Annotated in this window: 42 protein-coding genes (1 of these 42 running past the window's edge); 22 read left to right on the forward strand and 20 right to left on the reverse strand. The window is 65.0% G+C overall.

Going from position 1 to position 57,671, the window contains the following annotated elements:
• Window positions 1–175: 175 nt before the first annotated feature.
• Entirely contained in the window at window positions 176–547 is a 372-nt protein-coding gene (locus CBW66_RS25005) for a ribonucleotide reductase subunit alpha (protein WP_086140066.1), read from the reverse strand.
• 243 nt (window positions 548–790) lie between these two features.
• On the opposite strand from CBW66_RS25005, the gene CBW66_RS25010 reads away from it, so the two are divergent.
• The 9 genes from CBW66_RS25010 (at window position 791) to CBW66_RS25050 (ending at window position 13,459) form a co-directional block, all read left to right on the forward strand.
• Complete coding sequence (locus tag CBW66_RS25010) at window positions 791–4,489, forward strand: nitrate reductase subunit alpha (RefSeq protein WP_086140067.1); 3,699 nt, start codon at window positions 791–793, stop codon at window positions 4,487–4,489.
• A gap of 1 nt (window position 4,490) precedes the next feature.
• Window positions 4,491–6,041, forward strand: a complete 1,551-nt coding sequence (gene narH / locus CBW66_RS25015; protein WP_086140068.1) for a nitrate reductase subunit beta — start codon at window positions 4,491–4,493, stop codon at window positions 6,039–6,041.
• Window positions 6,042–6,062: 21 nt separating this feature from the next.
• Entirely contained in the window at window positions 6,063–6,719 is a 657-nt protein-coding gene (gene narJ, locus CBW66_RS25020) for a nitrate reductase molybdenum cofactor assembly chaperone (RefSeq protein WP_086140069.1), read from the forward strand.
• Between the two features lie 27 nt (window positions 6,720–6,746).
• The gene (gene narI, locus CBW66_RS25025) at window positions 6,747–7,433 is read left to right on the forward strand and encodes a respiratory nitrate reductase subunit gamma (protein ID WP_086140070.1); all 687 of its coding nucleotides are present in this window, start codon (window positions 6,747–6,749) and stop codon (window positions 7,431–7,433) included.
• Between the two features lie 140 nt (window positions 7,434–7,573).
• Window positions 7,574–8,320, forward strand: a complete 747-nt coding sequence (locus CBW66_RS25030) for a peptidylprolyl isomerase (RefSeq protein WP_086140071.1) — start codon at window positions 7,574–7,576, stop codon at window positions 8,318–8,320.
• Between the two features lie 102 nt (window positions 8,321–8,422).
• Window positions 8,423–9,409 (forward strand): GTP 3',8-cyclase MoaA, encoded by a 987-nt coding sequence (moaA, locus tag CBW66_RS25035; RefSeq protein ID WP_086140072.1) that lies wholly within the window; start codon window positions 8,423–8,425, stop codon window positions 9,407–9,409.
• Between the two features lie 122 nt (window positions 9,410–9,531).
• Window positions 9,532–11,433, forward strand: a complete 1,902-nt coding sequence (locus CBW66_RS25040) for a type IV pili methyl-accepting chemotaxis transducer N-terminal domain-containing protein (protein WP_086140073.1) — start codon at window positions 9,532–9,534, stop codon at window positions 11,431–11,433.
• 23 nt (window positions 11,434–11,456) lie between these two features.
• Entirely contained in the window at window positions 11,457–12,119 is a 663-nt protein-coding gene (locus tag CBW66_RS25045; RefSeq protein ID WP_086140074.1) for a response regulator, read from the forward strand.
• A 128-nt stretch (window positions 12,120–12,247) separates the two neighbouring features.
• Window positions 12,248–13,459, forward strand: a complete 1,212-nt coding sequence (locus CBW66_RS25050) for an NnrS family protein (protein ID WP_086140075.1) — start codon at window positions 12,248–12,250, stop codon at window positions 13,457–13,459.
• Between the two features lie 7 nt (window positions 13,460–13,466).
• Here CBW66_RS25050 and CBW66_RS29735 read toward each other — a convergent pair whose 3' ends face one another.
• The 9 genes from CBW66_RS29735 to CBW66_RS29740 all read right to left on the reverse strand — a co-directional run bounded on the left by CBW66_RS29735 (window position 13,467) and on the right by CBW66_RS29740 (window position 25,537).
• Complete coding sequence (locus CBW66_RS29735) at window positions 13,467–13,592, reverse strand: hypothetical protein (protein ID WP_257218121.1); 126 nt, start codon at window positions 13,590–13,592, stop codon at window positions 13,467–13,469.
• 33 nt (window positions 13,593–13,625) lie between these two features.
• Entirely contained in the window at window positions 13,626–17,060 is a 3,435-nt protein-coding gene (locus tag CBW66_RS25055; RefSeq protein WP_086140076.1) for a response regulator, read from the reverse strand.
• Window positions 17,061–17,108: 48 nt separating this feature from the next.
• Window positions 17,109–18,779: an ATP-binding protein gene (locus tag CBW66_RS25060; RefSeq protein ID WP_086140077.1), complete on the reverse strand. Its 1,671-nt coding sequence runs from the start codon at window positions 18,777–18,779 to the stop codon at window positions 17,109–17,111.
• 182 nt (window positions 18,780–18,961) lie between these two features.
• Window positions 18,962–21,187 (reverse strand): hybrid sensor histidine kinase/response regulator, encoded by a 2,226-nt coding sequence (locus tag CBW66_RS25065; protein ID WP_086140078.1) that lies wholly within the window; start codon window positions 21,185–21,187, stop codon window positions 18,962–18,964.
• Complete coding sequence (locus tag CBW66_RS25070; protein ID WP_170933024.1) at window positions 21,184–21,546, reverse strand: Hpt domain-containing protein; 363 nt, start codon at window positions 21,544–21,546, stop codon at window positions 21,184–21,186. The genes CBW66_RS25065 and CBW66_RS25070 overlap by 4 nt, the downstream gene beginning before the upstream one ends.
• Window positions 21,547–21,580: 34 nt before the next feature.
• The gene (locus CBW66_RS25075; protein ID WP_070288176.1) at window positions 21,581–22,207 is read right to left on the reverse strand and encodes a response regulator; all 627 of its coding nucleotides are present in this window, start codon (window positions 22,205–22,207) and stop codon (window positions 21,581–21,583) included.
• Between the two features lie 74 nt (window positions 22,208–22,281).
• Window positions 22,282–23,184, reverse strand: a complete 903-nt coding sequence (locus tag CBW66_RS25080; RefSeq protein ID WP_086153681.1) for an HDOD domain-containing protein — start codon at window positions 23,182–23,184, stop codon at window positions 22,282–22,284.
• Window positions 23,181–23,804 carry an Hpt domain-containing protein gene (locus CBW66_RS25085; protein WP_086142975.1) on the reverse strand — a complete coding sequence of 208 codons (624 nt, stop codon included), beginning with the start codon at window positions 23,802–23,804 and terminating at the stop codon, window positions 23,181–23,183. Before CBW66_RS25085 ends, CBW66_RS25080 begins: the two co-directional genes overlap by 4 nt.
• Before the next feature lie 53 nt (window positions 23,805–23,857).
• Complete coding sequence (locus tag CBW66_RS29740) at window positions 23,858–25,537, reverse strand: methyl-accepting chemotaxis protein (protein ID WP_086140082.1); 1,680 nt, start codon at window positions 25,535–25,537, stop codon at window positions 23,858–23,860.
• 312 nt (window positions 25,538–25,849) lie between these two features.
• Here CBW66_RS29740 and CBW66_RS25095 point away from each other — a divergent pair, with 312 nt between their 5' ends.
• Complete coding sequence (locus tag CBW66_RS25095; protein WP_086140083.1) at window positions 25,850–28,300, forward strand: membrane-bound PQQ-dependent dehydrogenase, glucose/quinate/shikimate family; 2,451 nt, start codon at window positions 25,850–25,852, stop codon at window positions 28,298–28,300.
• Between the two features lie 88 nt (window positions 28,301–28,388).
• On the opposite strand, the gene CBW66_RS25100 is transcribed toward CBW66_RS25095, so the two are convergent.
• Window positions 28,389–29,480, reverse strand: a complete 1,092-nt coding sequence (locus CBW66_RS25100) for a hypothetical protein (RefSeq protein WP_086140084.1) — start codon at window positions 29,478–29,480, stop codon at window positions 28,389–28,391.
• Between the two features lie 21 nt (window positions 29,481–29,501).
• Window positions 29,502–32,984 (reverse strand): DUF748 domain-containing protein, encoded by a 3,483-nt coding sequence (locus CBW66_RS25105; RefSeq protein ID WP_230492354.1) that lies wholly within the window; start codon window positions 32,982–32,984, stop codon window positions 29,502–29,504.
• Between the two features lie 244 nt (window positions 32,985–33,228).
• Here CBW66_RS25105 and CBW66_RS25110 point away from each other — a divergent pair, with 244 nt between their 5' ends.
• From CBW66_RS25110 to CBW66_RS28760, 4 genes are all read left to right on the forward strand, one after another.
• On the forward strand, window positions 33,229–35,373 hold the full coding sequence (locus CBW66_RS25110) for a TonB-dependent siderophore receptor (RefSeq protein ID WP_086140086.1): 2,145 nt from the start codon (window positions 33,229–33,231) through the stop codon (window positions 35,371–35,373).
• 55 nt (window positions 35,374–35,428) lie between these two features.
• Complete coding sequence (locus CBW66_RS25115; RefSeq protein WP_086140087.1) at window positions 35,429–35,827, forward strand: DUF2946 domain-containing protein; 399 nt, start codon at window positions 35,429–35,431, stop codon at window positions 35,825–35,827.
• A 94-nt stretch (window positions 35,828–35,921) separates the two neighbouring features.
• Window positions 35,922–38,000: a TonB-dependent receptor gene (locus CBW66_RS25120; protein WP_086140088.1), complete on the forward strand. Its 2,079-nt coding sequence runs from the start codon at window positions 35,922–35,924 to the stop codon at window positions 37,998–38,000.
• Window positions 38,001–38,228: 228 nt separating this feature from the next.
• A complete protein-coding gene (locus CBW66_RS28760; RefSeq protein WP_139841751.1) occupies window positions 38,229–38,450 on the forward strand; it encodes a hypothetical protein in 222 nt (73 codons plus the stop codon).
• A 40-nt stretch (window positions 38,451–38,490) separates the two neighbouring features.
• Here the strand turns inward: CBW66_RS28760 and CBW66_RS25125 are convergent, their stop codons facing one another.
• Window positions 38,491–38,718 carry a hypothetical protein gene (locus tag CBW66_RS25125; protein WP_086140089.1) on the reverse strand — a complete coding sequence of 76 codons (228 nt, stop codon included), beginning with the start codon at window positions 38,716–38,718 and terminating at the stop codon, window positions 38,491–38,493.
• Between the two features lie 252 nt (window positions 38,719–38,970).
• On the opposite strand from CBW66_RS25125, the gene CBW66_RS25130 reads away from it, so the two are divergent.
• From CBW66_RS25130 to CBW66_RS25140, 3 genes are read left to right on the forward strand one after another with little or no spacing between them, the layout of a single operon-like run.
• Window positions 38,971–40,302: a D-serine ammonia-lyase gene (locus CBW66_RS25130; protein ID WP_086140090.1), complete on the forward strand. Its 1,332-nt coding sequence runs from the start codon at window positions 38,971–38,973 to the stop codon at window positions 40,300–40,302.
• Window positions 40,302–41,237, forward strand: coding sequence for a DNA-binding transcriptional regulator DsdC (dsdC, locus tag CBW66_RS25135; RefSeq protein ID WP_086140091.1), 936 nt, complete (start codon window positions 40,302–40,304; stop codon window positions 41,235–41,237). Before CBW66_RS25130 ends, dsdC begins: the two co-directional genes overlap by 1 nt.
• A gap of 43 nt (window positions 41,238–41,280) precedes the next feature.
• Window positions 41,281–42,093 (forward strand): ferritin-like domain-containing protein, encoded by an 813-nt coding sequence (locus CBW66_RS25140; RefSeq protein ID WP_086140101.1) that lies wholly within the window; start codon window positions 41,281–41,283, stop codon window positions 42,091–42,093.
• A gap of 6 nt (window positions 42,094–42,099) precedes the next feature.
• Here the strand turns inward: CBW66_RS25140 and CBW66_RS29565 are convergent, their stop codons facing one another.
• The gene (locus tag CBW66_RS29565; RefSeq protein WP_230492355.1) at window positions 42,100–45,471 is read right to left on the reverse strand and encodes a hypothetical protein; all 3,372 of its coding nucleotides are present in this window, start codon (window positions 45,469–45,471) and stop codon (window positions 42,100–42,102) included.
• Window positions 45,472–45,734: 263 nt separating this feature from the next.
• Between CBW66_RS29565 and CBW66_RS25150 the strand changes: the two genes are divergently transcribed.
• The gene (locus CBW66_RS25150) at window positions 45,735–45,965 is read left to right on the forward strand and encodes a hypothetical protein (RefSeq protein ID WP_139841752.1); all 231 of its coding nucleotides are present in this window, start codon (window positions 45,735–45,737) and stop codon (window positions 45,963–45,965) included.
• On the opposite strand, the gene CBW66_RS25155 is transcribed toward CBW66_RS25150, so the two are convergent.
• Window positions 45,919–47,034, reverse strand: a complete 1,116-nt coding sequence (locus CBW66_RS25155; protein ID WP_086140093.1) for a DNA topoisomerase IB — start codon at window positions 47,032–47,034, stop codon at window positions 45,919–45,921. The two genes, CBW66_RS25150 and CBW66_RS25155, sit on opposite strands and share 47 nt — an antisense overlap.
• Before the next feature lie 92 nt (window positions 47,035–47,126).
• On the opposite strand from CBW66_RS25155, the gene CBW66_RS25160 reads away from it, so the two are divergent.
• Window positions 47,127–47,510 (forward strand): YkvA family protein, encoded by a 384-nt coding sequence (locus CBW66_RS25160; protein WP_046685558.1) that lies wholly within the window; start codon window positions 47,127–47,129, stop codon window positions 47,508–47,510.
• Here the strand turns inward: CBW66_RS25160 and CBW66_RS29125 are convergent.
• The 4 genes from CBW66_RS29125 to CBW66_RS25180 form a co-directional block, all read right to left on the reverse strand.
• Window positions 47,507–47,677: a hypothetical protein gene (locus CBW66_RS29125; protein ID WP_170933026.1), complete on the reverse strand. Its 171-nt coding sequence runs from the start codon at window positions 47,675–47,677 to the stop codon at window positions 47,507–47,509. The genes CBW66_RS25160 and CBW66_RS29125 overlap by 4 nt on opposite strands.
• Window positions 47,678–47,768: 91 nt before the next feature.
• Window positions 47,769–48,950 (reverse strand): serine hydrolase, encoded by a 1,182-nt coding sequence (locus CBW66_RS25170; RefSeq protein ID WP_086140094.1) that lies wholly within the window; start codon window positions 48,948–48,950, stop codon window positions 47,769–47,771.
• A gap of 122 nt (window positions 48,951–49,072) precedes the next feature.
• Window positions 49,073–50,368, reverse strand: coding sequence for a cation:proton antiporter (locus tag CBW66_RS25175; RefSeq protein ID WP_086140095.1), 1,296 nt, complete (start codon window positions 50,366–50,368; stop codon window positions 49,073–49,075).
• 49 nt (window positions 50,369–50,417) lie between these two features.
• Window positions 50,418–51,542: a mechanosensitive ion channel family protein gene (locus CBW66_RS25180; protein WP_170933027.1), complete on the reverse strand. Its 1,125-nt coding sequence runs from the start codon at window positions 51,540–51,542 to the stop codon at window positions 50,418–50,420.
• Window positions 51,543–51,781: 239 nt separating this feature from the next.
• On the opposite strand from CBW66_RS25180, the gene CBW66_RS25185 reads away from it, so the two are divergent.
• The 3 genes from CBW66_RS25185 to CBW66_RS25195 are packed head-to-tail and all read left to right on the forward strand — an operon-like array spanning window position 51,782 to window position 56,676.
• Window positions 51,782–54,067, forward strand: a complete 2,286-nt coding sequence (locus CBW66_RS25185) for a trehalose-6-phosphate synthase (protein ID WP_172402220.1) — start codon at window positions 51,782–51,784, stop codon at window positions 54,065–54,067.
• Window positions 54,067–54,831 (forward strand): trehalose-phosphatase, encoded by a 765-nt coding sequence (gene otsB, locus CBW66_RS25190; protein ID WP_086140098.1) that lies wholly within the window; start codon window positions 54,067–54,069, stop codon window positions 54,829–54,831. The genes CBW66_RS25185 and otsB overlap by 1 nt, the downstream gene beginning before the upstream one ends.
• A gap of 3 nt (window positions 54,832–54,834) precedes the next feature.
• Window positions 54,835–56,676 carry a glycoside hydrolase family 15 protein gene (locus CBW66_RS25195; protein ID WP_086140099.1) on the forward strand — a complete coding sequence of 614 codons (1,842 nt, stop codon included), beginning with the start codon at window positions 54,835–54,837 and terminating at the stop codon, window positions 56,674–56,676.
• Window positions 56,677–56,870: 194 nt separating this feature from the next.
• On the opposite strand, the gene CBW66_RS25200 is transcribed toward CBW66_RS25195, so the two are convergent.
• Window positions 56,871–57,671: the 3' portion of a LysR family transcriptional regulator gene (locus tag CBW66_RS25200; RefSeq protein ID WP_086140100.1), read on the reverse strand. 114 nt of this gene lie beyond the right edge of the window; only the last 801 of its 915 coding nucleotides appear in the window; the start codon falls outside the window, past its right edge; its stop codon occupies window positions 56,871–56,873.

Raw genomic sequence — 57,671 nt, forward strand, 5'->3', positions numbered from 1 at the left:
CGAGATCTACGGAGCTGGCTCGGGGCCTAAGGGCGGATACGGCATCCAGTTACCCGGTCTTGATATGCCTATCAAGATTTTGACAGCGGTCGATACCGTTCGCAATACCACGAACGGCATGAGGGGAATAATACAAGGTCGGATTAGCCCGCAGGGCGTAATCCGACAAGTTGCCTCAGCTAAACCGCAATAAATCCCCGCTGCGGTCGAACGCCAGCAGGTTGTCGATGCGGCCTTGCTCGATGGCCGTCACCATGGCGCGCAGGGGCGCTTCGCATTCCTGTTGCGGCGGCGCGACGCCGTCGCGGCCCGCCAGTCCCGCCACGAAGACCACATCCCAGTGCGTCTGCATCTGTTTCGACTCCTCCTTCAATGTCTCGAAGCTGTCCAGTTCATCGGGCAGCTTGTCGGCGCACATCACGGGCGTGAGGGACTTGCCCTGGCCGCCGGGCTGGGCCTGCGCCTGGGTAAAGGTGAACAGCAGGCGTTGCGGCTGCTCCTGGTTGCGGGCGCTGCGCAGCAGGCTGGCGTAATCGGTAATTGGCATGATGCTCTTTCTCTGTGTTGAACGATGACGACAGGTATACCGCAGCGCCGCCTTGTCGCCCATAGGCAATAGTGACTATCCGGGTGACTACGCGTCTATGCATTCCTGGTGCCGGAAACCGACTTCTTGCCAATACCGCCGGGCACGGCGCGTCGATAGACTGTTTGTATCGACGCGTGGGCCATCCGGCTTGCAGCGTTTTTATGACCTGGCGCCGCTCCTGCGGCGCAATGTGGAGGTAGCATGAGTCACTTTCTGGACCGTCTTAAATTTTTTAGCAAGCCTGCCGAGCCGTTTTCCAACGGCCATGGCACCGTGGTCGATGAAGACCGCACCTGGGAAAACGCCTACCGCCAGCGCTGGCAGCACGACAAGATCGTGCGTTCCACGCATGGCGTGAACTGTACCGGCTCGTGCAGCTGGAAGGTGTACGTCAAGAATGGTCTGATCACCTGGGAAACCCAGCAAACCGATTACCCGCGCACGCGGCCCGACCTGCCCAACCACGAGCCGCGCGGCTGCCCGCGCGGCGCCAGCTATTCCTGGTACGTGTATTCGGCCCAGCGCGTGAAATACCCGATGGTGCGCGGCCGCCTGATGGAAATGTGGCGCGAAGCGCGCAAGACCATGGACCCCGTCACGGCCTGGGACTGGATCAGCCAGGACCCCGTGCGCTCGCAGCAATACAAGTCCATCCGCGGCCTGGGCGGCTTCGTGCGCGCCACGTGGGAGGAATCGAATGAAATCATCGCCGCCGCGAATGCGTTGACGATCAAGAAATACGGCCCGGACCGCATCGTCGGCTTCTCGCCGATTCCCGCCATGTCCATGGTCAGCTATGCCTCCGGCACGCGCTACCTGTCGCTGATCGGCGGCGTGGCCCTGAGTTTCTACGACTGGTACTGCGACTTGCCGCCGGCCAGCCCGCAAGTGTGGGGCGAGCAGACGGACGTGCCGGAATCGGCCGACTGGTATAACTCGACCTATCTGATGGTGTGGGGCTCGAACGTGCCGATGACGCGCACGCCGGACGCCCACTTCTACACGGAAGTACGCTACAAGGGCACGAAAACCGTAGCCATCTCGCCCGACTACGGCGAAATGGTGAAGTTCGGCGACATCTGGCTGGCGCCGAAGCAGGGCACCGATGCCGCGCTGGCGCTGGCCATGGGCCACGTCATCCTCAAGGAATTCCACTCGGAAGGGCAGAGCGCCTACTTCCGCGATTATGCGCGCCAGTACACGGACTTCCCCATGCTGGTGCTGCTCAAGGAGCATAACGGCACCCTGGTGCCTGATTACTTCCTGCGCGCTTCGCACCTGGACAACAACCTCGACGAGACCAACAACCCGGAATGGAAAACCCTGGTCATTGACGAAACCACGGGCGCCATCACCGCGCCGGCCGGCTCCATCGGCTTCCGCTGGGGCGAGTCGGGCAAGTGGAACCTGGAACAGAAGGCCGGCGGCAGCGGCGCGCCCATCGTGCCGATGCTCTCCATGATCAACGACAGCGACGCCGTCACGGAAGTGGGTTTCGCCTACTTCGGCGGCAAGGACGCGTCCGACATGCTGCTGCGCAAGGTGCCGGTGAAAACCATCCGCCTGGCCGACGGCACGACGGGCCTCGTCACCACCGTGTTCGACCTGACCCTGGCCAACTACGGCATCGACCGTGGCCTCGGTGGCGAAAACGTGGCCGAGAGCTATGACGACGACGTGCCGTACACGCCAGCGTGGCAAGAGAAACACACGGGCGTGAAGCGCGCCGACGTCATCACCGTGGCGCGCCAGTTCGCGGAAAACGCGGACCAGACGCGCGGCAAGAGCATGGTCATCGTGGGCGCCGGCCTGAATCACTGGTACCACATGGACATGACCTACCGCGGCATCATCAACATGCTGATGATGTGCGGCTGTATCGGCCAGTCGGGCGGCGGCTGGGCCCATTACGTGGGCCAGGAAAAACTGCGTCCGCAAACGGGCTGGACGCCTTTGGCCTTCGCCCAGGACTGGGTGCGCCCGATGCGCCAGATGAACGGCACCTCGTTCTTCTATGCCCACACGAGCCAGTGGCGCCACGAAAAGCTGGAGACGGGCGATATCGCCTCGCCATCGGCGGCCGGCGGCACGGGCGACCTGACCCTGCTCGACTACAACGCCAAGGCCGAGCGCATGGGCTGGCTGCCATCGGCGCCGCAGCTGCAGACCAATCCGCTGGAAGTGGCCAAGGCCGCTGCCGCCGCAGGCCAGAAGCCGGCCGCGTATGCGCTCGACCAGATCAAGGCGGGCCAGCTGCAGTTCTCGTGCGACGACCCGGACAATCCGGCCAACTTCCCGCGCAATATGTTCGTGTGGCGCTCGAATATCCTGGGCAGCTCGGGCAAGGGCCACGAGTACTTCCTGAAGTACCTGCTGGGCACGCAGAACGGCTTGCTCAGCGACGAAGACGACTGCCTCACGCCGAAACAGGTGAAGGTGCGTCCTGCAGCCGAAGGCAAGCTCGATCTGCTGGTGGTGCTGGACTTCCGCATGTCGACCACGTGTCTGTACGGCGACGTGGTGCTGCCGACGGCCACCTGGTACGAAAAAGACGATCTGAATACGTCGGACATGCACCCGTTCATCCACCCGCTGTCCGAAGCCGTGCAGCCGCTGTGGCAATCGAAGTCGGACTGGGAAATCTACAAAGGCCTGGCCGAGAAATTCTCGGAAATCGGCGGCGAACTTCTGGGCACCCAGCAAGACATCATCCTCACGCCGCTGATGCACGACACGCCGGGCGAATTGGGCCAGCCTTTTGATCCCAAGGACTGGCGCGCCGGCGAATGCGAAGCGATTCCCGGCAAGACCATGCCGAACATGACGGTGGTCGAGCGCAATTACCGCGAGGTGTACAAGAAATTCACTTCGATCGGCCCGCTGCTGGAAACCATCGGCAACGGCGGCAAGGGCATTTCCTGGAAAACGGGGCATGAAGTCGATGTGCTGCGCGGCGTCAACCGCACGGTGCTCGATGAAGGCGTGTCGAAGGGCCAGCCGCGTCTGGACACGGCCATCGACGCGGCCGAGATGATCCTGTCGCTGGCGCCGGAAACGAATGGCCATGTGGCAGTGAAAGCCTGGGCCGCGCTGTCCTCCATCACGGGGCGCGAGCATACGCATCTGGCGCTGCCGCGCGAGCATGACAGCATCCGCTTCCGCGATGTGCAGGCGCAGCCGCGCAAGATCATTTCCTCGCCCACCTGGTCTGGCCTGGAAAGCGAGGAAGTCAGCTACACGGCCGGCTATACCAACGTGCATGAACTGATCCCATGGCGCACCTTGACGGGCCGCCAGCAGTTCTACCAGGATCACCTGTGGATGCGCGACTTTGGCGAGGGACTGTGCGTGTACAAGCCGGCCATCAACACGAAGACGACGGAAGCGCTGCTGGGCACCAAGCCGAACGGCAACAAGGAACTGGCGCTGAACTTTTTGACGCCGCACCAGAAGTGGGGCATCCACTCCACGTATTCGGACAACCTGCGCATGCTGACCCTGTCGCGCGGCGGACCGCACGTGTGGTTGTCGGAGACCGACGCCAAGGCGGCCGGCATCGTCGACAACGACTGGATCGAGGTCTTCAACGTGAACGGCACCCTGACGGCGCGCGCCATTGTCAGCCAGCGCATCCCGGCCGGCATGACGATGATGTACCACGCCCAGGAAAAGATCATCAACGTGCCTGGCGCGGAGATGACGGGCAAGCGGGGCGGCATCCATAACTCGGTGACGCGGGCCGTGCCCAAGCCGACGCACATGATCGGCGGCTACGCCCAGCTGGCGTATGGCTTCAATTACTACGGCACGGTGGGCTCCAACCGCGATGAATTCGTATTGGTGCGCAAGATGAACAAGGTCGACTGGCTCGAAGGCCCGTTGCAGGAACAAGGAGCATAGTATGAAAATCAGAGCGCAAATCGGCATGGTGCTGAACCTGGACAAGTGCATCGGCTGCCACACCTGTTCCGTCACGTGCAAGAACGTGTGGACCAGCCGCGACGGCGTCGAGTACGCATGGTTCAACAACGTCGAGACAAAACCGGGCATCGGCTATCCGAAGCAGTGGGAAAACCAGGACAAGTGGAATGGCGGCTGGCGCCGCACGGACTCTGGCAAGATCGAGCCGCGCCAGGGCAGCCGCTTGAAAATTCTGGCGAATATCTTCGCCAATCCGAACCTGCCCGCCATCGACGAGTACTACGAGCCGTTCACCTACGACTACGAGCACCTGCAAAGCGCACCGCTGTCGCAGACGCCGCCGACGGCCCGCCCGATCTCCGTGCTGACGGGGAAAAAGATGGAAAAGATCGAGTGGGGCCCGAACTGGGAAGATGACCTGGGCGGCGAATTTGCCCAGCGCAGCAAGGACAAGCTGTTCGACAACATGCAGAAGGAGATGTACGGCACCTTCGAGAACACCTTCATGATGTACTTGCCGCGCCTGTGCGAGCATTGCCTGAACCCGACGTGCGTGGCATCGTGCCCGTCCGGCTCCGTGTACAAGCGCGAAGACGACGGCATCGTGCTGATCGACCAGGACAAGTGCCGCGGCTGGCGCATGTGCATCTCCGGTTGCCCGTACAAGAAGATTTACTACAACTGGTCGTCCGGCAAGGCCGAGAAGTGCACGTTCTGCTTCCCCCGCATCGAAGCGGGCCAGCCTACCGTGTGCTCGGAAACCTGCGTGGGCCGCATCCGCTACCTGGGCGTGCTGCTGTACGACGCCGACAAGATCGAGGCGGCAGCGTCCGTGCCGCAAGAGCAGGACCTGTACCAGGCGCAGCTCGACCTGTTCCTCGACCCGCACGACCCGGCCATCATCGCCGAGGCGCGCCGCCAGGGCATCCCGGATCTTTGGCTGGAAGCGGCCGTGAAATCCCCTGTCTACAAGATGGCCGTCGAGTGGAAGGTGGCGTTCCCGCTGCATCCCGAATACCGCACCTTGCCGATGGTGTGGTACGTGCCACCGCTGTCGCCGATCCAGGCGGCCGCCGAATCGGGCAAGCTGGGCGTGAACGGCATGCTGCCCGACACGCAAAGCCTGCGCATTCCGGTGCAGTACCTGGCCAATTTGCTGACGGCCGGCGACCAGCCGCCCATCGTCTCGGCGCTGGACCGCATGCTGGCCATGCGTGCCTACATGCGCAGCAAGACCGTCGAGAAGGTGGAAAACCTCACGGTACTGAAACAGGTGGGCCTCACCCAGGCGCAGGTGGAGGACATGTACCACATCATGGCGATTGCCAACTACGAAGACCGCTTCGTCATCCCCAGCAGCCACAAGGAAATGGCCGAGGACAGCTTCAACGAGAAGGGTTCGTGCGGCTTCAGCTTCGGCAACGGCTGCTCGGACGGCAGCAGCGAGCCTACCTTGTTCGGCAAGAAAAAACACGGTTCGGCCATCTTCATGCAGATGCCGAAGTCGCGCAAAACGGCGCCAGGCGCTTAAGGAGCTGATATGGAACACGCTATGCATCACTACCAAATCCTCTCGCGCCTGCTGCTGTACCCGGAGCCGGAGCTGATCGCGCACCTGCCGCAGCTCGATACGGCACTGGAGGCGACGCCCGAGTGGCAGGCGCTCCTTCGCCCGCTGCTGGCGCACCTGGAAAGCAGCAGCCTGATCGACCTGCAGCAGCAGTATGTGGCCACGTTCGACCGCAATCCCTCGCACTCGCTGCATCTGTTCGAGCATATCCACGGCGAATCGCGCGACCGCGGCCAGGCCATGGTCGATCTGATGGAGGAATACAAGCGCCACGGCCTGCAGATGGTGGGCGACGACTTGCCCGACTTCGTGCCCCTGTTCCTGGAGTTTTTGGCGCAGCTCGATGAGGAAGTCTCGGCGCCGCTGCTGGGCGACGCCGTCCACGTGCTGGCCCACATCGGCCGCAAGCTGACGGCCAACGGCAGCCCGTATGCGCCCGTCTTCACCGTGCTCGAACGCCTGAGCCCAGTGGCGGCCGAAATGCTGGCCGAGCCGCCCGTGCGCGACATGGATGAAGCGCTGGAAACCTTCGGTCCCGGTGCGGACGGCGTCGAGCCGCTGCTGCGCCAAGGCCCGGGCCAGGTCCCGGGCGGCGTCCAGCCCGTGCATTTTCACCCGCAGCCGCGGCGCGCCGCTTGAAGCGCGTCCGCATGAGGAGAGTACATCATGAGTAATTACTTGCATCAATTTGTGTATGGCATTTATCCATACATCGCGCTGGCCATCTTTTTCCTGGGCAGCCTGATCCGTTTCGACCGCGAGCAATACACGTGGAAGTCCGATTCCAGCCAGCTGCTGCACCGCGGCAGCCTGCGCCTGGGCAATATCTTGTTTCACATCGGCATCATCGGCCTGCTGTTCGGCCATGCGGCCGGCTTGCTCACCCCCGTCTGGGTGTGGGATACCCTGGGCGTGTCGCATAGCCTGAAACAGGGCGTGGCCATGGCGGCCGGCGGCGTGATGGGCGGCCTGTGCCTGGCCGGCATCCTGATCCTGCTGGCACGCCGCTTCGGCAATGCACGGCTGCGCGCCGTCACCACGGCCGGCGACAAGCTGGTGATGATGTGGATCTTGCTGACCTTGCTGCTGGGCCTGTCGTCGATTTTTGTGTCGGCCTCGCACATGGATGGCCACATGATGGTCTTGCTGATGAGCTGGGCGCAGCACATCGTCACCTTCCGCGGTGACGCGGCCAGCTTCATCGTCGACGCGCCGCTGGTGTTCAAGCTGCATCTGTTCATGGGTATGTCGCTGTTCGTCATCTTCCCGTTCACCCGCCTGGTGCACGTGTGGAGCGGCTTCGGCGCTGTTGCTTATCTGGGCCGCGCTTACCAGCTGGTTCGCCGCCGCTAAAAAAACGCCATGAAAAATCTGCTGCGCGTAGCGATTTGCGGCCTGCGATGCTCACTGTGCATCCGCACAGCTGCGCTTCTCAGCCGCAACTCATCTCCGCTCGCCACGATTTTTCAGGCTATTTATGGAAGGAAAGTAAGATGGGAATCTCCGTCAATGGCATCGATATCGACGACGCCGACATCGCGCAGGAACTGCTGCATCACGACAGCGCCGGCAATCCCTTGAAACAGGCCGTGCATGAACTGGTGCTGCGCCGGCTGCTGCAAGACGAGGCCGACCGCCTCGGCGTGCAGGGCGGCAGTCTTGACGACCGCATCGAGGCGCTGTTCGCGCAGGAAGTGCGCGTACCGCCCGCCGACGATGCCGCTTGCCGCACCTTCTATGCGCAGCGCCCGCAGCTGTTTCGCAGCGGGGCGCTGGTCGAGGCGCGCCATATCCTGTTCCAGGTGACCCCGGAAGCGCCTTTGGAGTTGCTGCGCACGACGGCGCAAGCCGTGCTCGAGGCCCTGAAACTGGCGCCCGAGCGCTTCGGCGAACTGGCGGCGCAGTATTCGAACTGCCAGTCGGGCGCCCTGGGCGGCAGCCTGGGCCAGCTGTCGCCGGGCCAGAGCGTGCCGGAATTCGATGCGCTCGTGTTCCGCCTGGAAGAGGGCGCGCTGGCCGGCCATTTGCTGGAAACGCGCTTCGGCTACCACATCGTGCAGGTGCAGCGCCGGGTCGAAGGCCAGGCCATCCCGTACGAGGCGGTGCAGGCGCAGATCGCCGACCGCCTGGCGCGGGCGGCGTGGCAGCGCGCCGTGCACCAGTATCTGCACTTGCTGGTGGGGCAGGCCGAGATCGCGGGCATCGAGCTCGAAGGCACGGCCAGTCCGCTGGTTCAGTAAGTAGAAATGCGTAGGCCGAAAGGCGTAGGCCGCTAGGCCTTCTGGGGCGCAGCCAGATCGTGCCCCAGCCTTTACAATGGAAACAGAAACAGGAGTAGCATCATGGGTAGCGGCAAGTTGCAGGACCGTTTTGGCCGATCGATCGACTATGTGCGGCTGTCCGTCACCGACCGCTGCGATTTGCGCTGCGGTTATTGCATGCCCAAGGGATTTCGCGGCTTCGAGGAGCCGAAGGACTGGCTGACGTTCGACGAAATCGAGCGCCTGCTGGGCATTTTCGTGCGCCTCGGCACGCGCCGCGTGCGCTTGACGGGCGGCGAACCCCTGTTGCGGCGCAACCTGCCGCAGCTGGCGCAAAGGCTGTCCGCGCTGCCTGGTTTGGACGATCTGTCGCTGTCGACCAACGCCACCCAGCTGGGCAAGCATGCCGTGGCCTTGCGCGCGGCCGGCGTGGACCGCATCAACGTCAGCCTCGATTCGCTCGACCGCGCCTGCATGCAGCAGATCACGGGGCGCGACAGCCTGCAGCCCATTTTGGATGGTCTGATGGCGGGCAAGGCGGCCGGTTTCGACCCGATCAAGATCAATATGGTGGCCATGCGCGGCGTCAATGACGGCCAGATCGAGGCCATGGCGGCCTTCTGCATCGAGCAGCAGTTCATCCTGCGCCTGATCGAAGCCATGCCGATGGGCAGCACGGGCCGCAATGCCAGCTACATGCCGCTGGGCCCCGTGCGCGAACGCCTGGCGGCCCGTTTTGGCCTGGTGCCGCAGGCGATGGAGTTGGGGGGAGGGCCGGCGCGCTACATGGGAACCCCTGATGGGCGCTCGAGCATCGGCTTCATCACGCCCATGTCGCAGCATTTTTGCGCCACCTGCAACCGCGTACGGCTGTCCGTCGATGGTACCCTGTACCTGTGTCTGGGACAGGAAGAGAAATTCGCGTTTGGCCCCATGCTGCGCGGCGGGGCCACGGATGCGCAGATCGAGGCGGCGATCCGCGCCGCCATCGAACTCAAGCCGCAGCAGCATGATTTCAATACGCAGCCAGACAAGATTATCCGCTTCATGGCACAGACGGGCGGCTGAGTGGAGGTGTCACTGCCGGGGTCAGATCCGCCGGGTCTGACCCCGGATCTTTGCCTGTGGGCGGGGTGATGTCGCTGACTTGACTGCATAGGGGCCACAAACAGGCATTTATTAGGGGTAGTATGAAATTCAAGGCGATGTTTTCCTCCTGGCAGAAGCTGTCGACCAAGATCGTCGGCGCGCTGCTGCTCATGCTGGTGCTGGCCTTGAGCGCCATCGGCTGCACCCTGTTTTTGTCGTGGCAGCTCGAAGGCAGTTCGGCCGCCATCAACGAGACGGGCCGGCTGCGCATGCAGACCTACCGCCTGACACTGCTGCTTGCCAGCGACGCCCGCGAGCAGGCGCGCCAGCAAGTGCTGCTGATCGACGAGACCCTGGCCAAGATCGGCCACGGCGACCCGCAACGTCCCCTGTTCCTTCCCCCCAGCACGGCCATCAAGTCCGAATTCGAACGCATCGGCGTCGCCTGGCGCAGTGCCTTGCGTCCGTCCGCGCTGGCCGCCGATTCCGTTGTGCGCGCGCGCCAGTTCGAGCATGACGCCGACACGTTCGTGGGACAGGTCGACCAGCTGGTGCGCCTGATCGAGCACGATAGCGAACAGCGCACCTTCTGGCTGCGCGCCTCGCAGCTGATCCTCGTCGGCATGGCCGTCATCGGCACGGTCAGCATGATTTACCTGATGTTCATGCTGATCATCGAACCGGTCACGCGGCTGCGCCTGGGCATGCAGCGCATGAAGGAGCGCGATTTCAGCGTGCGCCTGGCCGTCGAGAGCAATGACGAATTCGGCCAGCTGGCCAGTGGCTTCAACCAGATGGCCGACCGCCTGCAGGCGCTGTACGGCAACCTGGAAGAGGGCGTGCGCAGCAAGACGGCCACGCTCGAATACCGCAACCGCGAGCTGGCGCTGCTGTACGAAAGCGCGGCGTTCTTGCAGCGCCCGCAACCACTGGAAGACATCTGCGGCGGCTTCATGCAGCGCATCGTCGATTATTTCGAGGCCGACGGCTCCACCGTGCGCGTGCTCGACGCCGAGCGGGGCAACCTGCACATGGTGGTGCATACGGGCCTGTCCGAGGAGCTGGTGGCATCCGAGCACTGTCTGAAGGTGGGCGACTGCCTGTGCGGCACGGCCGTCGAGATGAAGGTGGCGAAGGTGCACGACATGCGCCGCATCGACAAGGCGCACGAGTTGCGCTGCCACCGCGAGGGCTTTGCCACCGTTTCCGTCTTCCACATCCATGCGCACGAACAGCATCTGGGCTTTTTCAACCTGCATTTCCGCCATGCGCGCGTGTTTTCCGCGCGCGAGCTGGCCTTGCTGGAAACGCTGGGCCAGCTGCTGGGCATCGCGCTGGAAAACCTGCGCCTGGCCGCGCGCGAACGCGAGATGGCCATTTCCGAAGAGCGCAACCTGGTGGCGCAGGGCCTGCACGACAGCATCGCGCAAAGCCTCAACTTCCTCAACCTGCAGGTGCAGATGCTCGACGATTCGGTGCGCAATGCGCGTTTCGAGGAGGTGGCGGGCATCGTGCCGGCCCTGCATGCGGGCGTGAAGGAAAGCTACGAGGACGTGCGCGAACTGCTGGCCAACTTCCGCAGCCGCCTGATGGAAGATGATTTGATCGGCTCCCTGCGCGCGGCGCTCGACAAATTCCGCCGCCAGACGGGCATCGACGCCGAACTGCTGGCCGACGTCGACGGCGCGCCATTCCCCCGCGAGCAGCAATTGCAGTTATTATTCATCGTGCAGGAAGCGCTGTCGAACATCCGCAAGCACGCGCAGGCCAGCCATGTCGAGGTGCGCCTCGCCGATCACCAGGATTTTACGCTGACGATCAGCGATAACGGCGTCGGCTTCGACGCTGCCGCCGTGCTGGAAAAGGGCGACAGCCATGTCGGCATCCACATCATGCGCGAGCGCGCGCAGCGCATCGAGGCCACGTTCGACGTGCATGCCTGCCCCGGCGGCGGCACGACCGTCGAACTGCATCTGTCGCGCGAGCAGCGCCGCGCCGCCTGAGTAACTACCTGAAAGCAAAAAAAATGGAGACAAGCGATACACCGATTACCGTCATGCTGGTGGACGACCACGCGCTGTTCCGCAGCGGCATACGCTCGCTGCTGCAGCGGCACACGGAGTTTGCCGTCGTCGGCGAGGCGGCCGATGGCGTGGAAGGCATCAAGCGCGCCATCCAGCTGCAGCCCGACGTGGTGCTGCTGGACCTGAACATGGCCGGCATGTCCGGCGTGGAAGCGCTGCAGCTGATGCAGCACGACTGTCCCGATACGGCCATCGTCATGCTGACCGTGTCGGAAGACGCCGAAGACCTGGCCACTGCCCTGCGCGCGGGCGCCTGCGGCTATCTGATCAAGAATATCGACGCCGACTACCTGGTGCGCGCCATCCGCCGCGCGGCGGCCGGCGAAGTCGTCATCGCCGAAGCGATGACGGGCAAGCTGGTGGCGCAGCTGCAGGCGGGCACGCGGCGCGAGGAACCCGTGTCGGAACTCGACAAGCTCACGCCGCGCGAAAAGGAAATCATCGACTGCCTGTCGCGCGGCGAGAGCAACAAGGGCATCGCCCGCACCCTGGACCTGGCCGAAAGCACGGTCAAGATCCACGTGCAGAACGTGCTGAAAAAACTCAACCTCACCAGCCGCGTGCAGGCGGCCGTGTACGCGGTCGAGCACCGCCAGGGCAAGTAGCCCGGTAGTCGCGGTCTGACCCGCCGGCTCAGACCGCATTGCCATTCTCTCTCTAGTTCTTTTTGCCGATGGCGGTTCCTGCGCTTTTAAAGTAGTATATTGAATATATCTTTAAAGGCGACTCCATCATGGCCATCACCCCGATCAGCGAACCTTCTTCCTCTCCCGCCGCCCCTGGCGCGGCGCCCTGGCAAGCCGGCCACGCCGTCTGGCAACTGGGTTTCCGCCCGTTTTACCTGCTGGCGGCCGTGTTTGCGGCCATCAGCGTTCCTCTCTGGCTGGCCAGCTATTTCGGCATGCTCGGGGGCGGCCTGCGCGTGGGCCTGGGCTGGCACATGCATGAAATGGTGTTCGGCTTCGCGCTGGCCGTCGTCGTCGGTTTCCTCTACACGGCGGGGCGCAACTGGACGGGCTTGCCCACGCCGCACGGCGCTCCGCTGATGGCGCTGGCGGCGCTGTGGCTGGCGGGACGCGTGGCCATGCTGTGCGGTCCCGGCCTGTTGCCGGCGCTGGTCGACTGGCTGTTCCTGCCGCTGGCCGCCTGGCCCCTGTACCAGGTGCTGCGCCGCTCGGGCAATACGCGCAACCTGTTTCTCGTCGGTCTGCTGGCCTTGCTGGCGCTGGCCAACGGCCTGTTCCACGCGGCCGTGCTGGGCTGGCTGCCGCTGTCGCTGTTTGTGCCGGTGCAGGCGGCCATCTTCATCATCGTGCTGATCGAATCGGTGATCGGCGCGCGCGTCATCCCGATGTTTACCCGCAATGGCGCGCAGGGCAGCACGCCGGTGGCCAATCCGCAGCGGGCCTTGATTGCCGTGGCCTGCATGGCGGCCGCCGCGATCGCGTGGCTGGCCGGCGCGCCGGCCTGGCTGACGGCGCCGCTGGCCTTGTGCGCGGCAGGCGTGTCGCTGGCCAATCTGCTGGCCTGGCAGCCGCAGCGGACCTTGCGCGTGCCGTTGCTGTGGATTTTGCACCTGTCGTACGCGTGGATCGGCATCGGCTTTGCGCTGCTGGCGGCCGCCAGCCTGGGTCTGCTGCCAGCCAGCGCCGCCTTGCACGCGCTGACGGTGGGATCGATGGCGGGCCTGATCATCGGCATGATGACACGCACCACTCTGGGCCATACGGGACGTGCGCTCAAGGGCGGCAGGGCGGAAGCGGCGATGTACTGGCTGATCCAGCTTGGCGCGCTGGCGCGCCTGCTGGCCGCCGTCGGTCCCGCTTCGCTGTCCATGCCGCTGCTGCTGGCCGCCTGCGCGTGCTGGTCGCTGGCCTTTGGCCTGTATGCGTGCGTGTATGCGCCTTATCTGTGGCGCGCCAGGGTGGATGGCCGCGAAGGCTAGCCTGGCGTCAGAACGGGCGCCAGGCCAGCAGTTTCTTGATTTCCGGCGTCCAGTAGGACAGCGATTCGCCCACGACGAATAGCAGCATGCCCAGCATGAAGGCTCTCAGCAGCAAATCCCTGCACCAGATCATGGCGTCTCCTAAATTTTCATATTGGCAAGTCTATCATTGGCATGCGCTGCCATGTTGCGTTTCTGGCATGGCCGGCTGGCCGGGCGCCTGCGTCTGTGCCGTGAATGCGGCGACGGCATCGATGGCGTGCGCCAGCGCCTGTTCCAGTGCATCGAGCGCGGCAGACGCATCGTCGCCCGCGTGCAGCAGCTGTTCGGCCTGCTGTGCGGCTTGCAGGGTGGCCGGCAGGGCCAGGCTGCCTGCCACGCCGGCCAGCTTGTGCGCCAGCGCGGCGGCGTCGCCGCGTGCATTGGCCGCCAGCAGCGCGCGCATGGCGCCCACCGTGTTGCGGTAAGTGTTGCCGAAGTGCGACAGATGCTGGCGGTAGGGCGCTTCGTCGAGCCACTGCGCCATCCCTTGCGCCAGATCGATCACGGGCGCCGCGCCGCCTGCCCGCGAAGGGGGCGCCGCTTCGGTCGCTGCCGGCGGCAGGGCCGGCAGCCCTTGCGCATGGCGCCGGTGTGCGCTGGCGATCAAGGCGATGGTCTGCGGCACGTCGAACGGTTTGCTGATGAAATGGTTCACACCCGCTTCCAGCGCCGCCGCGCGCTGTGTCCGGAACGCCCCGGCCGTCAGGGCCACCACGGGCAAGTCCTGAAACTGCGGCAGCTGGCGCAGCGCGCGCGTCGCCTGCAAGCCATCCATGACCGGCATCTGCACATCCATCAGCACGATGTCGACGTCGGACGGGTGGGCCAGCAGCCAGTCCAGCGCCTGCTGGCCATCGCAGGCGAACGAGGGCAGGGCGCCCTGGTCGCACAGGATATGGTTGACCACGTCGCGGTTGATGTCGCTGTCGTCGACCACCAGCACGCGCACGCCGGCCAGCACGCGTGCGTCCAGCGCCGCGTGGCCGGCGTCCAGGCCGGCCGCTTCTGCACGCCGCTGGCGCGCTTCCATCGTCGCGTTGTACAGGCTGGAAGCCGTCACCGGTTCGTTGAGGACGGCATCGGCCGGATTGGCCGGGTCCGTATGGCGGCGCGCGGGCGCCGTCGCCGGCGCGCCGCTGGCCGCCAGGATCACGATGGGGCAATCCTGCGGCGGCAGGTGCTCGCGCAGCGCGCGCGCCGTGGCTTCCCCGTCCAGGTCCGGCATGCGCGCGGCCAGCACGATGACGCCGGGCCGCGCGTCTTCGGCGCAGGCCAGCGCATGCTCAAGCGCCGCCTGGCCGCCGGAGACGGCATGCACGCGCCAGCCCAGGCCCTGCGCGATGGCGACCACGGCGGCGCGCGAGTCGGCCTTGCCATCGGCCAGCAAGACGCGCAAGCCCTGCATGTCGGGCGAGGACGGGGCGCTGGCGGGCATCAGCTGCAGCGGCACCGTGAAACTGAAGGTGCTGCCCTGGCCCGTGACGCTTGTCAGGCGCATGGCGCCGCCCATCAGGCGCACCAGCTGGCGGCAGATGGTCAGGCCCAGTCCCGTGCCGCCGAAGCGGCGCGTGGTGGAGCTGTCGGCCTGGGCGAAGGCGGAAAAGATCGCCTCCTGCACCTCGGGCGCGATGCCGATGCCCGTGTCGCGCACGCTGAAACACAGCACCGCGGCGTCGCCGTCGCGGCTCTCCAGTACGCTCGTCAGTTCGACCGTGCCTTGCGCGGTGAACTTGATGGCGTTGCTGATCAGGTTGACCAGCACCTGCTCCAGCCGCAGCGCGTCGCCCATCACCCGGTCGACGCCATCGGGCAGCGGCCCGATGCGCACTTCGATCGGCTTGTCATGCGCGGCCACGTCCATGCTGGCGGCGATCTTTTCGATCACGTCGGCCAGGCGGAACGGCGCCCGTTCGATGGTCATGTGGCCCGCCTCGATTTTCGATACGTCGAGCACGTCGTTGATGATGCCCAGCAGGGACTGGCCGGCGGCGCGGATCTTGCGCGCCATGAGCAGCGCTTCGCCATCGAGGCCGTCCCGTTCCAGCAGCCAGGCCATGCCGAGGATGGCGTTGAGCGGCGAGCGGATTTCATGGCTCATGTTGGCTAGGAATTCCGCCTTGCTGCGGTTGGCCGATTCGGCCGCGTCGCGCGCCAGCAGCATGGCCTCTTCGGCCTGCTTTTGCGTGGAAATATCCTGGGCAAAGATCAGGGTCGCCGGTCCATCCTTGAGCATCACGCGCGTGGTGGTCTTGAACATGGGCACGGGCAGGCCCTGCTTGCCCAGGCCGACGGCCTCGAACACCTGTTCGCTGGGCGAATCGGCCTCGATCAGCGCTTCATTGGCGGCCAGCGCCGCCAGCGATGGCGCGGAAATCATGGCGGACCAGGGCAGGCCGTTCAGATTGTCGTCCGCCGTGTAGCCGTGCAGCCTGCGGTAACGGGGATTCGAGTAGATGAAACGGCCGTGGCGCAGGATGGCGATGGCCACGGGCGCGTCTTCGATCAGGGTGCGAAAGCGCGTTTCGCTGTCGGACACGGCTTGCATGGCCTGGCGCTCGCTTTCCTGCTCCGCATGCCAGGCAGCCTGCTGCCTGCGCCGCCGCTGGCTCCAGAACAGCAGGCTGGCCGCGGCCAGCGCCAGCACGGCAAAGGAAAGGACGTAGCCGAGCGCCTGGCGTTGCAGCGGGGCCGCGATGGCCGCTTCTTCGCGGCTCAGACCGATGATGAGGGCGCGGTCCATGTGCAGGGCCGGCGGGGCGATGGTCGCCATCGACATGACGCGGGCGGCGGGGGCGCCGGCGATGTCGACGCCGCTCAGCACGCCCGCCTGATAGCCGCTGTCGCGAAAGCGCCGCAGGAAGCTGCCGGGGACGTCCATATTGGCGCCATTGGCGGTCCTGGCCGGGTAATTCAGGAACTGCCGGCCATCGCCATGCAGGACCACGGCCCAGACGTCGGGGGCGTACATGGCGGTGCGGAACTTGGCCGTGAAGTATTCGGGGGCGAAGGTGGCCACCACCACGCCGGCAAAGCGGCCCTGTTTGTCCTGCACCATGCGCGACGCCGTGATGACCAGGTCGCCCTTGAAGGTATGGAAGGGCGCCGAGATGTACAGCATGCGCGCATCGGGGGCGTCGCGCGCCGTCTGAAAGTAGCCGCGGCGGGAAAAATCCTGGTCCGCCAGTTCCGCGATGTTGGTGGCGACCGGCTTGCCTTGCGCATCGATGACCAGCATGGTGCGCACGCCAGGCATGGCGTCGACCAGCGCGGCCAGGCGCCGCGGCAGCGCTTGCCCGGCGTCGGGCGCGGCGCCGGCGGCAAGATAGTCGCGGATCACGCCGCTCAGCACCAGGTTGGTCGCCTCCAGGTCGACTTCGATATTTTTTGCCAGCAGCGCCGTCAGCACGCTCAGGCGCTCGCGTTCGGCCGCGTCATGGCGCGCGGCTTCGGCCAGATGCGCGTAGGCGAGGGCGGCAGCAACGATGAGCAGCCCGAGGAGCAAGAACAGCCATTCGATCCATTGTCTGCGCACCGCCGCCGCATCTGTGTGATAGGTCATGTGGCGATGCTATACCCGATATGGATGGAGAACAACTTTTGCGCACAACTATGCATGCGATAGTGTGGTCAATTTGCCCCCAAGGGACAGGGGCAGGTGCAGGCGGAAGACGGCGCCCTGGCCCCGCGCGGATTCCACGCCGATGCTGCCGCCCATCAGTACGACGAGCTGGCGCGCGATGGCCAGGCCCATGCCGGCGCCGTCATGGGCGCGGCTGGGCGAGTCGTCCGCCTGCGAGAATTTGTCGAAGATGACGCCCTGCTGCGCCTGCGCAATGCCGATGCCCGTATCGCGCACCTCGATCTGCAGGTGCGCGCCGCTGTGCCTGACGTGCACGTCGACCCGCCCCGCAGCCGTGTAGCGGATGGCGTTATCGAGCAGGATGTCGAGCACGCGCACGAGGCGGACGCGGTCGCAATCGATGCTCGGCGGCGTGGCGGGCGCCACGTGCGCGGCCAGCTGCAGGCCCTTGTCGGCCGCGCGCGGCCGGTGCGGCGCCAGCGCCAGTTCCAGCAGCTGGTCCAATGGCGCGGCGCTGGACTCCAGCCTTACCTGGTCTTGCTCGAGCGCGCTCAATTCCATCGCCGCCTCGACCATGGCCAGCAACTGGCGGCCGCTGTCCTGTATCGTTCGCGCATAGGCGGCCTGTTCCGGCTGGCGCAGCTGTTCCTGCAGCAGCTCGGAAAAGCCGAGGATGCCGTTGAGGGGCGTGCGCAATTCATGCGACATGTTCGACAGGAAGCGCGACTTGGCCTCGCTGGCGGCGATGGCCCTGGCGCGGCTGTCGACCAGGCGGCCGATCAGCAGCACCAGCGCGGCCCACGACAGCACGATCAGCGCGCTCGTGATGGCCGCCATCAGCAAGGCCTGGTCGCGGCGCGAGACGTAGTCGGCCAATACCGTGTCGCGGTCCAGCCCGACCAGCATGTACAGCGGGTAGCCGGCCAGTTTTTCGAACGCGTAAAAGCGCAGGACACCGTCGACGGGACTGCGTTCGGTGAAGCCGCCCCGCGTTTTACCTTGCATCAGAGAAAATACCTTGCTGCCGCCGATATCCTGGCCGATGGTGTCGACGGCACCGACCCGGCGCGCGCGCAGCACGCCGTCGTTGCCGACCAGTTCGGTGGAGCTGTTGTCGCCCAGGTCGACTTCGTCGTACAGGCGGGTAAAGTAATACGGGTCCATCGAGACCACCACCACACCCTTGAAGCGGCCATCGGCATGGTTGATGCGGCGCGTCATCTGGATCGACCATTTTTTCGATACGCGGCCCAGCACCGGCTTGCTGATATACAGTTCGCCGCTGTCGCGCTGCATGTGTACCCGGATGTGCTCGCGGTCGGCCAGGTTGGTGGGCTGGAAAGGGCGGCTCGACAGCACCATGTCGCCCTGTTCGTCGACGATGGTAAACAGGTTGTACAGTGGGCCGGGATTGAGGCCTTGCCGCAGATCGGCCACGATGTCGAGGCGGCTGCCCAGCGCCTGGTAGCGGCTGCGCAAATACGTGGCCGCCTGATCCGCCGCCTCGATCGTGCGGATTGCGTGCTCGTCGAAGACGCGCGCCATGCTGCGCGCATCGCGCCCGGCGCCGGCGATGGCGGCGTCGTAGGCGTGCCGCAGTTGCAGCATGGTGATGCTCCACAAGCCCGCCAGCAGCATGGCCATGAAGAGCGACAGCAGGGTGCGCGTATCCCAACGCTCCCAACGCGCCCAGGCCATGGCCTTCCAATATGTGTGCTGCCGCATACCACCTCCGCAAGGTCCGCCAGTGGTGCCGTTGTGCGAGGATGCCCGGCGTCGCTGGCGCGTCGATTTATCAATTATAGTGAATATAATTGATTTTAACGAATAAAATGATTTGTTTGCGGAGAAAGTGTTGTATTGCGCGCCGGCGCGGGCGGCTAGCGCAGCGCCGCCTGACGCGTCAGCCAGCGGTCGACCATTTCACGCAGCTGGGCGGCCGTAAACGGCTTGGACAGATAATCATCCATGCCGGCCGCCATGCAGCGCTGCCGGTCGTCGTCGGTGACGCCGGCCGTGAGGGCGATGACGGGCAGGCGCGGCGCGCCGCTGGCCGCTTCGCGGGCGCGCAGGGCCTGGCACGCCTGGTAGCCGTCCATGACGGGCATCATGCAATCCATCAGGACCAGGTCGTACGGCTGCTCGGCCAGCGCCTGCAAGCCCAGCTCGCCGTTCTCCGCCGTGTCGATGCGGTAGCCGCGCGCGCCCAGCTGCAGGCACACCAGCTGACGGTTCAGCGCCGTATCCTCGACGAGCAGGATGCGCGCGCCCGGTTCTGATGCGGGAACGGGCGCGCAGGCGGCCGCGGATGCCGATGGCGCGGCCGTCTCCGGCTCCGCCTCCGGTGCCTGGGCGGCCATGCAGGGGATGCGCACGGTGAAGCGGGAACCGGCGCCGGGCGCGCTGCTGCAGAAGATCTCGCCGCCCAGCAGCGCCACCAGGTGCTTGCAGATGGTCAGGCCCAGCCCCGTGCCGCCATAGGCGCCGCTGATGCTGTCGTCGGCCTGGCAAAACGGTTCGAAGATGCGGCTCAGTTGCAGGGGCGTCATGCCGATGCCCTGGTCGCTGACCATGGCGACGAGGCAGGCGCTGGCGCCGTCCGGCGTGGCCGGTTCCAGGTGCAGGCGCACGGTCACCGTGCCCGAGGGCGTAAACTTGATGGCATTGCTGATCAGGTTGCCGAGGATTTGCGCGAGGCGCGTGCGGTCCGAGCAGATCAGCGGCGGCACGCTGTTGCCGATTTCGCTGACCAGGAACAGCTGTCTGGCGTCGGCCTGCGGGCGGTGCAGCGCCAGCACGTCGTCGAGCAGCAGGCGCGGGTCGAAGTCGCGCAGCTCGATGCCCATCTGGCCTGCCTCGACCTTGGACAGGTCGAGGATATCGTTCAGGATGCGCATCAGGTGCTGCACGCCATCGCCGATGCGCTGCGCGTGCTGCCGCTGCGCCGCATCGAGCGCGCTGTCCTGCAGCAGTTCGGCCATGCCGGCGATGCCGGCCATCGGCGTGCGGATCTCGTGGCTCATGACGGCCAGGAAGCGCGACTTGGCGGCATTCGCCGCTTCCGCGCGCGTTTGCAGCGCCAGCGCCATGGCCGCGTCGCGCTCCTGGCGCCGCAGCAGGGCCAGGATCAGCGCGATGGCACCGGCCAGCACGAGCAGGCTGACCACGGCCGCCCCGCCCATGGTGCGCAGCATGCGCCGCCAGCCCGCCAGATAAACCGCGTCCGTGACGGTCACGTTGACGGCCAGCGGATAGTCGCGCACCAGCCGGATGCCGGCCAGGCGGTCGACCGTGCGTCCCTGTTCAGCCGCGCGCGGCGTGTCCACCTGCAGCACGCCATCGCTCTTGCCCTGTTCCAGCAGGCGGTAGGTGCTGCCCGTCAGGTTGCGCTTGCCCATCATCTCGGGCACGGCCGGCCAGCGGGCCAGCAGCGTGTAGTCGCTGCGGTACAGGGAAAAGGCCGTATGTTCGCCGATGCTGGTGCTCTGGAAGAATTTGCTGAAGAAGTCGCATGACAGGCCGACCAGCACCACGCCGAGGAAGCGGCCGTCCGGTCCGCTGATGCGCCGGCTGATATAGAAGGTCCAGGCGCCATTGCCCTTGTTTTGCACGGGCGCGCTGACGTGCATGCCGCCGTTCGGGTGGCGTCGGTGATACTCGAAGTAATCGCGCTCGCCGAGGCGGATGGGCGGCGTGGGAAAGGCGCGGCTGAAGGCCAGCACGCTGGCGTCGCTGCCGACGATGGATACGACGTCCACTTGCGGCACGCCGCCGATCTTGTGCCGCAGCGTCTGGTGCATGGCCTGGGTACCGACGGCGGCGGCCAGCGCCTGCGCGTCCGCGGGGGCGGCGGCCTCGATCTCGTTGCTGACGCTGTCGAGCACCAATCGGGCCGCCGTCATGCTCTGCGCTGTGTTTTCCGCCAGCAGCAGCGACAGGTTCGCCAGGTCTTGTTTCCAGTCATCGACGGCTTCGCGGTGCAGCAGCACGCCGGAGACGGCGATGCGCAGCGCCAGCAGGCCCACCAGCACCAGGCCCACGACGGTCGTCATGGTGCGCGGCCGGTAGCGGTGCACCAGGCGCAGGACGGCCTGGGGCGCGTTCATTCCTGCGCGCCCGTGTATTCAAGCATGCTGCGGCGAACCTCCTGCTCCACCGCGCCGAGCAGCGCCGCCGTTTCGGCCAGCCAGTCCGGTGCCGCCGCACCTTGATGGCGGACCAGCTGCTCGAGCGCCGCCAGGCGCGCCACCAGGGCGCTGGCCCCCAGCAGGGCCACGGTGCCGCGCAAGGTATGGCAGCTATGCACGATGGCTTGCGCCGCGCCGCCGCGCATGGCCTGCTCGACGCGCGCAAACATGGCCGGCGACGTATCGAGGTAGGTCTGCGACAGGGCGCGGAACATCTCCAGGTCGTGGCCGGTGGCATGGAACAGCACGGCAGGATCGATGTGGCGATAGGCTGGCATGTCGGCTCCGTGTCGAGGGGAAAGCGGTGGCAGTCTAGGCGGCCAGACTGTTGCGCCGCGCATGGCCGGCGCAGCAGGCGCGCAGATAGCCGCGCAGTTCGTCGTAATTGACGGGCTTGGCAAAGAACACCACGCCGGGCGGCACGCCGCCCCGTTCTTCCAGCTCTTCCTGCGTCAGGCTCGACAGCATGGCGATGTGCATGTCCGCCAGCAGCGGGTCGGCCAGGATGGTACGGATCACTTCGTAGCCATCGATGCCTTCCATGACGATGTCGGCCAGCAGGATGTCGGGCTGGTCGCGGGCGATTTCCATCAGCGCCTGGTAGCCGTTCTCGCAAAAGCGCAAGTCCGCCTGCAAGCCCCATGAACCGATCTGTTTTTCATACAGCGCGCGTTCGATCGGATTGTCCTCGATCACGAGGATGGACGGTGGACGGCCCGATGGGACGGGGCGGTTGGCCCGTGCCGCGCGCTGGTCCTGGCCCGGCTGGCCGGGATTGCCCTTGTAGGCCTCGACGGCCGCGAGGGGAATGCGCCGGTGGCCGCCCTTGGTCTTCCAGGCTTCGATTACGCCGGCCTCGACCAGTTGTTGCACCGATGTGACCGAGATGCCGAGGATTTCTGCGGCCTTTTGGGTAGTGCAAACGTCTGCAGTGTGCATGATGGGCTTTATGGTCGCGGATGTAGTTGAAGGGAATGATACGCAATCGGGCTCAAAAAATCAATTTCAACGAATTATATGAATTCACTAAAAACCTGGCGCGTGGCGGGCCGGACTCGCGTGCGTGTGCGGCAGGGGGCACTATGCGTCTGCGGTTCCAGGATATCGCGTCGTTCGCTCCACTCGGCGCTGCTGTGGCGTAGCAGGGTTTCCATGTCGTTTCGGTCCAGCCCCAGTACCCGCGCGGCGGCCAGGACCGGCCCGCGCGGCCCCGCGCCGTTGCGCAATATCAGGTCGGCGAAACCGCTGGCCAGCTTCAGCAGCCATGCCAGGTCCGTCATGCGCCCGGCACCCCCGAAGCCGGGCGGCGCGGCATGGCAGCGCACGGCGTCGCACAGCATGTCCGGCATGCCCCAGCCCCGCATGAGGATGGCCGATAGCGCCAGCTGGTGGTAGCCGAAGCGCTGCGACTCCGCGCACAGCAGCCGTGCCGTGGCACCCTTGCCGTATTGGCCCAGCACTTCTTCATATTCCTGCGGATGCAAGGTGGCCAGGGCCAGCTGGCCGCAGTTGGCCAGCAAGCCGCAGCTGTACAGATCATTGGCCGGCGCCAGCTGCAGCGCCTCGCCGGCCACGCGGGCGGCGCACGCCATGGCCAGCGCGTGCGACCAGTAGCGCTGCGCGTCGAAGTGCGCGCACGTGGCCGCCGGCACGGCCGGTGCGGCAAACGCCTGGCGCAGGGCGGGCAGGCCGATCGCGGCCAGCATCGCCGCGCTGACCGCCGCATGCGTGCGCACGCCCGCATTCGCCAGGCCGATGATCTTGCCCGTCAGGGCGGGATCGCAGCTCAGTTGTTCCGCCAGCTCATCGAGCGATACCTGWTGCTGGCACAAGTTTGCCAGCCAGTGGCACCGCCCGGCGGGCGAGGGCAGGATGGCGCCGCCGAGCAGGCGCGCCAGGTCGATGTGCGCGCTCATGGCCGGCTCCCGACGCCGCTGCGGTCATCGGCTTGCGCCGCGCCCGCCGTCTGTAGGACCGTGACGGCCTGCGACAGCGCGTCGAGCGCCATCAGCAGTTCCGCATGCAGGCGGCGCAGTGCGCCGATATCGTTGGAAAAGCCCGCGTGTACGGCCTGGCGCGCCAGCGCCTGCAGCGGGAGCAGGCCCATGGACTGGCTGCCGTCGAGGATTTCCTGCGCCAGCACGCGCGCCGGCGCGGTCCGTTCGCAGCGCAGCGCATGGGCGATGCCGGCCAGGCGGTCGCGCGTCTCGGCCACGAACAGGGCCAGGATCTCGCCCTGCAGGCGCCGGTCGTAGCCGAACATGGCGTCCAGGCGGGCCGCGTCGAACGGCGGCGTGTCCGGCGCCCTCGGCGCTGGCGGTGCGCTGTCCGCCACCTTGGCCGGCGGGACCGTTTTGCGCATCTGCAACAGCGCATGCAGATCGGCCGGTGCCGTGCGGCCAGTCTGGCGCCCGCGGGTGCGGCGCCAGAGCAGGGCGGCCAGCAGCAATACCAGGCCGGCCAGGGCCAGCGCCGTGCGCATCAGCGACAGGTCTTCGCAGCGAAGGAAGGGGTGGATGGCGAAGAGGGTGTTCATGACCATGCTCCAATGAATGCTATCTAGGCAAGTGATCCGGCGTGATGGCGCACTTAAAATATTTCCCAGTCGCCCGCATCGGCGGTGGCCGGTGCCGCGGCTCTGGCCTGGCCTGCGGGGCGCGTGGCGACCAGCTTGAGCGACGCCTTGTGCGGTGCGGGCCGCGGGGTGGCAGGCGCGCGGGGCGCCGCGCCGGCCTGTCCAGGCGCCAGCGTGAAGGTGCCCACCACGCCGGCCAGCCTGGCCGCCTGCTCCTGCAGCGATTGCGATGCGGCCGCCGCTTCCTCGACCAGGGCCGCATTCTGCTGCGTGGCTTCATCCATTTGCGTGACGGCGCGGTTGATTTCCTCGATGCCCGTGCTTTGCTCCGCGCTGGCGGCCGAGATTTCGCTGACGATGTCGGTCACGCCGCGTACCGTGTCGACCACTTCCGTCATGGCGGCGCCGGCCTGCTGCACCAGCTTGCCGCCTTGTTCGACCTGTTCCACGGAGTCGCCGATGAGTACCTTGATTTCCTTGGCGGCGGCCGCCGACCGGTGCGCCAGATTGCGCACTTCCGTGGCCACGACGGCAAAGCCGCGCCCCTGTTCCCCGGCGCGTGCCGCTTCCACGGCCGCATTCAGGGCCAGGATATTGGTCTGGAAGGCGATGCCGTCGATGACGCTGATGATGTCGGCGATCTTGTTGGACGCGCTGTCGATCGCTTCCATGGTGCGTATCACGTCGTCCATCACTGCTCCGCCCCGCTGCGCCTTGTCCGAGGCGCTGACGGCCATTTGCTTGGCCTGGCGGGCGTTGTCCGCGTTTTGGCGCACGGTGGCCGTCAGTTCTTCCATGGCCGAGGCGGTTTCTTCCAGCGAACCGGCCTGCTGTTCCGTGCGTGCCGACAGGTCCAGGTTGCCGGCCGCGATCTGGCCCGATGCCGTGCTGATGCTGTCCGTGCCGGAACGCACTTCGGCCACGATGCGTACCAGGCTCGCGCTCATGTCCGCCATGGCCTTCATCAGCTGGCCCACCTCGTCGTTTGAGGTGGTGTTCACTTGCACGCTGAGGTCGCCGCCCGCGATGGTGCGGGCCACGCCGATGGCGTCGGCCAGCGAGGCGGCGATGCGCCGCGCCAGCAGCAGACCCATGCCGGCCACCAGCACCGTCACGACCAGGGCCAGGCCGATGGAAATCCAGCGTGCGTTGGCGGCGGCGGCGGCGCCGTCGGCCGCGCCCTTGGCGGACACGTTTTCGTTGTAGCGGTGGTGGGCGGCGAGGGCGTCGACCAGTTCCTTGATGATGGGCTGGTTTTCCATCAGCAAGTCGCGTGCCGCGTCCAGTTCGCCTGCCTTCGACAGCGCCAGCACCTTGTCGCGCACCGTGTCGTAGCGCGCCAGCACGGCACGGTCGGCGGCCAGCAGCGCGCGGTCCTGTTCATCGGTGATATCTTCTTTTTCATACTGGTCGAGCGCCTTGCCGACCGCCGCGCGCGCTTCCCTGATGCCCGCTTCGAGCTTGTCGCGCGCGGCCGCATCCTTGCTGGCCATGTGCTGCCAGACGGCCGTGCGCATCTGTGCGAACGGCACGAAAGCCTGGTGCAAGGTCAGCAGGCTGGGCACCGTGTTGACGGTGGCATAGCTGGCCGCCGTGTACACGCGGTCCATCTGGTAAATGCCAAAACCCGCCAGGGCGGCCAGTCCCAGGACGACGGAAAGAATCAATGCGTACAGCCGTTTAGCGATGGTCATGATGGGCGCCGCTCCAATGAAGTGAATTGCAAGAAAAAGTGCTTGGTTTCGCTGTTTTTTTCATTCTACGATAAAAATTCGTTTTATTCGAGAAATTTGTTGTTTATTTATTTTATTCAATGATTTTCATCAAAATCGCACTGTTGTGACTGGCTCAACGGTCAGCTCGTGTATAAAAAGCCACACGGCGCGCGGCGCGCGTTCTCGCGTGTGGCACGCTTTGCTGATTAGTGAAAAAATGGGTTTTGCTTGATTGCCATCAAATACGGTGCGCAGGCGCGTGCCGCCGACTGACTCTTGTAAAGGAGCATCATGACTGCCTCTGCCCGGCCTGGACCCTTGCTTGTCATCACCGCAGTCATCTTCCTCTTGCTGGGCCTGGCGCTCGTTGGCGGCGGCGCCTGGCTCGTCAGCCTTGGCGGTTCCTGGTATTACGTGGTGGCCGGCGTCGGCATGCTCGCCGCGGGCGCGCTCGTGTGGAAGGGGCGGCGCAGCGCCCAGCTTTTCCTGGCCCTGCTGCTGTTCGCCACCCTGATCTGGTCCGTCATCGAAGTGAAGTTCGACTGGTGGCAATTGCTGCCGCGCCTCGACATCTGGTTCGCCGCCGCCGCCTGGCTGCTGCTGCCGTTCGTCGACCGGCGCCTCGATCCACCATTGACGGCCGGGACAAAACCGCGCGATGCGGGCAAGAGCGCGCTGGCCGCCGCCGTGGTGCTGACGGCCGCCGTGGGCATATTTTCCCTGTTCCAGGATTACCACAACCTGCACGGCGAAGTGCCGGCCGAGAACATGGCCGCGACGCCGCAAGGCGACTTCGCGCCTGGCGTGGCGCCCAACGACTGGGCCGCCTACGGGCGCTCCGGCTATGGCGACCGCTACGCGCCGGCCGCGCAGATCACGCCGGCCAACGCCGGGCAGCTGAAACAGGCCTGGGTGTACAACACGGGCGACTTCAAGGGACCGAACGATCCGGGCGAGATCGCCAACGAAGTCACGCCGCTGAAAGTGAACGGCATGCTGTATCTGTGCACGCCGCATAACATCGTCATCGCGCTCGATCCGGACACGGGCAAGGAGATCTGGCGCCACGATCCGAAGATTAACCGCGACGCGTCGAGCTACCAGCACATGATCTGCCGCGGCGTGGCCTACTGGGACGTCAATGCGGGCCGCGCCAAGGGCGACCCTGCGCCCGAGGCGGCCGGCATGGAGTGCCCGCGCCGCATCTTCGCGCCCACCATGGATGCGACCCTGATCGCCGTCAATGCCGATACGGGCGCAGCCTGCAAAAGCTTTGGTGAAAACGGCGTGATCGGCCTGTACCACGGCATGGGCATGAAGAAGCGGGGCTTTTTGATGCCGACGTCGCCGCCGGCCGTGGCGCAAAACGTGGTGGTGATGGCCGCCAGCGTGACCGACAATTTTTCCACGGAAGAGCCGTCGGGCGTGATCCGCGGCTACGATCCCGTCAGCGGCAAGCTGATGTGGAACTGGGATGCCTCGAACCCGGACGACACGGCGCCGATTGCCGATGGCAAGACCTATACGAACAACTCGCCCAATTCCTGGGGCGTGTCCAGCGTCGATGAAAAGCTGGGCATGGTGTACATTCCGATGGGCAATGAAACGCCCGACACGTGGGGCGGCAAGCGCAATCCGAATGGCGAGAAATACAATAGCGCCATCGTCGCGCTGGACCTGGCGACGGGCAAGGTGCGCTGGGTCTACCAGACCGTGCACCACGACATCTGGGACATGGATATCGGCGGCCAGCCCACCCTGGTCGATATCGATACGCCGAAAGGTAAAGTTCCATCGGTCGTCGCGACGACGAAACGGGGCGACATCTACGTGATCGACCGGCGTGACGGCAGCCTGGTGGTGCCGGCGCCGGAAAAGCCCGTGCCGACCGCCAACGCCGCCCCTGGCGACAAGCTGTCGCCCACGCAGCCGTTCTCGGCCCTGACTTTCCTGCCTGAAAAACATATCAGCGAAACGGATATGTGGGGCACGACGCCATTCGACCAGCTCGCCTGCCGCATCATCTTCCGCCAACACCGTTACGAAGGCCCGTTCACGCCGCAAACGGTGGCCGAGGGCAAGATCAAGGGCGCCATTATTTCGCCGGGCCCGCTGGGCATCTTCGAGTGGGGCGGGGCGGCCGTCGATCCCGTGCGTCAGTTGCTGCTGGTCAATCCCGATTACATGGGCTTCCTGGAGCGCCTGGTGCCGCGCGCGCAAGCCAATGCGCCGGGCGGCACGGGCACGGAAATGGGCTTGCAGCCGCAGACGGGCGTACCGTTTGCCGTGGAAATCAAACCCTTCCTGTCGCCGCTGGGCTTCCCATGCCAGGCGCCGCCGTGGGGCTATATCGCCGCCGTCGACTTGCGCACCATGAAAAAAGTATGGATGCACAAGAACGGCACCACGCGCGACAGCGCCCCCGTGCCCATCGCCTTGCCGCTGGGCGTGCCGAGCCTGGGCGGCATGAGCACGACGGGCGGCGGCGTCGCCTTCCTCAGCAGCACGCTCGATTACTATATTCGTGGCTACGACGTGCGCAACGGCAAAACCGTATGGAAAGCCCGCCTGCCGGCCGGCGGCCAGGCCACGCCGATGAGCTATGTGTCGGACAAGACGGGCAAGCAATATGTGGTGGTGATGGCCGGTGGCCACGGTTCGCTGGGCACGAAGATGGGCGACAGCCTGGTGGCGTTTGCCTTGCCGGATGAGGCGGTGAAGGAGGCGGGGAAAGGGAAGTAAGAAGAGAGGTAAGACGAGAGGTAAGTGAAGCGCATCGGCGGCATGGTCTGGCCATGCCGCCGATGCGCTACCACTGAGGTGCGCGACGCTATGGCAAGTGGCGATTCAAGACGATGAGTTCGGCATTGTCCGCTGTATCGTCCGCCATCGGGTAGAGCACGACCGCATAAGCATGCTCCATGGTCTTGTTGATGCTGGAAATGATCAAGTTGTCATGGGGTATCTGCAACACCTCGTTTGTCAGCAAATTCCTGTAGCCTTGCACACCTTTGCTATAGAATATTTCCAACAACTCATCATTTTTCGTCGTCAGCCAGCCGTTTCCAAACTCGGTATTGAAACGCGTGACAACAGTGCCGTCAGCGATGTTAACTGGCTGCCATGTATTGAACAATGGATCGGCAAAGTCCGCCAATTCGATGATGTCGCTTGCCCCATCCGCACCTATTTTTTTGACGATGATTTTATCTTGTTCCTGCGCCAGCAGATAAGAATCGCTGTCGAAACAGGCGCTTAATATCTGCCACACATGGATATCGTTCGCATCGATTTCCCGATAGCGAACGACATCGCCTTTTTCATCGATCTCCCGGTGCAGCAGGATGCTGCCGTCATTCGCCAGCAAATGAATCGCCTTGCTGCAAATGGCAATGCGGTTATTTGCGGGTAATGGAATCTTGACATTGTGTTTCTTCTTCAGCGTCCCATTGATAAACTCGATGGCCAGGATTTTGTCCGGTTTCTTATCGTTAAAGTCCACGTCGTGAAATATCGAATGCGAGTCCGTCGTTCCAATGAAGTTTCCTGTAAATGGACGGTTACCCTTTGGTAGTTCCACATCTTCACGATGAAAGACGGGAATGCTGATTTCCAGTTCTTTATCGGGATGATAAGGGATGACGGAGACATAATTTTTCTGATCCGGACTCAGGAACAGTGTCGGCAAGATGCCGTCATCCTCGACGTAGCTTTCGCTACTGCCATCCATCGCCACAGTCGTATATATCAGCTTATATGTGCCATTCTTTTCGTAGACGTAATTAGCCAGCAGCGTCTTTTCAGCAAAGGAGATGCTGTCTTTGGCTGATATTGCTGTTTCAGCAAGCAACGTTGTCACTGTGCCCCAGTCGCCTTGCGCGACGGACGATGCGTAGGGTGCTACCTTGTCGAGATTTTTCATGCGTCAGATGGTTTCCATATCTTATTGCGTCGCCAATCCCAGTTTCAGTCCCACCAGCTTGCCCGGCGCGGCGTCCGTTTTTTCCGGCGCGCCCGCGCTGACCCTGGCCGCCGGCGTGCCGTCTTGCTGCAAAGCGGCCAGAATCGCCGCGCTGCGCTGGGCGCCCAGCTTGCTCAAGGCGTCTGCCGGCAAAGGCTGTTTGGCTTCCAGCTGCTCGCGCAAGCCGGTATAGAACGCGCCCGTGTCGGCCACTTGCGGCTCGCCCTCGATCAGCTTGCCCAGGCGTTGCAAGACGGGGATCTTGGCCGTTCCCGGGGCGGAGGCGCTGGCGGATGCCGCCGCTGCCGATGCCGGTGCGGCCGATTCCGCCGCCTTCTTCTGCTTGTCCAGCTCGGCCTTGCCGAAGCGTTCGCCGTACAGCTCGCGCAGGGCGCCCCGTATCTTGCGTTCGCCCAGGTTCAGCGGTCCCGGTTCTTCACCCGCTTCGAGCTTGATGCCGGCCTTGGCGGCGACGGCGCGGCGCACGGCCTGGGCGCGCAAGGCGGCCCCGTCCGTGTCGCTGTACTGGCCCGGCACGGCCAGCTTCAGCTGTTCGCGCTTGGCCAGGATTTGCGCCACCTGCTTGAGCTTTTCCCGCTCGGGCGGCAGCAGCACGGCGCTGCCCGCATCGAAATCGATGGCTTCGAGCTTGTCGGCGCTGATGCCCAGCAAATTGCCCAGCGCGCGGAACGGTGCCGTGACGATCTTCGTCAGCACATTGCCCACGGCTTTCCAGATCAGGGCGCCATAGCTGAATTGCGGGTCGTTCATGTCACCCGACACGGGCAGGCCCAGGTCGATGCGCCCATCGCTATCCTTGAGGATGGCCAGCGCCAGTTCCAAAGGCAGCTTCAGGGCGTCCGGGCTGTCGATGCGCTCGCCCAGGGTCAGCTTGTCGAGCACGATCTGGTTGGTGCCGTCGAGCTGGCGGTTGCGCACCTTGTATTGCAAATCCAGCGAAATCTTGCCTTCGGCCACTTTGTAGCCGGCGAACTTCATCGTGTACGGCGAGGCGGACACCATGTCGACGTTCTTGAAAACCACGTTCAAGTCCGTGTTGTCGGTCGGGGCGAACGGGTTTAATTGTCCGCGCACGCGCGCCAGGCCGAATTCGTCGATGCGGCCATCGAGTTCGATCTGGCTGCGCGCATCGCGTTTCGTCGACAGGCCCGTGACGACGCCGTTCAATTCATAGATTTTCGCCGCGAATTGGGGCCGCAGGCTCAGGTCGGCAAAGTCCAGCTTGGCATTCTGCAGGCGCACGCGGCGCACGCGCACGGGGAAGGCGGCGTCGGCCGCCTGCGCAGTGGCGGCAGCAGGAGTCGGGGACGGGGCCGTGGCCGGCTCAGGCGCCTTCACCAGCAGGCGCTGGGCATTGAGGCTGCGGTCGTTTTCGATGATCAGCTGGGCGTTCGGTTCGACTACGCGCAGTTCGGGGATGTCGACGAAATCGGGCTCCACGCTGGCCGTCAGCTTGTCGGCGCGGACGCTTTTCCACGAGGCAAAGCGCTTGCCATCCGTTTCATTAAGCACGAGACCGGCGATATCCACACCGCCCTCATAGCGCACTTTGGGCGCTTTCGGCGCGCCGCCGCCCGTCGTCAGGCGGCCGCTGCCGGAGAGCGTGCCGCCCGCCAGCTTCAGTTTCAGATGTTGCGCCAGCAGCGGCTGCACGGGGGCCAGGGCCAGCTGTTTGAGATTCAACTGCGCATCGACGGCGCCCGTGCCCGGCACGAACTTGCCGTCGGCCGTGAGCACGCCGCCTTCGCGCAGGCCGACGCCCAGCTCGAACGGCAGCGCCTGCTTCATATCGTTGCTGACGTCGCGCAGCGACAATCTAGCATCCTGCAGCGTGCCCTTGATGCCCGTGCCCGCATCGTCGAAACGGGCGCCGAACTTGCTCAGTTCTACCTTGTCTACCTTGGCGGACCAGGGAGCCGAAGGGGTTTCTTTGCCTGCGTCGGCCTTGCTGGAGGCAAACACGGGCAGTTTTTGTGCAATTGCAAACTCTCCCTGGCGGTTGCGCGCCAGATCGATCTGCGCGCCGCTGGCCATCACGGCGCCCAGGTGCACGCTATGCGCGGCCAAGTCGATCTTGCCTTCGCTAAAGCCCAGTTGGGCCAGCTTGAACGGCGTTTGCGCACCGCGTTGCATGGCCAGGTCGGCCAGACTGAAATCCGCGCCGTTGATGACGGTGGCCATGCCCGCCGGCCCCTGCTGCAAGGCCAGTTGCAAGTTCAGCCGCAGTTGCCGGGCGCTCAATTGCAGGGCGGGCGTGACGGTGTCATCGATGGCGGATACGTCCACATTGGCCAGCGCCAACTGATGCAAGTCCAACTTCCATTTGCCAGGTTTCGATGGCGCGGCGGGCGTGGCGGCGGCTGGTGTGGGATTGCCCGGCAACATCAGGTTCGCCACGTCGATTTCGCCCTTGCTGTCGCGCCGCACGGCCACCTTGCCGCCGTACAGATTGACCTTGTCGATCGTGACGTTCTGCCGCGCCAGGTCCACGTTCACGCCGGCGATGCCCAGGGTACTCAGTGAGGTAAATGGCTCGCCTTTGTCCTTTACATTGCCTTGCGCCAGCGCCAGGTCGCGCAAGGCCAGGCCCGCGCCCTTGACGGTCGCTTCCAGCTTGCCGTCGGCATAGGAAAAAGCGTAGGGCAGGCGCGCCGACAGCGTGCCGCTCGTGACGCTGGCGCGCGTGTAGGCTTTCAGGTAGGCCGCCAGGCCGGGCAGGGAAGCGTCGTTCAGTATCAGTTCGCCTTCGCCGCGAATCGGGCTGAGCGAGGCGGTGCCGCGCCAATGCAGCTTGCCGCCGCGCGTCGCGTCAGCGCTGAGACTGTAGCTGCCGTTGGCGTCGGGCAGGGTGGAGATATTGTCGAGCGTAAAGTCGATCGGCGTGAAGTTGTCCGCATAGCCGGCCTTCTGGTCTTGCCAGTCCACTTTGCCTTGTTCCAGCGCAAAATGGGTGATGACGAGGCGCGGCATGCCGCCGTCGCTTTTTTCCGGGTGCTTGCGTTGCCAAGTGGCCAGCACTTCGGCCAGGTTGAACTTGCCATCCGGCGTGATCGTCAGCTGGGCTTGTGGCGCCGTGATGCGGATTTCCGCCAGGCTCCAGGCGCGGCGCACGATGGATTTCCATTCCAGCTGCACGGCCAGCGCGCCGACGGACAGCAGCGGCGCGCCGCTCTTGCCCTCCGCGCCGGGCGCTTCCCTGAAAGCGATCTGGTCCGCTTCCAGGCGCAAGGTAAACGGGTTGAAGCGCACGTCGCCTATGCTGGCCTGGCGCGCCAGTTCTTTTTCCGCAAATTTAGGGAGCTGGTTTTTGATGACGTAGGGCACCAGCCAGAAGCCGGCCGCGCTGTAGGCGGCCAGGGCGCAGCCGGTGCCGACGGCCCAGCGCTGCCAGCGTTTCCAGCGAAATGTTTTCGTCTGCACGCTTTTGTTGTCGATTGTGTTCACGAACTTACCTTTTGATCTTGTTGGGCTGCACATCCTGCACGCCGTGACTGTCAGTATGCCTCTTTGCGAGCTCGTCTGCAAAATCCAAACGTGTTCAAGTGATAACAGGCGCCAGAGTGGCCTTGTTTCCCCTATAAAACTCACACAAACTCACTCTTACTTGATAATGATTCTCATTATCGGTATCATGCGCGCTAACCGTAAGTTTCCATTCGCACATATTTTTTATTGAAAGCACGATGTCATGCCTGTCGTCTCCCCCCGCACCCGCTTGCTTCCCGTCGCCGCAGCCCTGTCGCTGGCCTTTGCTTCCCATGCCGCCTTGGCGGTCAATGTGGCCGGCGGCCAGGACGATCTGACGGCTGGCGACGAGAAAGTCATGCAAGCCGTTCAAGTGACGGGCACGCGTGCGCAAGGCTTGGTGCCCGTCACGACAGAGGCGGGCAGCTTTCGCGGCGCTAATATCATGGACGTGCCGTCGACCGTCAACGTGATTACGCGCGAATTGCTGGAGCAGCAAGCCGTGTCCGGCCTGTACGATGCCGTGCGCAATACGGCCGGCGTGACGCGCCAGCAAAACGGCGGCGAAACCTGGGATCAATTGGTCATACGCGGCATCGCCGTGGAAAACCGCACGAATTACCGCCTCAACGGTTCCATGCCCATCATGAACTTCTCGCAAGTGCCCATGGAAAACAAGGAGAGGGTGGAAGTGCTGAAGGGCGCGTCGGCCCTGTACTACGGTTTTACGTCGCCGGCCGGCGTCGTCAACTTCGTCACCAAGCGGGCTGGCAGCCAGCCCGTCACCAGCATGGGCCTAAGCCTCGACGACCGGGGCAGCGCCGTGGCGACCGCCGAAGTGGGCCGCCGCCTTGGCGCGCAGCAGGAATTCGGCGTGCGCATCAACGCCGCTGGCGGCACCCTGGGTTCCTACCTGGAGCACGTCGGCAATGGCAACCGGCGTTTTATTTCCGCGGCGCTGGACTGGCGCGTGACAAATAAACTGCTGTTGAAGGCGGACCTGGAATACGAGCGCCGCAGGGTGAGGGAGCAGGCGGGCGTGGCCTTGCCGGCCGCCGTGAAAGGCGTGATCAGCTTGCCGCGCGCCGTCGATCCGCGCCAGCTGATCGGCCCCGACTGGTCGGCTTTCGAGGCGCAGACGAAAAACGCGCAATTGCGCGCCGACTACGCCATCGCCGATGGCTGGGCCCTGACGGTGGAAGCGGGCCACTCGGAAACGGCACGCGACCGCCGCCTGGCGATTTTCCGCCTGAACAATGCGGCCGCGCTGGCCACGGGCGCCGGCCGCATCACGGGCAATATCCAGCACAGCGTGACGGCGTCGGACTTGCTGCGCGCTGAACTGGCCGGCAATTTCAACACAGGTTTCATCGCGCATGAACTGACCCTGGGCGCCTCGCGCACGGACAAGTCGCAAGATCCGATTTACCAGAGCAACTACACGATCGCGTCGCAAAACCTGTACCAGCCCGTACCCGTGACGAATGTCGTCTTCGGTCCCAAACCGACGGCGCCCACGACGGCCGGGCTCGACACGCGCGACACGGGCTTGTATGCGCTCGACCGCATGGTCTTCAGCCCGCAATGGCAAAGCGTCATCGGTGTGCGCCGCAGCAGTTATCAAAGCGACCAGGGCGCCAGCCATTACGACGTCAGCAAGACGACGCCGATGGCCTCATTGATTTACAAGGCCAGGCCCGAACTGTCGTTTTACGCATCGACGGCGCGGGGGCTGGAAGAGGGCGAAACGGGCCCGACAGGCACGGTCAATCAGGGCGTCAAGATGGCGCCGGGCGTCAGCAAACAAAAGGAACTGGGCGCGCGCTGGTTGACGCCGGCCGGCACCCTGGTCTCCGCCGCGCTGTTCGACATCACGCGCCCTGGCTACTATACGAATGCCGGCAATGTGTTCACCTCGGACGGCGAACAGCGCTACCGTGGCCTGGAAATCTCGACGCAGGGCAAGCTGACGCGCCAGTTGTCGTGGCAGACGTCGGCCCAGTTCCTCGACCCCAAGTTCGCCCACATCAACGCCGATTACAACGGCAAGGCGCCGGAAAACGCGTCGAAACGCACGGCCAGCGCCTTCTTCGCTTACGCCTTCGACGCGGTGCCGGGCCTGTCCGTCAACGGCGGCGCGTATTATTACAGCGCCCGTCCCGTGAACGACCTGAACCAGGCCTTCCTCGGCGGCGTGAGCCTGTTCAGCGCAGGCGCCCGCTACGCGAGCCGCGTGATGGACAAGGCCGTCGTGTGGCAGTTGAACGTGGAAAACCTTGCCGACAAGCGCTACTGGGCCGGCGCGGGCACGCGGCTGGCATCGGGTGCGCCGCGCGCCTTCAAGTTGTCGATGAAGGTGGATTTGTAAGCAAGGTTTGACTTGCGCCCTGTGCGCAGGGGCCTTGCGCTGATACAATGTTGCCATGTTCATCAGCAAAGGCAAGGCCGGCATCGTCCTGTGGATCGCGTGTATCGCCATCTTCCTGGCCACGCTCGCCCCTACGGTATCGCGCGCGCTGACGGTCGCCAGCGGCATGGCCGTGCCCAGCCTGGAAATTTGCTCGGTGGCGGGCGGCATGCAAGCCATGCCCGCCCGCTACGATGCGCAGGAACCCTCCGCGCCTGAAAAATCGGGCATGCGCATGGCCGACTGCCCGTGCTGCAGCATGCATGCCGACACCTTGTCAATGCCGCCCACAACCCTCGTGCCCGCTTCTGGCGAGCTCCTCACGGGCTTGCTGCCCGCGCTGTTCTACCAGTCCGCCACGCCCTTGTTCGCCTGGACGCCCGTCCAGCCGCGCGGGCCGCCCGCCGCTTTCTGATCTGTCCTTTCCCTGAACTGCCTTGCGCCGCGCCGCACAATGCCGTGCGCTTGCGCCTGTTCGTTTTACCCATACAGAATCTGAAAGCAGCACCATGAAACATTTTTCCTTATTGATTTCCCTCGCCATCGCCATGCCCGCCGTGGCGCAAACGCGCCCTGAAGAGGTTTTGCCCGAAATGAAAGTCATCGTCACGGCCATAGGCGACGGCTACCGTCCCGCCGCCGACACGGCGCTGATGCTCTCCAGCACGCCGGGCTACAGCGTGGCGGCCGGCGGCGGCGTGTCCGGCTTGCCAGTGGTGAATGGCTTTGCGGATGACCGCATCAAGATTCGCATCGACGGCATGGAATTGACGGCCGCCTGCGCCAATCACATGAATGCGCCGCTGTCCTACATCGATCCGCAGCAAGTTCAGCGCATCCGCCTGATCGCGGGCGTGACACCGGTCAGCGCCGGCGGCGACAGCATCGCCGGCACCATCGAGGTGCAGTCGAACGCGCCCGTGTTCGCCCAGCCCGGCGCGCCGCTGCTCACGCAAGGCAGTTTTGCCGTGTCGGGCCGCAGCGCCAACAACAGCGTGGCGACCAGCGTGAATGCGTCGGCCGCCAGCGACGTGCTCAGCATCGGCTACAGCGGCGCCTATACGCGCGGCCACAGCTATGAAGACGGTCACGGCAATACCGTGCTGGCCAGCATGTTTGAAAGCATCAACCAGTCCATCGTGCTGGCGGCGAAACGCGATGGTCAGCAACTGACCTTGCGCGCCGGCGTGCAGCACATTCCGTACCAGGGCTTTCCCAACCAGTACATGGACATGACGGACAATCACGGCCAGTTCGCCAACCTCGCTTACCTGGGCGAGTTCGGCTGGGGCGTGCTGGACGCGCGCGCCTACTGGCAGCAGACGGACCACGAGATGGGCTTTTTTTCGCCCGAGCGCAAGGGCACGATGCCGATGCTCACGCACGGGCGCAACACGGGTTATGCGCTGATGGCCAGCCTGCCGACAGGGACAGGCGAGTTGCGCCTGGGCCAGGAATGGCACGGCTTCCGCCTCGACGATTACTGGCCGGCCGTGCCCGGTTCCATGATGATGGGGCCGCGCACTTACCTGAACATCAACGACGGCAAGCGCGACCGCACCGTGCTGTTCGGCGAACTGGAAACGCGCCACGATGCGCGCTGGACGAGCGTGCTGGGCGTGCGTGGCGAATCCGTGCGCATGGACACGGGCGACGTGCAATCATATGGCACCAATATGATGAACATGCCCGACGTGATGGCCGCCAGGGCCTTCAATGCGCGCAGCCGCAGCCAGCGCGACACGAATATCGATGCCTCCGCGCAAGCGACATTCACGCCTGATGCGTCTAGCAGCTATGCATTCGCGCTGGCGCGCAAGGTGCGCTCGCCCAACCTGTATGAGCGCTACTCGTGGGGCCGCGGCTCGATGGCCATGACCATGACCAACTGGTTTGGCGACGGCAACGGCTATGTGGGTGATATCGACCTCAAGCCTGAAACCGCTTATACGGTGGCATTGACGGCCGACTGGCATGGCGGCGGCGAGGAGGGCTGGTTCCTGCGCATCAACCCCTACTACAGCAAGGTCGACAATTACATCGACGTCGACGTGCTGGCACCTTTCCACCCGTACATGAAAATGGGCGCGAACGGCAACTTGCTGCGCTTTGCCAACCACGATGCCAAGCTGTATGGCACCAATGTCGCCTGGCAACTGCCTTTGGTGCGCAGCGCGCGCTGGGGCAGCTTCATGGCGACAGGTAACGCCGCCTGGACGCGCGGCAAGCGCAGCGACGGTGGCGACCTGTATCGCATGATGCCGTTCACCGCCGTGCTGGCCGTCGAGCACAAGCTGGGCGCCTGGAACAGCCGTATCGAAACGAAGATCGTGGCCCGCAAGGACAAGGTCGATGCGCGCCGCTTTGAACCGGAAACGGGCGGCTATGCCCTCGTCAACCTGCGCAGCAGCGTGGCGCTGAACAAGACCGCCAGCCTGAGGGCCGGTGTCAGCAACCTGTTCAACCGCGCGTATGCGGACCCGCTCGGCGGCGTGTATCTGTCGGGACTGAAAACGAACGGCGGGGCGCTGCAAGCCTTGCCGGCCGAGGGACGGTCGATCGATCTGGGGCTGCAACTGAAGTTCTAAAGGCTGTAATCAGCGTGCACCTTCCTGCCGCCGATGGGGGAGGAAGGCGCACAACTGGCATCGCCGCATCGGGCTACGCCATGTGGTCGTGACAATGTGCGCATGTTTCTCGCTGGTAATTTGTTATGCTCTCTGGCGTCTGCTTCAGGCATTTGGCGCACAGGGGTGCGATAGCGGAGGGTGAAGGCTTTATCTGCTCAAATGAAGCTGACTGAATAAAAGGTTTCCATGATCGCATTTAAAGATTTTCGTTCGACCACCGCGGGCAGTCCTCTTTCCGATGGCATGGACCGCTCTCTGGTATTGGCCAATGAATGGCTGCTAACAACCGGCGTCCGTCCGGTCAACATCGAAACCATCACGGAAACGCGAGGCTGGACGGCGTTAGCCAAGGTTGAGCGAGGGATACGGATTTGGTATGAAGTGGCGCCTCCTTCCATGAAGCCCTGAGCCGTTCAAGCTGGCCATCCCCAGATCATCGGCCGCAGCGTCATCCATTTCCGCCTCCGCTCTTTTTGCGCCGCGACCCTGTCAGCACGCGCAGCGCGGTGGCGATCGGCACCTTGTTCTTGGCCAGGTAGGCGGCGGCCGTGGCGGTATCGAGCATTTCCTGGAAAATAATGCCGACCTCGACCTTTTGGGCCGTCAAATCGTCCTGCCTTGCGCAGTCGAGAATATCCATATTCGTCGCAGTAACCTTGTCATTCTTGGAGCGCATTTTTGCCTCGGTAGAAAAGAGAAAAATGTCTCCTTTTGTTTGCCTTTAAGATAACTTATTTTTGTGACTTTGTGGAAATTTTTCTTTAATCGATAGTGCCTTCAGGAATCAAATTTAGCTATGGGCCAAGGTCAGTGCCTGGGGATGAATGCGGGACAGATGACATCCTGTCATGCATTGCTTGATCAACCATCGTTTGCCAGCGGCGCCCGGATGCGCTCTAATCATGGCTTGTTCCTACACGAGCTTGCCATGCTGCCCACTCCCGCCATCGCCGCGCTGCGCGAAAAATTTCCCCTGATTACAGAACTGATGGCCTTGCAGCCCTTGAGCTGGTTCAATCCCCGCATCGCGCCGGCGGCAGAAGGCTTGAAGGACGTGGGCTTGACGATGGACGACGTGGCCGATGCCAGCGCGCGCCTGGCGCGCTTTGCGCCATATCTGTCCAAGGCGTTTCCGCAAACGCAGGCCACTGGCGGCATTATCGAGTCGCCCGTCATGCCGCTGCCGGCCATGCAGGCGGCGCTGGGTCTGGCCTTAGACATGACGAGCGGTCAGCTGTGGCTCAAGCAGGACAGCCATTTGCCCATTTCCGGCTCGATCAAGGCGCGCGGCGGCATCTATGAAGTATTGAAACACGCGGAAATGCTGGCGCTGGACGCGGGCTTGCTGAAGGAGGGCGACGATTACAGCCTGCTGGCCAGCGACGCCGTGCGCGCCTTCTTTGGCCAGTATGCGATCGCCGTCGGTTCCACGGGCAACCTCGGCTTGTCGATCGGCATCATGAGCGCGCGCCTGGGCTTTCGCGCCACCGTGCACATGTCGCTTGACGCGCGCCAGTGGAAAAAGGATAAATTGCGCAGCCACGGCGTCACCGTCGTCGAGTACGCGACCGACTACAGCGTGGCCGTGGAAGCGGGGCGCAAGCAGGCCGAGAACGACCCCAGCTGCCATTTCGTCGACGATGAAAATTCGCACGATCTGTTCCTCGGCTACGCGGTGGCGGGACAGCGCCTGAAAGCCCAGTTCGATGCAAGCGGCATCGCGGTGGACGAGGCGCACCCGCTGTTCGTCTACCTGCCGTGCGGCGTGGGCGGCGGTCCCGGTGGCGTGGCCTTCGGCTTGAAGCTGGCCTTTGGCGATTTTGTCCACTGCGTCTTCGTCGAGCCGACCCACTCGCCGTGCATGTTGCTGGGCGTGCACACGGGCTTGCACGAGGGAATCAGCGTGCAGGAGATCGGCATCGACAACCTCACGGCCGCCGATGGCCTGGCCGTGGGACGCCCGTCCGGCTTCGTCGGGCGCGCCATGCAGCGGCTGATCGACGGCTACGCCACCGTCGCCGATGAAGAACTGTACCGCTTGCTGGCGACACTGGAGCAAACGCAAGGCTTGCGCCTGGAACCGTCCGCCGTGGCCGGTTTCGCGGGCATTCCTGCCGTGCTGGCCGCGCCGCAGTACCAGCAGCACCTGGACAAGGCCACGCACCTCGTATGGGGCACGGGCGGCAGCATGGTGCCGGAGCAAGAAATGGCGGCCTATGTGGCGCGGGGCAGGGCGCTGCTGGCGGCCGGAGCCGCTTGATGCCGCCCGGCGCGCCGGGCAGGGCCACGCTTGGTGCCACGCTGACGGCCAGCCAGTTCGCCAACCTGCACACGTTTCTCGTGGCGGCGCGCCATGCCAGCTTCGCGCTGGCCGCGCAGGAACTGGCGCTCACGCCCAGCGCCGTCAGCCACCGCATCGCGCGGCTGGAAAGCAGCCTGGGCTTGCGGCTGTTCCAGCGCCTGACGCGGCAAGTCAGACTGACGGCCGACGGCGAGCGTATCTTTGCCGCCCTGCAAATCGGCTGGGATGGCTTGCAGGCGGCGCTGGCCGGCGGCGATGCGCTGGCGGGCAGCATCACCATCCACGCGCGCCCGTCCATCGCCCAGTGCTGGCTGGTGCCGCGCCTGGCAGGGTTCGCTGCGCTGTATCCGGACGTGTCGATCGACTTGCGCGTGGGTAATGATAGCGTGGACTTTCGCGCCGGCCAGGTCGACCTGGCCTTGCACTATGGCGACGGCCACTTTCCCGGCCTGGCCGCGCGCAAGCTGATGGACGAATGGCTGGCGCCCGTGTGCAGTCCGGAATATGCGCGCGAACACGGCTTGTTTGACGCGCCGCGACAGCTGTCCAGCGCGACGCTGCTGCACGATACGCTGGCCTGGCCCGCCTGCGCGCCCGACGCCGAGTGGCGGCTGTGGCTGGACGGGCAGTCGCCTGGCGTGAGCCCGTCCGCGCGCAGCCTGCGTTTCGACCGCGCCGACCTGTGCGCGCAGGCGGCCATCCACCACGCGGGCGTGGCCATGGGCCGGCGCCAGCTGGTGCAGCCGTGGCTGGCCAGCGGCCAGCTGGTCTTGCCGTTCGGCGGTTTCAACTTGCCCAGTCCGCAGGCGTATTACCTCGTGCACGGCGCGCGCGCCACGCCGCCGGCGAGGGTGCAGGCCGTGTTCGACTGGCTGGTGGGGCAGGCAATTTGATACACTGCGCGCCTTGCCCAGCAACGCGCCAGAAAGCAGTCCCATGCATCCATCGTCATTGAACCCCACGCCGCCACAGGAATTGCGCAGGTATGCGCTCGCTTGCCTGCTGGAACCGGACCCGGCGACCAAGGTGGCGATGGTGGCCGCCATGGCCGAGGCGCAACTTTCTCTCGATGCGCAGGCGCCGTTGGCGCCCACCGGTGCCGTGCCGGGCCGTCCCGAGCGGCCGGAACTGGTGCCGCCGCGCCTGGTGGGGCGGCGCTCGATGATCACGCCGGAAGGGCGCGCCATGCTGGTCCACGCGCTTGCGCATATCGAGTTCAATGCGATGAACCTGGCGCTCGACGCCCTGTGGCGCTTCCCGGACTTGCCCGCTGAATACTACACGGACTGGCTGCGCGTGGCGAAAGAGGAAGCGACGCATTTTGCCATGCTGCAGGCGCATCTGCAGGTGCTGGGCCACACATATGGCGACTTTCCCGGCCACGACAGCCTGTGGGAAATGGTCGACAAGACGCGCGGCGACGTGCTGGCGCGCATGGCGCTGGTGCCGCGCACCCTGGAAGCGCGGGGGCTCGATGCGATTCCGCCGCTGCGCGCCAAGCTGGCGCAGGCGGGAGATATGGCCGCCGCCGCCATCCTCGACATCATCCTGCGCGATGAAGTGGGGCACGTCGAAATCGGCAACCGCTGGTACGGCTATCTGTGCGATCAAAGGGGCCTGGAATTGCGCGCCACCTATGCCGAGCTGGCGCTGCGCTACGAAGCACCCACCCTGCGCGGCCCGTTCAACCTGGAAGCGCGGCGCCGGGCGGGGTTTTCGGAGCTGGAATTGTCCGATCTGCCCGCCTGAGCTTGCCTACGGATGGGCCGTGATGCTGATGTGCCAGTGGCTCAGGTGTCCCGTCTCGATATGCACTTTTGCCGGCTTGGTCCAGGCTCCCGCGCCGGGGATCTTGTCGGCCGGCGCGGCGGAAAAGCGCCCGTCGACGAGGGCCAGCTTGATGAAGCTGGGGCCGATGTAGATGACGCGCGTGCTGGCCGGCGCCGCTTCCTGGGCCAGCATGGCCCGGTTCGCCGCGATCCATGCGAGCAGCGCCGTCAGCTTCGGCTTTTGCGCGGGGTTGGCCGCCACTTCCGCTTTTGCGTCGTTGATCAGCTGGTGAATGGCGGCGCCATCGTTCTGGCCGCCCAGCGCGTCCGTGTAGCCGCCCATGCCGTCCGCATAGCGCAAGTCGATCTGCTGGCCGTCGCTGTGGCCGCTGTGGCCGAGGATGGAACGGCCCGTTGCCGTCTGCGTCACGTGCTGGCCGCTGATGTCGTCGAAACGGTAAGCCTTGCCCGCCAGCCAGGCGATGGCCAGGCGCGTGGCCCACGAATCGCCGCCAGGATCGCGCGTGCCGTAGCGTCGTGCCGCCAGCGCCGCCTCGTCGTTGGCCAGGTACAGGGGGATATAGGCCGTGTCGCCCTTGAATGCCACTTGCCCCCCTTCGGCCGGGTCGGAGCTGGCATCGGTATTGTCGATGTGGCCCTTCAGGCGCACCGTGACGACGGCCTTCTTGTCGAGCTTGGCGCCGGCAAAGGGGGGCAGCACCAGGCTGGGAAATTTCACGCTGCCGGCAGTCTTGGTATGGGTCTGGGACAGTAAATTCTGCGTGCTGAAGGCGGGATCGCCGCCGCCGGACGCAATGCCGATGTTCACTTCCGTAATCGTCGCCGCCGCTGGCGTGTAGTGCAATTCCAGCGGCAGGGTGTGCGTGGCCGTGGCTGCGCCTTGCGACACGGATACATACGGTCCCGCCAGATTGCCCGTCAGCTTGATCGGCTGCAGCACGGGGTGGCCATCCTTGTTGGGCGACAGGAATTTGGCCAGCGTCACCTTCAAGCCCTTGCACGCGAGGCTCAGTTCCACCGTCGTCACGGTGGGCAGGGCGCTGTCGCCGATATTCGTGGCGCTGACATTGCCGCCCAGGGTCAGCGCGCCGTCCTTGGTTTGCTTGCTGACGTCGACGCACTCCGTCCTGACGATGGTGCCCTGCGTGTAGTGAGTCTGGTTGACGGCGCCCGCGGCGGCCAGGTTGACCCCGGGCAACCCCGTCACGGAATAGGACCAGGTATCGTTGTACTGGCTTTGCGCCGTCGTGTAGACGGGATACTCGGCCGTGCTGACGGTGATTTTCACGCCCACGTTTTTCGTGTCCTTGGGCACCGTGAAGGCGATGGGCGAGGTGATGGTCTGGTTTTGCGCGGCCGCCGTGGCCGTGAAGGTCTTGCTGTCCGCGTCATCCTGCGGCGTGACGTCGCCCGCGGCGCGATGGCTGGCCGGCACCTCGCGCGCAGGCGGCCCGGCGCCATCCTGCGTGACGCTGCCGGCGGTATAGGTCTTCGCCTCGGCGCGCAAGGCCAGGCTCGCCGCATACGGGTAGACGATGTCGACATTGACGTTGCCGCTGCTGTTGAAGACGACGGCGCTGACGCTGACCACGTTCGGATGAACGAGGTCGTTCAAGGTCAGCTGGTAGGTATCGGGCAGCACGCCATCGAAGTGGAAGGCGCCCGTGGCATCGACCACGGCCACCTGGCGCTGGCGGTTGTTGTAGCCTGCCAATAACATTTTCTTGCCGGCCAGTCCCGTGGCATTGCCGCCTGCGGGCGTGCGCAGCTGTCCTTGCAGCACGATGCCGGACTTGATGACGATCAAGGCATAGCTGGCCGTGAACTCGCCATCCTGCGAGACGAAATTGAGGTTCAGGTCGTAGCTGCCGTTGGGCAAGGATGCCAGCAGTTGCTGCATGGCCGTGGCACCGATGCTGAAGGTGCCACTGGCCGCATCGAACGTCCAGTAGCTCTTGAGGCTGATGGCCATGCCATCCGGGCCGGACAGCAGACCGTCGCTGTCATCCTGCAGTGCCATGGGGGCCGCGCCCACGAGGCGCAATCCCAGGCCGCCCGGCCGCAGGCGGTTGTTCGGCCCCAGCCCGGTGATGGCCAGCACGGGCGCCGCGGCGGGCACGCTGCCGTCGTCGTTCGGCTCCACATAGGTTTCCACGGCCGTGGGCAATTCGGTCTGGATCAGCAGATCCAGGATGGTGACCTTGCCGCCCTTGCTGAGGGAAAATTGCGCATGCTGGTCGACGCCCGTGTCGCCCGGCGTGGAAAAGCGCAGGCTGCCTTCCTGCAGCAGCACGTCCGTGACGGCGCCGCTGGCCTTGACGCTGTCGGCGCCGTCGGGAAAGCCCAGCCCGGCCAGCGGCAGCACGACCACTTGCGCGGGCCGCACGGGGTCGAGGACGATGCCGTCGCTGGTGCTGAAGGTCCAGGTCAGGCCGGCGCTCTGGAAGGCGATGCTGCGTTCGATGCGCAGGGTGATGGTGTCGGCGGGCGTGACGGAGGCGCCCGCGCCGATGCTGCCGGCCTGCACGTCGCCATCGATGATGGTGCTGCCTGTGGGCGCGCTGGCCAGCACGGCTTGCACATTGCCGGCCGCTTCGCTGCCATTGTTGCGGATGTGCACGCGGTAGGTGTAGTCCCAGACTGTGCGGCTGACGCGCTGCTCGGCCACTTTTTCCAGCGAGGTGACTTCGAGGTCACCCGCGGCCTGGGCGGTGGTCGCGGCAGCCAGCATGACTTTCGGCGCGGGCGGCTGCGTGGGATCGTTGGGGCCGCCGCAGGCGCACAGGCCCAGCGCCAGGCCCGTGGCCAGCGCGGCACACGCCAGCTGCCGGCGCCGCAGGCACAGCATGGCCAGCACGCCGGCCAGCAGCAGCCATGGCGTGGAGGGCAGGGGCACGACGGCCGGCTGCGTGCTGCCCGCGTCGAGTTCGATGAAGGAAACGGGGTCGAGAATGGAAAACGGCTGGGCGCCGGGGCTGCCCGCGCCCAGGTAATCGAAGCTGACGGAAAAGCCCGGGGCCGTGGCGCCGGGGGCGATGCCGCCGGCCAGCGCCAGCGCGTCGAGGTAGCCGCTGGCGGGAATAGCGGGATCGGGCTGCACCAGCAGCACGTCCCAGCCCGGCGCCGTGGAGACGCTCTGCAGGTTGGCATAATTGCCCACGCCGAAGAACAAGGTGAATTCCTCGATGGGCACGGCCAGGGTGGTATTGCTGACCGTGTAGTCGTAGCGCCACTGCGTGCCGCCCAGCGACGTCGCCGTGTAGCCGATGCTGGTGGCGTGCGCTGCCGACATTGCGCACAGCAGTAGCGCCAGCAGCACTTGTTTGATAAAGCCCATGATCGTTCCTCCGTAACTGGCGCCAAGCGTGCCCAGGCAGGAGGTCAAGCAGGAAGCGTTCCCGTATAGATTGTGCTGTAAAAACAAGGGCTTGGCTGGAACAGGTCGGAGCCGGTGTCAAATTTTCCGACACGGGACGTTATGGCTAAGCCTGTCAGCGCTGTCCTACCCATCTTGTCGAAACCGTCTGATTGTATGCCTTGTGGAAACACGCGATGATGATGTCCATGCTGCAACAGCCAACCAGTCCGACGGAGTATGCGATGCAAAAGCCAGACCAGTCCATCCACGTGAACAAGCCGTTTCTGCTGATCTGCCTGTTTACCTTTTCGACCCTGGCGGCGACCTGGATGAATATGGGCGAGGCGCAGAACAGCGATGCCGCACCGGTCCCCGTGGCGCGCGAAGCGGGCCACGGCGCCTTGCCCGTGTGTAGCAGCGATGCCCTCACGCTGTCGGCCCAGTGCCAGCGCCAGCCGGCGCGCCAGGCTTGACCGCCGCCTTACTGGCGGCCTGCGCTTGCAGCCGCTGCTGCAGCAAGGCCAGCACGGCCGCTTCCTCCGGCGCCAGCGCCGGCAGTTCTTCCCGTAACCGCTCTTGCGCCCGCGCGCGCATGCCGTCCAATAAACTGCCATCCAAATACGATTCCAGCACGGCCGGGTGCACATAGCACTTGCGGCAGATCGTCGGCGTATTGCCCAGCTTTTTCGCCACGGACTCGATCGCCTGCACGATGTTTTTCTTGGCTTGCGCATCGGAATCGACCTGCTCGAACGCCTGCAGGGCCAGCGCGGCCAGCAAGGTGCCGGACCAGGTGCGGAAATCCTTGGCCGTGTAGTCTTCGCCCGTCACCTCGCGCAGGTAATCGTTGACATCGCCCGAATCGACGGCGTGGCGCGCGCCTTCGTCATCGACATATTGAAACAGTTCCTGGCCCGGCAGTTCACGCATGCGCGCAATCACCCTGGCCAGCTTGCGGTCGCTGAGGCGGATATCGTGGCGCACGCCGCTCTTGCCCTTGAAGTGAAAGGCCACGGCGCTGCCGTCGACCTGCACGTGGCGCGTGCGCAGGGTGGTCAGGCCGAACGATTTGTTCGCGCGCGCATATTCCTCGTTGCCAATGCGCATCATCGTCAATTCCAGCAGGTGCACGATGGTGGCCAGCACTTTTTCACGCGGCAAACCGGGCAGCTGCATGCCGCGCGCGACGGCGGCGCGGATGGCGGGCAGGGCGCGGCCAAAGCTGAGCATGCGTTCATATTTCACGTCGTCGCGCACCTGGCGCCAGCGCGCATGGTAGCGGTACTGCTTGCGCCCGCGCGCATCGCGCCCCGTCGCCTGCAGGTGGCCGTTGGCGCGCGGGCAGATCCACACGTCCGTCCAGGCGGGCGGGATGGCCAGCGCCTTGATGCGCGCCAGGGCGGCGGCATCGCGCAGGAGTTGGCCGTCCGCATCGCGGTAGCGGAACTTGCCGGGCTTGCCCAGGCGGGCGATGCCGCTCTGGTGATCGCCCGTGTAGCGCAGGCCGGCGGCGCGGGCCGTGGTGGTGGCAGATATTTCCATGGTGATAGCTTACCTTGCAGGCCGCGCATCCGCCGCGCCATTATGCTAAGGTGCGCATTCGTAACGCCGTGCGCGGCAGACAGGAGCAGCAGATGTTTGGCAGAAAAAAGAATCTGGAAGAAGACCACGCCCCCCAGGCCGACAAGCAGTATGAAAAGAAGTACACGGATGACAGTTTCTGGGACAAGGTCGTCAAGTTCGCCAAGACGGCGGGACGCGAAGTCATCGAAAAAGCCCTGTGGCTGTACTACGCGGCCCAGCAGCCGAACACCCCGCTGTGGGCCAAGACGGCGATTTATGGCGCGCTCGGCTATTTCATTTCGCCCATCGATGCGATTCCCGACATCACGCCCGTGGTCGGCTATGCGGATGACCTGGCCGTGCTGGCGGCGGCCGTCGCCACCGTCGCCACCTACATCACGGCCGAGGTCAAGGAGCGCGCCGCCGAGAAATTGCGCGGCTGGTTCGGCGCCTAGCCGCCGGCAGCGGGCTGGCCCGGTTGGCCCTTTATGGCGTTGCGGTACTTCGCCCTGGCCTCGGCCTTCTTCAGCGCCTCGCTGGCGATGTTCTGCGCCTTGATGCGGGCTTTTTCACTCTTGCTGCGCTGCTGCGCCACGTCCTTGTTGCCGATGCGGTTCGTCATGCTGGTCTCCTCGTTGAGCGTCAAGTTTGACCAGCACAGCATACGTTCTTGCCCGGGCGCTACCGTGCGCCCGCTCACACAAGCGCCATGCCTACCTGGCCGGCGTGCCGCCGGCCCCATGCGCGAGGAGGCGCAGCACGACTTCTTTCTGGAACGAACGAAACTCCTTGTCGGCGCTGACGTTGGCGAAGGCCAGCACGGCCGTCTTGCTGGCGCGGTCGACGCAGACGACGGATGCGGCGCCCGGGTCGCCGCCGCTGTGCGTGGCCAGCGGCCGGCCGTCGACGTCGCGCAAGAGCCAGACGAGGGCCTGGCGCACGGATGAATCGGCGGGCACGACGGGGGCCGCTTGCGGCGCAAAAAACAATTGCAGGGTGGCATCTTGCAGATAGCGGTGGCCATCGACCCGGCCGCCATTGCTGAAGATGGCCAGGAAACGGGCAAAGTCCTGCGCCGAGCTGCGCAGCAGGCCGGCCGGCCAGTCCGGGTAACCGACGGGCGGCAGCACTTGCAGGCCCGGCTCCTTGTGCGCATACGGCTGGGCGACGACGGCGCGCCGCGGCAAGCCCGCCAGGTTCCAGGCCGTGCTGTCCATGCCCAGCGGTTCGAACAGGTGCTCGCGCGTGTAGGCGTCCAGGCCATCGGGGTTCAAACGGCCGACCAGATAGCCGAGCAGGGCGATGCCCACATTGCTGTAGCGCCATTCCGTGCCGGGCCGGGCGGCAAACGACACATCCGCGTCATACCAGGCGCCGCCGCGCGACAGATAGCCCTTGACGAAGTCGCGCAGCGGCAGGCGCGGGTCGCCCTGCACGGCAAACGCCGTCGTCTTGTCGTACACGGCGTCGGAAATGCCCGAGGTATGGCTGAGCAAGTGGCGAAAGGTGATGGGCACGTCGGGAAACTTCGGATGCATGAGCGGGAAGTCCAGATACGCCGCCACCTTGTCGTCGAGCTGGAAGGCGCCCTGTTCCAGCAGCATCATGACGGCCGTGGCCGTGACGAGTTTGCTGACGGAGGCGACATGGAACACCGTGTTCGCATCGGCCTTCTTGCCGGCCTGGATGTCGGCCCAGCCATAGCCGCGCGCGAAGATGGTCTGTTCTCCGCGCACCACGGCCACGCTCATGCCCGGCGTTTCCGTGCGGGCCAGGCCATCGCGCATGTAGCCGTCAAATTCCGTTTCCCACGCCAGCCTGGCCGGATCGGTGGCGCAGCCCGTTTGCAGCAGGGCCAGTGAGACGCCCAGTCCCAGCACGCTTCGTCGTTTCATTGATTCTCTCTTTTGCCATTTTTAATTATCTTAACAATATTTCCGCCCATCCTAGGGGCGATTGACAAAATCATTGCTCTGTAGCAATGACAAAGGGCATCAGTTGGTGTTTATGTCGCCACTTATTTGCGCCAGTAGCGTTCCAGCAAAGGCTTGACCGTCAGACCGTGCGCGACGATGGAGAGGATGACCACGACGAGGGTGATGTCGGCCAGTTCGCGCGCCAGGCCGCGCGGCAAGCCATGCGCGATGGCATAGCTGAGATAGTACAGCGAGCCGATGCCGCGCACGCCGAACCAGGCGGCCAGTCCGCGCAGGCGCACGCTGGTGCCGGAAGCCAGCAAGCCGAGCATCACGCTGGCCGGGCGCGCCAGCAACAGCAGGAACAGCGCCACGCTCCACCCCTGCCAGCTCCAGGCGGCGGCCGTGACGGCGCCGCCCAGCAACAGCACCAGGGTCAGTTCGGACAGGCGTTCCAGATGTTCCTTGAAGACGAGGGCTTCGCCGCTGACGGTCAGCGTCACCTCGCTGTCGTGCGGCTTGGCGGCGGACACGGCATGGGTTTCTTCCGCCTGCAGCAAGCCTTGCCGGTCTTTCGGCGCGCCGGCCAGCCGCAGTTCCGTCTGGCGCAACGCCACGCCGGCAAAGAAGACGGCCAGGAAGCCCCATGCGTGCAGCCAGGTGGCCACGCCGTAGACGAGGGCGATCAGGCCCAGGGCCGCCAGGTCATCGAGCACTTCATGCTTCGGCTCCTTGGCGCGCAGCTGCCAGCCCAGCCAGGCCAGCAGCGCGCCGCCGGCCGCGCCCAGGGCGATGGCGCCCGCGCTGGCCCAGCACAAATCGCGCCACAGCCAGGTGGCGCCATGCGGCCCCAGTTCATGCAAGCCCAGCAAGCCCAGGCCCAGCATGACGAAAGGAAAACCGCTGCCGTCGTTCATGCCCGCTTCGCTGGTCAGCATGAAGCGCAATTGCTCGCTGTCGCCCGCATGGCGCAGCTGCACGTCGGTGGCCAGCACGGGATCGGTGGGCGCGAGGATGGCGCCCAGCAGGATGCCCGCGCCCAATGGCAGGCCCAGCAGCAGGCAGGAAAAGGCTGCCACGAGGGCCACGGAAATGGCCATCGACAGCCACGCCAGGCGCAGCGAAGGCAGCCAGCGCGCCAGGCTGAAGGGCACGGGCATCTTGACGCCGGCGGAAAACAGGGAGATGAGGACGGCGATTTCCGTCAGGGTTTCCAGCAGCGGCGCCTGCTGTACCAGGTCGAACGAGAACAGGCCGAGGAACATCGGGCCCAGCAGCAGGCCCACGCCCAGATACGCCATGGCCGAAGTCAATGGCAGGCGCGCGATGCCGTCGGCGCCCAGGCCACGCGCCAGCATCAGGCAGCCGATCAGGATGAACCAGGCGGTGGTGCTCATGCGCCTTATTTTAGCGGCGCGCGGGCAAGGGCAGCGCGCCGCAGGTTTTTCAAGCCTTGTGCAACTGTACCGTATCGTTTTGCGCCTGCATGGCGTGCAGCTCGTGCAGTTCGATCGGGTCGTGCGTGGAGCGCAAACGGGGCAGGCCGTGCGGGTAGTGAGCCGTAATAAAGGCCAGCATCTGTTCGCGCACGAGGCAGCGCAACTCGAAGGCCAGGCCCGAATCCGCCGCGCTGATCAGGAAACGCACGCGCACGGCCCGCTCGTTCGAATCCGTCGCCTGCACGGTGCAGACCCGGCCATCCCATTGCGGCGCGGACGCGCAGATGCGCGTCAGTTCCGCGCGCAGCGGTTCCAGGGGGATGCTGAAATCGAGCCACAGGAACACCGTGCCCAGCAGGGTGGACGAGCTGTGCGTCCAGTTTTCGAACGGATTTTCGATGAACCACTGCAGCGGCACGATCAGGCGGCGCTCGTCCCACACGCGCACGACCACGTAGGTGCCCTTGATTTCCTCGACCTTGCCCCATTCGCCATTGACGATCAGCACGTCATCGATGCGGATGGGTTGAGAAAACGCAATTTGCAGACCGGCAATGAAATTGCCCAGCACGGGGCGGGCGGCGATACCGGCCACCAGGCCCGCCACGCCGGCCGATGCCAGCAGGCTGGCGCCGATCTGCCTTGCGCCGGGCAAGGTCAGCAGCACGAAGGCCAGGCCCAGGATGACGACGATGGCGTGCGCGCTGCGCGTGAGCACGCGCGCTTGCGTGATCAGGCGGCGCGCGCGCAGATTGTCGGCCACGTCGACGGGATTGATTTCGGAAATCGTGATGGACAGCGCCTGGATGCATTGCATCGCCAGCCAGGTCAGCGCGATGATCAGCGCCACGCTGGCCAGGTGCGACATGGCCAGCAAGCCCGGCGTGTCGTCGGGGGCGCCGGCCAGCACCATGCGCAGGCCGAACACGATGACGCACAGCTGGCTGGCGCGGAAGGCCACGCGCGTGGCGTTGGTGGTGAACGGGCGGCCATTGGCCAGTCTTTTCAGCAAGCCGATGCCGGCCCGGTGCACGCCGACGGCGACGAGGGTGACGAGCAGGGCGGAAACGAGCACGGTCAGCGCCGAGCGCAGCGGGCCTCCCATCAGCGAGTGAAACGTGCTGAGATCCATAGGCAAAAACTCCTTATTGATAAGTGAAATGGATGTCGGAAGCGGCTATTTTACGGGCAGATGACGTCGCGGGGGCGTGCGTTGCCGTACGGATAAGACTTCGGTCAAGGTGGATACTGGAAGAAATTGCTGCGCTGCGCCATGCCACATTGACGTTTCAATACGGAAAGCAAGCGGGCGTCGCCGCATTGGAAACATAGTCATACTTGCCATGCTTTTCGTTTTTGCAAAGGAAACCGATGATAGTACGATCACTCCGAATGTCCTTGCGCTTCATCCTGCCACTGGCTCTGGTGCTGGGACTGTTTGCCTATATCGTGGTACCCCTGCTCGACAATATCACCCTGCGCTGGTACGTGCGCGATCTCGACAGCCGGGCCGAATTGCTCGCTGGAACTCTCCGTCCGCCGTTGACCGAATACCTGCCCGCCCAAGATGCCGCCCGCATCAGCGAACTGTTCCAGGGCGCCACGCGCGACGAACGCCTGATCGCCATCGGCTTTTGCGACAATGCCGGCCACTTGCTGTACCAGTCCGCGCAATACCCCGCTTCCATCGGCTGCTGGAGCACGCCGGCCACGGGCGGCCTGTACAAATCGCTGGCGCAACTGCCCCAGGGCCAGGTCCATATCAGCGAAACGCCCGTGATGCAGGACGCTTCGCAGCTGGGCCGCCTGGTGCTGGTGCAGGACATGAGCTTTGTCGAGCGCCGCAATACCGATACCAAGCGCTTCATCTTTGCCTTCCTGGCCGTGCTGGCCGTGCTCATTTCCCTGATGACCGTGTTCGTCGCCCACCTGAGCTGGCGCGGCTGGCTGTCGGCCGTGAAGGAGATCTTGCGGGGCGAGTTGCTGCCGAAAAGCAATGGCGCGGTGGCCGCCGCCGCGCCCGCCGCCGCGCCCGCGCCGCCGCCGGAAATGCAGCCGCTGATCGGCGACTTGCGCGAATTGCTGCAGGAATACCATTTGGAACGCCAGGGCGATAACGGCTGGTCGTCCGATTGGACGCCGGACAAGCTGCGCGCCTTGCTGGAAGCGGACTTGTCGGGCGACCAGGTGCTCGTCGTGTCGAACCGCGAACCGTATATCCACACCAAAACTGATGCCGGCATCGCCGTGCAGCGCCCGGCCAGCGGCCTGGTGACGGCCGTGGAAGCGGTGATGCGGGCGTGCTCCGGCACCTGGATCGCGCATGGCGCCGGTTCCGCCGACCGCGAGACGGTCGACAAGCTCGACCATGTTCCCGTGCCGCCCGACAATCCCAGCTACACCTTGCGCCGCGTGTGGCTGACGGAGGAGGAAGAGCAGGGCTACTATTATGGTTTCGCCAACGAAGGCATGTGGCCGCTGTGCCATATCGCCCACGTGCGCCCCGTCTTCCGCTCGTCCGACTGGGAGCAGTATGTGAAGGTCAACCGCCGCTTCGCCGACGCCGTGATCGCCGAAGCGAAGACGGACAATCCCGTCGTGCTGGTGCAGGACTATCACTTCGCCTTGCTGCCGCGCATGGTGCGCGAAGCCTTGCCGAAGGCGACGATTATCACCTTCTGGCACATCCCCTGGCCGAACTCGGAATCGTTCGGCATCTGCCCCTGGCGCGAAGAAATCCTCGACGGCTTGCTGGGCAGCACCATCCTCGGTTTCCATACGCCGTTCCACCGCAAGAATTTCCTGGAAACGGTGGACCGCTACCTGGAAACCCGCATCGAGCCCGAAGCTTCCACGATTTCCTACGGCGGCGAGATGACGCAGGTCGAGGATTACCCGATCTCGATCGCCTGGCCGGAAGACGACCCGGCGCAGCCCGACGTGGCCGCCTGCCGCGCGCAGATCCGCGCCGAGCTGGGCGTGGCGCCCGACCACTTGCTGGGCATCGGCGTGGACCGCCTCGATTACACGAAAGGCATCGTCGAGCGCTTCCAGGCCGTCGAGCGCATGCTGGAACAGCAGCCCGGCATGGTGGGCCATTTCACTTTCGTGCAGATCGCCGCCCCCAGCCGCGCTTCGCTCGATGAATATCAAAGTTTTGACGCGCGGGTACGCAAGATGGTCGAGCGCATCAACCGCCGCTTCGGCAGCGGCGACTACGTGCCCATCCTGCTGAAAGCGGAGCACCATGGCCAGGACGATTTGCAGCGCTATTTCCGCGCCTCGGAAGTGTGCATGGTGACGAGCTTGCATGACGGCATGAATCTGGTGGCCAAGGAATTCATCGCCGCGCGCGACGACGAGCTGGGCGTGCTGGTGCTGTCGCAATTCACGGGCGCCGCGCGCGAGCTGCATGAAGCGCTGATCATCAATCCGTATCACATCGAGCAGGGCGCCGACGCCCTGTACCGCGCTCTCGTGATGCCGCCCGTGGAGCAGCGCGAGCGCATGAAGAGCATGCGGGCAAGAGTCAAACATTTCAATGTGTACCGCTGGGCCGGGCGCATGCTGCTGGACGCGGCCCGTTTGCGCCAGCGCGACAAGGTCATGACCAAGATCGATGCCCACAGCCGCATCAAGCGGCGCAAGGGGATGTGATGGCCGATATCCCTGACGATAGCGCAGCCCTGTTGCAGCTGCTGAGTGCGCCCGGAACAGCCGTCTTCCTCGACTTCGACGGCACCCTGGTCGACCTGGCGCCCACGCCCGATGGCGTGCGCGTGGCGCCCGGCGTCATCGAAGCGCTGGCGCTGCTGGCCGAGCGCCATGACGGCGCGCTGGCCCTCATTTCCGGCCGTCCCGTGGCGCAGATCGACGCCATGCTGGCGCCCCTGGTCTTGCCCGTTGCCGGCGTGCATGGCGTTGAGCGGCGCGGCGCCGATGGCGTGCTGCACGTGGCGGGCACGCCCGATGTGGCGCCCGTACTGGCGCGAGCGCAGGCGCTGGCGGCGCTGCACCCTGGTTTATTGGTGGAGCAGAAGCGGGGCGCCGTGGCCCTGCATTACCGTCTGGCGCCGGAACTTGAACCGTTATGCCTGCAGGAAATGACGGCGGCCGTGCAAGCGTGCCCGGGTGTATTGCTGTTGCATGGCAAAATGGTCCTGGAAGCCAAGCCGGCCGCCACCGACAAGGGGGGCGCCATCGCCGCCTTCATGCAGGAAAGCCCCTTCGCCGACCGCCGGCCCGTGTTCGCGGGCGACGACACCACCGACGAGGCAGGCTTTGCCTTTGTACAACAAGCAGGCGGGCAGGGTGTCAAAGTGGGCAGCGGCCCCAGCGCCGCTACCCTGCGCCTGGCCAGCCCCGGCGCCTTGCGCACCGCGCTGCTGGCCGCTTCCGCATCCCCGACATCGAAGGAGTAGCCCATGACGACATCGCATGACACCCCCAGCGGCGCGCACGCGTCCGCCGCCACCACCTCACCCGCGCCAGCATCGCTGAACTGCGGCGTGGTGGGCAATTGCGCCTTCAATGCGCTGATCGACCAGGCAGGGCAGGTCGTCTGGTCCTGCCTGCCCCGTTTCGATGGCGACCCCGTCTTCAATACTTTGCTGGACGACACGCAAAACGGCAGCGTGTGGGCCATTGACATTGAAAACTTTGCGCGCAGCGAGCAATTCTACGAGCCGAACACGGCCGTGCTGCGCACGCGCCTGTACGACACGCAGGGGCGCGGCGTGGAAATCACGGATTTCGCGCCCCGCTTCCTCAGCCGCGACCGCATGTTCCGCCCGCTGATGCTGATCCGCCGCGTGCGGCCGCTCGACCACGCCGTGCGCATCCGCGTACGGCTGCGTCCCCGCTACGACTGGGGCCGTCTGGCGCCGCAGATCACGCAGGGCAGCCACCACATCCGCTACGTGGGGCCGGAACAGACCTTGCGCCTGAACACCGATGTGTCGCTCAATTATGTGCTGAGCGAAACGTATTTCGTGCTGGGCGGCACCGCCAATTTCCTGCTGGGCCCCGATGAAACCCTGGCCGGCGGCATCGACGAGACGGCGCGCATCTTCGAAAAGGAAACCATCAACTATTGGCGCACTTACACGCGCCGCCTGGCCGTGCCGCTGGAATGGCAGGACGTGGTGATCCGCGCGGCCATCACCTTAAAACTGTCCTTATATGAGGACACGGGCGCCATCATCGCCGCCATGACCACGAGTATTCCCGAAGCACCGGGCAGCAGCCGCAACTGGGATTACCGCTATTGCTGGCTGCGCGACGCCTTCTTTGTCGTGCGGGCATTGAACAGCCTGTCCGAAGTGGGCACGATGGAAGAGTATTTGCGCTGGCTGACGAATATCGTCGCCCGCTCGAAAGGCGGCCACATCCAGCCCCTGTACGGCATCGGCCTGGAAGAACAACTGCCCGAATCGATACTCGAGCACTTGCCCGGCTACCGGGGCAACGGTCCCGTGCGCGTGGGCAACCAGGCGCAGGAACACTTCCAGCACGATGTCTACGGCAATATCGTGCTCGGTGCGGCGCAGGCCTTCCTCGACCACCGCTTGTTCCACCGGGCGGGAAAAGCCGAGTTCGCCGCGCTGGAAGCCGTGGGCGACCAGGCCTTCCGATTGCATGCGGAACCGGACGCGGGCATGTGGGAGCTGCGCACGCGGGCCCGCGTCCACACCTCGTCCATGCTGATGAGCTGGGCCGCCTGCGACCGCCTGGCCAAGGTCGCGCATAAACTGGGCTTGCCGGACCGCGCCGACCACTGGAACAGCCGTGCCGTGCTGATCCGGGAAAGATTGCTGCGCGAAGCGTGGAGCGAGGAGCGCCAGGCCTTCGCCGAAAGCCTGGGCGGGCGCGACCTCGACGCCTCCGTCTTGCTGATGGCCGAAGTCAACTTCATCGACCCCATGGACCCCCGTTTCATCGCCACCGTCGACGCTCTGGAAGCGTCCTTGTGCGACGGCCCCTACATGCGCCGCTATGAAGCGCCCGACGATTTCGGCAAGCCGGAAACGGCGTTCAACATCTGCACCTTCTGGCGCATCGACGCCCTGGCGCGCATCGGCAGGAAGGACGAAGCCCGAAAAATCTTCGAAACGATGCTGATGGCGCGCAACCACCTGGGCCTGCTGTCGGAAGACACGCATCCCGTGACGGGAGAGATGTGGGGCAATTTCCCGCAGACGTATTCGATGGTCGGCTTGATCAACTGCGCCGTGCGGTTGTCGGCGCCGTGGGATAGTGCTATTTAAGTGCGGGCCTGGATCGCGGGCCTGACAAAATGTCCATGACTGCGTTGCTTGGGCTTGCCGTACATTCGTACTGTCTGCGCCCGCGCGCCTTGCCCTGGGCATTTTTCAGGCCCGCTGGGCCCGGGATGCCCGGGTTGGAGACCCGGGCCATGGTTTGCTTTGCCATTGCGTAGATATCAATTCAAAGTGTTGGGTCAAGCAGGTCCGCCACGCCCATACAACCTGCACTCCGCCGCCAACGCCAGCAGATTCGGGTCGCGCTCGCGGCTGCTCTGCATCAGCAGGGTGATTTGCTGGTGCGAGCCGTAGCGCGCGTCGAGCGGCAGCAGTTCGACGCGCGAGCTGAAGGCGCGCACCCTGCCGGGCAGCAGGCTGTAGCCGATGCCGCCGCTGACGAGGTTGATCAGCGAGAAGATATCGCCCACCCTCATGGCAGTGTCGGGCACGAAGCCCGCCAGGTCGAAGGCGTGGTTGAAGCTTTGCGAGGTGACGAAACCTTCGCTGAGGGTGACGAATTTGTCGTTGCGCAACTGTTGCAAGTCCACCGAGGCGGCCCCCGCATAGGGCGAGCCCAGCGGCGCGGCCAGGTAGACGTCGTCCTGGAACAGGGGCACGGCCACCAGGCCCGCATGCTGTTCGTCTTCCTGCACGCCGATGATGATGGCGTCCAGCCGGCCGTCGGCCAGGCTTTGCAGCAGGTCGCGGTTGGAACCGAGCGTTAAATCGATGTCCAGGCCCGGCCGGCGCAGCTTCAGGGCGATCACCAGCTGCGGGATGCAGTGCAGGGTCAGCGAATACAGCGAACCGATCTTCAGGCGCACGGGGTTGATGCCCGACATTTCGCGCACCTTGCGCACGCCTTCCTCGCATTCGGCCAGCGCGCGCCGCGCCGATTCGGCAAAGGTGTAGGCCGCATGCAGCGGGATCAGGCTGCGGCCCTCGCGCTTGAACAGGGGACAGCGCAAGCCGTCTTCCAGCGAATGCAGGGCGCGGTG

Origin of the sequence: Janthinobacterium sp. GW456P (assembly GCF_002127655.1) — a bacterium.
GTDB lineage: Bacteria > Pseudomonadota > Gammaproteobacteria > Burkholderiales > Burkholderiaceae_D > Janthinobacterium.

Bases quoted from the DNA above. Each gene is read 5' to 3' on its own strand.
- CBW66_RS25005 (WP_086140066.1), bottom strand. From the start codon at position 547: ATGCCAATTACCGATTACGCCAGCCTGCTGCGCAGCGCCCGCAACCAG.
- CBW66_RS25010 (WP_086140067.1), top strand. From the start codon at position 791: ATGAGTCACTTTCTGGACCGTCTTAAATTTTTTAGCAAGCCTGCCGAG.
- narH (WP_086140068.1), top strand. From the start codon at position 4,491: ATGAAAATCAGAGCGCAAATCGGCATGGTGCTGAACCTGGACAAGTGC.
- narJ (WP_086140069.1), top strand. From the start codon at position 6,063: ATGCATCACTACCAAATCCTCTCGCGCCTGCTGCTGTACCCGGAGCCG.
- narI (WP_086140070.1), top strand. From the start codon at position 6,747: ATGAGTAATTACTTGCATCAATTTGTGTATGGCATTTATCCATACATC.
- CBW66_RS25030 (WP_086140071.1), top strand. From the start codon at position 7,574: ATGGGAATCTCCGTCAATGGCATCGATATCGACGACGCCGACATCGCG.
- moaA (WP_086140072.1), top strand. From the start codon at position 8,423: ATGGGTAGCGGCAAGTTGCAGGACCGTTTTGGCCGATCGATCGACTAT.
- CBW66_RS25040 (WP_086140073.1), top strand. From the start codon at position 9,532: ATGAAATTCAAGGCGATGTTTTCCTCCTGGCAGAAGCTGTCGACCAAG.
- CBW66_RS25045 (WP_086140074.1), top strand. From the start codon at position 11,457: ATGGAGACAAGCGATACACCGATTACCGTCATGCTGGTGGACGACCAC.
- CBW66_RS25050 (WP_086140075.1), top strand. From the start codon at position 12,248: ATGGCCATCACCCCGATCAGCGAACCTTCTTCCTCTCCCGCCGCCCCT.
- CBW66_RS29735 (WP_257218121.1), bottom strand. From the start codon at position 13,592: ATGATCTGGTGCAGGGATTTGCTGCTGAGAGCCTTCATGCTGGGCATG.
- CBW66_RS25055 (WP_086140076.1), bottom strand. From the start codon at position 17,060: ATGACCTATCACACAGATGCGGCGGCGGTGCGCAGACAATGGATCGAA.
- CBW66_RS25060 (WP_086140077.1), bottom strand. From the start codon at position 18,779: ATGGCCTGGGCGCGTTGGGAGCGTTGGGATACGCGCACCCTGCTGTCG.
- CBW66_RS25065 (WP_086140078.1), bottom strand. From the start codon at position 21,187: ATGAACGCGCCCCAGGCCGTCCTGCGCCTGGTGCACCGCTACCGGCCG.
- CBW66_RS25070 (WP_170933024.1), bottom strand. From the start codon at position 21,546: ATGCCAGCCTATCGCCACATCGATCCTGCCGTGCTGTTCCATGCCACC.
- CBW66_RS25075 (WP_070288176.1), bottom strand. From the start codon at position 22,207: ATGCACACTGCAGACGTTTGCACTACCCAAAAGGCCGCAGAAATCCTC.
- CBW66_RS25085 (WP_086142975.1), bottom strand. From the start codon at position 23,804: ATGAACACCCTCTTCGCCATCCACCCCTTCCTTCGCTGCGAAGACCTG.
- CBW66_RS29740 (WP_086140082.1), bottom strand. From the start codon at position 25,537: ATGACCATCGCTAAACGGCTGTACGCATTGATTCTTTCCGTCGTCCTG.
- CBW66_RS25095 (WP_086140083.1), top strand. From the start codon at position 25,850: ATGACTGCCTCTGCCCGGCCTGGACCCTTGCTTGTCATCACCGCAGTC.
- CBW66_RS25100 (WP_086140084.1), bottom strand. From the start codon at position 29,480: ATGAAAAATCTCGACAAGGTAGCACCCTACGCATCGTCCGTCGCGCAA.
- CBW66_RS25110 (WP_086140086.1), top strand. From the start codon at position 33,229: ATGCCTGTCGTCTCCCCCCGCACCCGCTTGCTTCCCGTCGCCGCAGCC.
- CBW66_RS25115 (WP_086140087.1), top strand. From the start codon at position 35,429: ATGTTCATCAGCAAAGGCAAGGCCGGCATCGTCCTGTGGATCGCGTGT.
- CBW66_RS25120 (WP_086140088.1), top strand. From the start codon at position 35,922: ATGAAACATTTTTCCTTATTGATTTCCCTCGCCATCGCCATGCCCGCC.
- CBW66_RS28760 (WP_139841751.1), top strand. From the start codon at position 38,229: ATGATCGCATTTAAAGATTTTCGTTCGACCACCGCGGGCAGTCCTCTT.
- CBW66_RS25125 (WP_086140089.1), bottom strand. From the start codon at position 38,718: ATGCGCTCCAAGAATGACAAGGTTACTGCGACGAATATGGATATTCTC.
- CBW66_RS25130 (WP_086140090.1), top strand. From the start codon at position 38,971: ATGCTGCCCACTCCCGCCATCGCCGCGCTGCGCGAAAAATTTCCCCTG.
- dsdC (WP_086140091.1), top strand. From the start codon at position 40,302: ATGCCGCCCGGCGCGCCGGGCAGGGCCACGCTTGGTGCCACGCTGACG.
- CBW66_RS25140 (WP_086140101.1), top strand. From the start codon at position 41,281: ATGCATCCATCGTCATTGAACCCCACGCCGCCACAGGAATTGCGCAGG.
- CBW66_RS29565 (WP_230492355.1), bottom strand. From the start codon at position 45,471: ATGGGCTTTATCAAACAAGTGCTGCTGGCGCTACTGCTGTGCGCAATG.
- CBW66_RS25150 (WP_139841752.1), top strand. From the start codon at position 45,735: ATGCAAAAGCCAGACCAGTCCATCCACGTGAACAAGCCGTTTCTGCTG.
- CBW66_RS25155 (WP_086140093.1), bottom strand. From the start codon at position 47,034: ATGGAAATATCTGCCACCACCACGGCCCGCGCCGCCGGCCTGCGCTAC.
- CBW66_RS25160 (WP_046685558.1), top strand. From the start codon at position 47,127: ATGTTTGGCAGAAAAAAGAATCTGGAAGAAGACCACGCCCCCCAGGCC.
- CBW66_RS29125 (WP_170933026.1), bottom strand. From the start codon at position 47,677: ATGACGAACCGCATCGGCAACAAGGACGTGGCGCAGCAGCGCAGCAAG.
- CBW66_RS25170 (WP_086140094.1), bottom strand. From the start codon at position 48,950: ATGAAACGACGAAGCGTGCTGGGACTGGGCGTCTCACTGGCCCTGCTG.
- CBW66_RS25175 (WP_086140095.1), bottom strand. From the start codon at position 50,368: ATGAGCACCACCGCCTGGTTCATCCTGATCGGCTGCCTGATGCTGGCG.
- CBW66_RS25180 (WP_170933027.1), bottom strand. From the start codon at position 51,542: ATGGATCTCAGCACGTTTCACTCGCTGATGGGAGGCCCGCTGCGCTCG.
- CBW66_RS25185 (WP_172402220.1), top strand. From the start codon at position 51,782: ATGATAGTACGATCACTCCGAATGTCCTTGCGCTTCATCCTGCCACTG.
- otsB (WP_086140098.1), top strand. From the start codon at position 54,067: ATGGCCGATATCCCTGACGATAGCGCAGCCCTGTTGCAGCTGCTGAGT.
- CBW66_RS25195 (WP_086140099.1), top strand. From the start codon at position 54,835: ATGACGACATCGCATGACACCCCCAGCGGCGCGCACGCGTCCGCCGCC.